The sequence below is a fragment of the Chelatococcus sp. KU-N122 genome (assembly GCF_055391085.1).
The window spans coordinates 4207427-4264140 of record NZ_AP043981.1 but is presented as its reverse complement, the minus strand read 5'-3'; the positions used below and the strand labels follow the sequence as shown (position 1 = coordinate 4264140).

The following is a 56714-nucleotide window of genomic DNA, read 5'->3' as shown; positions in this document are numbered from 1 at the left end:
CGCGTCCCGTAGCCCGGGCCGCCATGCCGACGTCGCTCCACACCCCCCATGCGATGGAGAGGCCATCGGGTCGGCTCGCCGCAATGGAATCGAGGATGGCGTTGGCTCCCGCGTAGTCGATCTGCCCGGGAAGGCCGACCGACGCGCTCGTCGATGAGAACACGGCAAAGACATCGAGTGTGCCCGCAGGCAGGAGCTCATTCAGAATGAGCGCCCCGAGGGCTTTTGCGCTCAGAACGGCGTGCGCGCGGTCAAGCGGCTTCGTCGCGACGAGGCCGTCATCGAGCGTGCCAGCCGCATGGATGATGCCATTGATGCTGCCGAACCGAGCCCGGATGTCGCTCAACGCCCTCGACGTCTCATCGAAGCTGGTCGGATCGGCGCGGATCACCGCGCATTCGGCGCCGGCCGCCTCAAGGGCCAGGAGCCGTCTGACCCGATCGGCAACGGGCCCGCGATCTCCGCTCGCGGCTATGGCTGGCCAATCGGCCCGGTCGGGAAACGCCCCACGCGTCGTCAAGGCCAACCGCGATTTCAGTGTTCGGCCAAGATGCTCCGCAAGCTCGAAACCGATGCCGCCAAGGCCACCCGTAATCAGATAGACGCCGCGCTCTCGAAGGCGCGAGCTCGCGTTCGGCGCCGGCTCTCCCGTGCTCACCTCGCCAAGGACATATCGCCCACCCGCTCCGAGCGTCACCAGGCTGTCAAGTGAGCTGGACGCCGCCTCCTCCAGGAGCCTTGCAGCGGCTACGTCCGGATCAAGAGTTGAAGCGACGTCGATGAGCTTGGCTGCAAGCCCCGGCATCTCCTTCGGCAGGACGCGCGCCGCTCCGACGAGCGCTGCGCGGTCCGGCCGCGAGTGGCCCGGGTCTTCGAGCGAGACGGTTCCGCTCGTGCCGATTGCGAGATGAGTGCCGCTCTCGATGCCGGCCATCTGGATCGAGCGCGCCAGGCAGAAAATGCTGTCGAACCCGAGCGGCTGGGAGACCGTACCGCGCGTGAGGTCCGGACCGGGCGCCTCGAGCGACCAAAGATGAAGTATATTATTGGGCTCGACGTCGATGCCGCTCAAGGCATCGATAAGTTGATCGTAGTCGGTCGGGCAATCGGGCCTCACCGAAAAGCGGCGCTCGGCGATCCTCTCGAAGCGCTCCCCGGCTACGACTTCTGCAGCCAGAGCGCTCTCATGGGTCAATCGCTCGACAACGGCCCGCGAAAGAGCGGACTGGCCCGAGAAGACCAGCCATCTTTGTCTTACGACGATGTTGGCGCAGACCAAGGGCTTAGGTAGCCATTGAGGCGCCGAAAACCATTTGTCGATGTCAGCGGTGCGTGTGATAGCGATTTCGTCGCTTGCGGGCATGTCCGCAGCGGCGGCCCTGCCTGGCTCGATCCAGTGACGTTGCTTGTCGAAGGCATACGTCGGAAGCGAGATCCGCCGTTTGACGTTGCTTCCCCGCAGCGCCTCGAAGTCGAGCTCCACACCGTGGGCCCAAAGGGCGCCTGCGGACGTACGCGCAAACACGGCGTCATCGGTGTCATCGGCAGCGGCAGGCAGAGAGGCAACAACGGCAAGGGGCTCCTCCCGTCCACCTGCGAGGCGACCGAGAGCCGACATGGCCTGACCTGGACCGACCTCCAGGAGAATCGTGTCCGGCCTGTCGAGAGCGGCACTCAGGCCATCGCCGAAGCGGACGGTCTGGCGCAGATGGCGTACCCAATACCCGGAGTTGCTGACATCTCCCGCAGCGGCCCAGGCTCCGCTCAGATTGGAGATGAACGGAATACTGGGATCCTTGAGCTCGATCGTTTTCAAGTGGCCGTCGAATCCGGGCAGAGCAGCATCGAGCATCCGCGAGTGGGCGGCCACATCGATACGCACGGGCGCTGAATCTATTCCAAGCTCTTTGAGACGCCCAGCGAACGCAGCCAGGGCTTCGGTCCCGCCCGAAACGACCGTGAGCTCCGCTGCGTTGACCGCAGCGAGATCGAGATCGTCTCCCATGAGCGCCCGAACCTTGGCCTCTCCGGCCTTGACACTGAGCATCCCTCCCCTTGGAGCAGCCTCGAAGATCTCTCCCCTCAATGTAACGGTCGACAGGGCATCCTTGAGAGTCATGACGCCGGCGACCGTAGCGCCCGCATACTCCCCCGAGCTGTGACCGATGACGGCATCGGGCCGTACACCCCAATGCTGCCAAAGTCTGGCGAGCGCGTACTCGATGATGAAGATCGCCAGGATGGACCGCGTCGGATGTTCGAGTGCAGCCGACGTGTCGGGCCCGGCGCCCTCGAACATGTGAGCCTTGAGGTCCGCCGGCGCGCGCGACGGCATCTGCGCAAAACAGTCGTCGACCGCACGCCTGAATACGGCTTCGGTCGCGTAGAGCCGCTTGGCCGCTCCGGGATACTGTGCACCGCCGCCCGGAAACATGAAAACAACCTTGGGCTTGGCGCGGGCGACGCCAGTTGCCGAGCCGGCTCTGGCGCCCCTGCCGTCGAGCGCGCTCAGGAGCTCAACGGCGTTCGAGCCCACGATCGCCTTGCGATGGGTGAAATGATCACGGCCCTCCTGAGTCGTGAAAGCCGCATCGAACGCTGCAAATTCCCGCGGTGGCGCCGCGAGGTACGTGCGCCATTTATCCGCAAGCCCCAGGAGAGATTCCTTCGTCTTCCCCGACAGGAGCACGAGGTGAGGCATGGCGATGTGTGGAACGGCAGGCCGCTCGGGCGATTCCTCGACAATTACGTGTGCATTTGTTCCGCCGACCCCGAGTGCGTTGACGGCGGCTCGACGCTTCCTGGCGCTCGGCGCCCAGCTGCGGGCCTCGGAAAGCACGTGGAACGGACTCTCCGCGAAAGCGAAGCGCGAATTCGGTGTCTTGAAGTTGAGAGAAGCAGGCAGGGTCCCGTGCCTGAGCGCGAGGGCGACCTTGATCAATGAAGCCACGCCCGCGGCGGTATCGAGATGGCCGATATTGGTCTTGATCGAGCCGACGCCGATCGAGCCCCGCGCCGCGCCACGGTACGCGTCGGCGAGCGCCGCGAGCTCGATGGGATCGCCGACGACGGTACCGGTGCCATGTGCCTCGATGTACTCGATGGTGCTCGGGTCGACCTGCGCTATGGCGAGTGCCTCTGATGCCGCCTGGGTCTGGCCCTCGACGCTCGGCGCGAGATAGCCGATCTTGCGCGACCCGTCGTTGTTGACCGCGCTGCCTCGGATCACAGCGTAAATCTGGTCGCCATCCGCCAGGGCGTCCTCGACGCGGCGCAGCGCCACCACGCCGACCCCGCTGCCGAAAAGCGTTCCGCTGGAGTTGTCGTCGAAGGCGCGGCAATGTCCGTCAACCGCAAGGATCTCGCCTTCGGCAAACCGATAGCCCCGGCCGTGTGGCACCTCGATCGTGACGCCGCCGGCAAGCGCCATGTCGCATTCACCGGCGAGAAGGCTCTGGCAAGCCACATGCACGGCGACCAGCGAGGTCGAGCAAGCCGTCTGAATCCCGATGCTGGGGCCCTTGAGGTTCAGGAGGTAGGAGACGCGCGTTGTGAGGAAGTCCTTGTCATTGCCGGTGTGCCGCAGCAGAAAGAGCCCCACCTTCTCGACAAGTTCGCGATTGCTCAGGAGATTGTAGGCCATGTAGGCCTGCATTCCGCACCCGCCGAAAACGCCGACGGCGCCGGGGAACCTGCCCGGAGTGTGTCCCGCATCCTCCAGCGCTTCCCAGCAGGCCTCGAGGAAATGGCGGTGCTGCGGATCGAGAATTGCCGCTTCGCGTGGCGAGAAGCCGAAGAAGCCGGCGTCGAACCGATCCATGTCCGGCAGCACCATTGCTGCCTTGACATAGTTCGGGTCGGATAGGGCGGCGGCACTCTCTCCGCCGGCGAGAAGCTCTTCGTCGCTGAGCCACCTGGTCGCTTCGCGGCCATCGGCGAGTGTCTGCCACAGCTCGCCGGGGTTGCGCGCATCCGGGAAATGGCCTGCGAGGCCGATGATGGCGATGGAGCCGGAAGCGAGATCGACGTCTGACATCAAACGGCCTCCAGAACCGTTGGCCTGCCGCGACCACGTGCTCTGAGGCGCGCGGACGCACGAGCGCGGCCGGCATCTGCGGCCGCTGCATCGGCGGTCTTGCCCCCCAGATGGCTGGCAAGGCTTCGAATGGTCGGAAAGCGGAAGACATCGGTGATGTTGATCCGATGCTCGACGAGCGTCGAGAGGCGGCGTTGCACCTGAACGGCAAGCAGCGAGTGCCCCCGAGATCGAAGAAATTCTGCGTGACCGACACCTCGCTCAAATCCAACAGCTCACACCAGATCGACGCAATGTTCTCTTCGAGTGCCGAGCCGGGAGGCGCGCTCTCCGGCGAGGCCGCATCTGCCCTTGGGCCGATCGGATCGGGCAGTGCCTTGCGATCGACCTTGCCGTTGGGGGTGAGCGGAAAAGCTGCGAGGTGCACGAACGACGATGGGATCATGATCTCGGGCAACGTGCTCGCCAGGGCTGCGCGCAGTCCGTCCGGATCGCATGCGGCATGGTCGTCGCCACGCAAGTAGGCAACGAGACGCTGTCCGCCGAAGCGCTCATCGCGAGCAACGACCACGGCCTGGCTGATGCCCGCAATCGTCTCGAGCGCGCGTTCGATTTCGCCGAGCTCGATGCGGTGCCCGCGGATCTTGACCTGGTTGTCGATCCGACCGAGGAACTCGATATCGCCGCCCGGCCAGACCCGAACCAGATCGCCGGTCCGATAATAGCGCGTCCCGTCTCTTTCGATGAACCGCTCGGCCGTCAGCTCCGGGCGTCCACGGTATCCCTTGGCAACACCGGCGCCGCCGATCCAGAGTTCGCCTGGGACAAGGACCGGCGCTCCTTCACCGTTCGCCTTGACGATCCGCAGTTCCGTATTGACGATCGGCTGGCCGAGGGGCGCAAAGGGCATCGCGCCGGACATTTCCGCGACGCTCGACCAGATGGTCGTCTCGGTCGGCCCATACATGTTGAATAACCTGGTCTCAGGACCGGATATGGCCTTGAGGTCGCGGGCCAATGAACTGGAGAGCGCCTCTCCGCCGATGAGAAGCGCTTCGAGCCGGGGCAACGCCTCCCGCGCACTCCGATCCTCCACGATCATGGTGGCCATGGACGGTGTGCACTGGAGGTGAGTGGCTCCGAAATAGAGCATATCGTCTGCAACGCTCGAGACGGCAAACGCGTCTGCATCATTGCTCGCGCCGTCAAGGACGTTCTTGAGCCGGGGAAGTTGATCGAGGGCGGACTCGACCGGCACACCAAAGTCGATAAGACATGCGATTTCGTCCACGCCGATCGCTGCAATGCGCGAAACCGTGGCAAGGCATGTCTCTGCCGATCCGAACAGGCCGCTCGTCTCATAGTACCGGCTGAAGGCGTGATCGAGGAGAGCGTCGAGCTCCTCGCCGGTCAGCGGTTCGCTCGCGAATACTTCGGACGGAGTCCGACCTGTCCTGTTGGCCCGATCGACGATGGTCGGGAAACTCCAGGCCGCATCGCGGACCAGGTCAACGGCAGAGCGAAGATAGTCCTTCATAGGTTTGCGGACCTGCTCGCGCACGCTGGCGTCGTCATCGCCCACGAACGTGTGCAGCATGAGCGTGACATGTCCCTGACCGGGATGGCCTGCCTTGCGCCAGGCTGCGCGGTAGCGGGAAATATTCTCCGCCACTTCGGCGAGTGTCATTCCCAGCATGTGTGTCAGCACGTTGTAACCGCGAGCGCCGGCCGTTTCGAAGGTCTCGGGATTCTTGGCCGCTGTAAGCCAGACGGGAACGTCCTGCTGGATGGGACGTGGCAGCGTGCGGGTCGCAACCTTGCCGTTGGGGCCAGCAAACTCGACGGCCTCACCGCGCCAAAGCCTGCGGACATCTTCAACGCGCGAGAGCATGACGTTCTTGCGATCGTCGAATGTATCCGGCGCAAGGACAAAGTCATTTGGCTGCCAGCCGGAAGCAAAAGCGAGGCCGACGCGCCCTTTCGACATAACGTCGACGACAGACCAATCTTCCACGACGCGAATGGGATGGTGCAGAGGAAGAACGCAACTGCCGGCACGGATCTTGATGCGCGAGCTGGTGGCGGCGATAGCGGCCGCCGTGACGGCGGGATTCGGATAGGGGGCGCCGAACGCGTGGAAGTGACGCTCCGGAGTCCAAACGGCCTCGAACCCGTTCGCATCGCCGTACTTCACGCTCTCCAGCAGAAGACGATAGGGATCGTCGGCATCCGGGGCGGCCGCGGCAAAAAAGAATAGCGAGAAGCTTGGCCCAGCTTGCCGCGTGATCGGCGGCTTGGCGCCATGCAAGGCGACGGTAAATCCGTGCGACAACGTCCAGAATAGCTCAAGGATGGAAATATCGAAATTCGGGCTGGTGACGGCGAGCCACGTTCCCGGAACGTCGTGAGGGATGCGCTGGTCCATGCCAGCCATGAAATTCGCCAGCGCACCATACGATACCTCCACGCCCTTGGGCTGGCCGGTCGAGCCTGATGTATAGATCAGGTAGGCAACGGCGTCAGTTTGCGGTGTGGGAGGCGTCCAGTCAGTTGGGTCGGCGGCCTCGGTCCCGATGTCCTTGGTCAGCAGCGTCGAACGATGCGCAAACGCGTGCTTGCGCGCGGCGCGCGGGCTTGTAATCAGGAGGTCAGCCCCCGAGTCCTTCAGCATATATTCAATGCGGCTCGCCGGATAATCGGGGTCGAGCGGAAGGTAGGCAGCTCCCGACCGCAAGACGGCAAGCAGGAACAGAACAAGCTCGGTCGAGCGCTCGATGCACACCCCGACAGTCCTGCCGGGGCCGACCCCTCTGGCTGCCAGCTTTGCCGCGATGCCGTCGACGTTGCGGGCGAGGTCATCGAAGGACAACGCTTCCCAGCGCGTTTTCAGGGCAACGCGATCCGGCGTGAGCCTGGCGTGCCAGAGGATGGTGTCGAGGAGCCCTTGAACCGGGGGTGGGACGACGGGGCCGAGAGGTTCCTCGAGTGCACGATACGCTTCGTGCACGGCGAGGTCGGACACGGATCGTGACGGATTCTCCTCGAACTGGCGCAGCGTCGCTCCCAACTGGGTTGCGATGACGGCTGCGGTTTCGCTGTCCAGGACGCAATCGCGGGTCTCGAGGACAAACGCCTCCTCGTCTGGCGCGAGCCTGACGAGAATATCGGCGCCATGAGCCGCGGCGATGTCGTCGCCTGTCGCGACCGCGACGGCGATCTTGAGGTCCTCGGGCAGGGAGGTCGGGCGAGACTTCCGCTCCCGTCGAAGTGGGATGTCTGTCGCGATCGGGCCTTCAGCGTCAATGGCGCTCCGCATTCGAGCGACAGCGTCGGCGATTGACGTTGCGGAGGCAGTAGCTGCAATCTCCAACGTCAGTGGTCGCCAGATCTTGAACCACGGAGCGGCCGGCCCGAGAGCGGCCATCGCTTGTGCGCTTGCATAGGCGAGCGAGACCGGAGGCCCGTTTGATATCAGGCGGGCCCAGGCGCCCATGGCGCCGATCTTGTGATCAACGTCGAGGCGTGAGGCCAGAATCTGCTTGGTCCAGCGATCCCGCGAAACGGTGGTCCTGCTCGCTGGCAATGGAAGATCCCCGACATCCAGGTTGTCGAGAGCCGTGAGCCAGAACCGTTCGGATCTTGCAGCTCCTGCACACGCATGATCGAGAACGGCGAGAGTTGCCGCATCGACTGGCATGATCCGGTTGCCCGCGTTCAAGGCGGGTACCGCGCTCGGCGAGATCGGTCTGCCGAGGGAGCAGGTCATTTGCTCGAGGCAGACGGGCACGGTTGCCGTTGCAACGACAAGCATGGTCTCGTCCGATGAAAGGACAACTCCCGGAGGCGCCGAGCGATCATCCGCGGCGAGAACGCCCGCGGACGCGACATGGAAGACCATGCCACCCGTGAAGATTCTCGCTGATCCGAGCGGATTGGCGTAGTCGCCGAGATCGAGCGCACGCACGAGCGCAACGATATCGTCGGCCGGCAACGTGAAATCGAGGGTGGCCGCAGCACTCGGGCGCTTGAAACGGCCGAAGTACGTGCGGGCACCGATTTGAGGGCGGTAGGAGAGCGTGCCGGCGCTCAGGTTCCGCAGCAGGCGCTCGAAGGCAGCGTGACCTGCCTCATAGCATTTTGCATTGAGACTCAGCCCCGTCTCGTGCTCATCGAGCGCAAAATCGTCCTGCTCGACGATGGCGCCATCGTCGGGCCTTTCCGTCATGGCATGCCACGTGATGCCGTGACGCGGCTCGCGTCCGATCAACGCCCATGACGTCGCGTTAAGGCCCGCGTATCTCGGGAGCGGCCCGTCGTGAAAATTGAATGCCCCATGCCGTGCTGCACGGATAAGCTCTATAGAGAGCATATCCAGGTTCGCGACACTTATGACAACATCATAGCCTTCTGAGAGCAGGATGGGCTCCCAGTCAGCGTCCTTGTCGAGGAGCCTGATATCAGCCTTTTCTGCCCATTCGGCGATCGTTTTGTTACGGGTTACGACGGCGGAACAGGCAAATCCGCTCTGAACAGCAGAATGCACACAAGAGATGAGAAGCGAAGCGTCACCAATGAAGACCATGCGCATTCTATCGCGTCCTGATACCTATGTTGTGCAAAAATCCGGCAGAGCGATACGGCTTTTGGCCAAAATGGCACTCGACAAGGCTTAGGGCATTCGCCATCATACTGCTGACGCAGCCCGGAAGTTCTTGCGTTTGTAAGACGAGCTGGACGTCACCATGGCGATCAACGGCCCGACCGGTCGCGCCCACCCCATTGCCAGGCAACAGGCGGGTGATCGACCGTTCAAGATCGGACAACTCGTAGCGGCTCATAGCAGGCTCCCCGACGAAGCATGACTCGCCTGCCAGCAGCCGCGGGATTCCCCATTGTGAGTTTTTGACCTAATCTGATAGAGGTATACGTAGCCAGTTGTTCGACTTATGCAGATGAACCGGGCTCAGCTTCGCTCGAAATGATCGACTAGAGCGCCTTGCGATCGGGTGGCCCCACCCAATCGCGAAAAAGCGCTCCAGATTCAAAAGACTATGAGCACTTCTCTGCCAGTGGATGGGTCCATCCAATGGCGAAATGCTCTAGCTCGCGCGGCGGGCGGGAACGAGAGCTGCGACGGCGAGCAGCAGCCAGCCGGCCATCAGCACCACGCCGCCCGTCGGCGCCGCCATCGAGAACAGTGGCGTGTGCGCCAGGGCGCGCATGGCAAGGTCGCCGCAAAACAGGATCCCGCCGAGCGCGATCAGCATGATCGCGAGCCGCGCCACGCCGCGGTGGACGAGGCCCAGGCCCATGGCCGCGGCCCCGGCGATCAGCACGGGAGCGTGAAACAGCAGGAAATTGGCGGCCGTGCCGAGGTTGCCCTCGCCGGTCACGTGGGCGGCGGCGGCCGATGCGGCCACGCCGGCGAGGCCGAACACGGCACCCAGCACGATGAAAAAACGGTCGAGCATCGATGCGCCTCCCCGAGCATGTTCCGATCGGACGGACATGCTCCAACCCTTTGAGCTCGGCTCGCTTGCCGATCGCGCGACTCTACCGGATCGGCAGGAGGCGCTCTTGACCCCGATCAGCTCCGCTCGGCGAGCAGTTGCACGACGGCCGCACGCAGCTCGGGCACGCCCGTGCCCGAACGGCTGGAGGTGACCGCAACGATCGGGAACGCGGCGGCGCGCCGGGTCAGCGCCTGCTCGACCTCCGCCACGCGCTGAGCCAGCTCGTCCTGCTTGACCGCATCGGCCTTGGTGAGCACGACCTGGTAGGAGACGGCGCTCTTGTCGAGCCCGTCGAGCACGTTGATGTCGATGTCCTTGAGGCCGTGGCGCGCGTCGACCAGCACGTAGACCCGCGCGAGATTGGCGCGGCCGCGCAGGTAGTCCTGGATCAGCCGGGTCCAGGCAGCCACCTTCTCCTTGCCCACCGCGGCGAAGCCGTAGCCCGGCATGTCGACCAGCATGAAGCCGCCGTCGGCAGGCCCGATGCGAAAGAAATTGAGCTGCTGGGTGCGGCCGGGCGTGTTGGAGGTGCGGGCGAGGGTCTTGCGTCCGGTGAGCGCGTTGACCAGGCTCGACTTGCCCACGTTGGAGCGGCCGGCAAAGGCGATCTCCAGCCCGTGCATGGGCGGCAGGCCGGCGATCGACGCCGTTGCCCAGGTGAAGTCGGCCGGGCCGGCGAACAGCTTGCGGCCGGCCTCGAGCAGGTCCGGATCCACGCTCGCCGTCGCGGCGACGCTGCCGTCGCCGTCCGCGGACTCGTCGCTCATGGGCTCGTCCACCGCCACGCCACGCCGCGTCCTGTCGTCAGGACGTCGGCTTGGCCTCCGGCTTGCGCTTGAACATGCCGGAGAGGTTGTCCCAGAGCTCCACCTTCACCCCTTGCCGCCGCATGATGAAATACTGCTGCGCCACGCCGAGGAAGTTGTTCCAGCTCCAGTAGATGACCAGGCCTGCCGGGAAGGCGCCCAGGGTGAAGGTGAAGATCACCGGCATCCAGCTGAACATCGCCTTCTGGATGGGATCCGGCGGCTCCGGATTCATCTTCATCTGCAGGAACATCGTGACGCCCATGATGAGCGGCCAGATGCCGAGGTGCAGCATGGTCGGCGGGGTCCAGGGGATGAGGCCGAACAGCGTGAACAGGTTGGTCGGGTCCGGCGCCGCCAGGTCGCGGATCCAGCCGAAGAAGGGGGCGTGCCGCATCTCGATGGTGATGAGCAGCACCTTGTAGAGCGCGAAGAACACCGGGATCTGGATCAGCATCGGCAGACAGCCGGCGATCGGGTTGATCTTCTCGCGCTTGTAGAGCTCCATCGTCGCCTGCTGCTGCTTCACCGAGTCACCGGTGTAGCGCTCGCGGATGGCCATGATCTCCGGCTGCACCGCCTTCATCTTGGCCATGGAGGCGTAGGAGCGGTTGGCCAACGGGAAGAACACCAGCTTGACCAGGACGGTGACCAGCAGGATCGCCACGCCGAAGTTGCCGGTGAACCGGAAGATCAGGTCCAGCAGGCGGAACAGCGGCTTGGTGATGAAATAGAACCAGCCCCAATCGATCAGCAGGTCGAAGTTCTTGATGCCGAGCGACTGCTGGTAGTGGTTGAGGGCGTCGACCTCCTTGGCGCCTGCGAACAGCCGAGTCTGCGCGCTGGCGGTGGCGCCGGGGGCAATGGTGATGGCGTCGGCGCGAATGTCGCTCTGGTAGATCGGGGTTGGCGTGTTGGTGACGGTGAAGCGGCCCTCGAACGGCGTCTCCTGATCCGGGATGACCGCCGCCGCCCAGTATTTGTCGGTGATGCCGATCCAGCCGCCGACGGAATTGGAGAAGGCGCGGCCCTTCAGGTTGCCGTAGAGGATCGGATCCTTGAGCAGCTTGTCGTAGGTCGGCTCCTGCAAGCCCTCAGCCCCCAGGACGCCGACGGGACCTTCGTGCAGCACGAAATAGCCGAGCGTCTGGGGCTTGCCCCAGCGGGCGACGAGCGCAAACGGATACAGCGTCACCGGCTGGGCGCCGGTATTGTTGACCGATTGCTTGACCGTGAACATGGCGTTGTCGTCGACGGAGATGACGCGCGTGAAGACGAGGCCCTGGCCGTTGTCCCAGGTCAGCGTCAACGGCTTGTCGACGGTCAGGCGGTCGGAATCGGGCTTCCACTCGGTGGTCGGCCCCGGCAAGGCGGGGTTGGCGCCGGCACCGGCGATCCAGCCGAAATCAGCGTAGTAGGGATCGGGCGACCCCACCGGGGACAGGAGCACGATGATCGGGCTCTTGGGATCGACGGTCTCGCGAAAGGCCTTGAGCGAGACGTCGTCGATTCGCGCGCCTTGCAGCGCGACGGAACCCGCGATGCGAGGGGTGTCGATCACCACGCGCGGGCCGCGCTTCAGCGCCGCTTCCCGCGTCTCGACCGTCGGCGAGCCCGGCGTCTGCGGCAGGCTGCCGGGCTGCAGCTGCCCGGGCGAGCTCGGCGACGCCGCGCCCTGGGGCTGCTGACCGGTCTGCGCCGTTGTTTGCTGCCCCCCGCTCGGCGGCTGGTGGGGCGCGGCGAAGAAGTACTGCCATCCCAGCAGCACCGCCATCGACAGGGCGATCGCGACGATGAGATTGCGATTGTCAGCGGTCATGGAGCGTGTCCGTGGCGGAGGCATCGGGCAGAGGGGGCATCATCGCCTGCGCGCCTGCACTGGAGGGCGAGGCCACGGTCGCCCCGGCAGCTGCCGGACGGCGCGCGCGACTGCGCCCGCTGCGCGGCGGGCTCGCCGAGCCCTTGCCGGCCGCCAGCAGCGGCACCGCGCGCGCGAGATCCTCGACCAGCAGCGGAAATGGGGCAGACAGCGCGTCGCGGCGAGCAATGACCACGACGTCGAGCATCGCCTGCGGCCACGCCTCGTGCGCCGCGATCACAGCCTCCCGCAGGCGCCGCCGAATCCGGTTGCGCTCCGTAGCGTGCCCAACCTTCTTGGTCACCGTGAGGCCGATGCGCATGCCACCAAACGCACCTGGTGCCTGGGACCGCATGATCGACTGCACCGTCATTCGTGGCGTGTGGAAGCGGCGCCCTGCGGCGACTGCGAGAAACTCGGCTCTCTTGGTCAGGCGCCCCACGCGGCCGATGGCACGGCCGGCAAAACGCTCGCCACCAGGATGAGGCTCACGCAGTGAGGCGCTTGCGGCCACGGGCGCGCCGCGCGGCCACGACCTTGCGGCCGCCCGTCGTTGCCATGCGCGCGCGATAGCCATGACGGCGCTTCCGCACGAGCTTGCTCGGTTGATAAGTCCTCTTCACCGTTCGTCTCCGGTCGTCGGTAGAGCGGCAGGTATCGCCCGCCCCAAGCCTGCGCGGTTCGAGACCGCTGGCACCGATTTGTAAGTGGGGTCGCCAAAAAGCAAGCGGCGCCCTCGCGGGCGCCGGCCAACCCATGGCGGGCTTATGGCGGATGCGCCCGCGAAAGTCAACGTGCCGGAAGGCCGGCGCAGCCGCCGCTCCAGCCAGGCCATTCGGCCCTCGACACGGCAGCAGACTCGTCCGGTCTCAGGGCTCGCCAGACGGCGTAGCGCTTACCCCTCCGGCGGCGGACGCATGGCATGGATCGATTCGAATCGGGAATAATCCGGGCCGGGCGTCGTCCGTAAGGGCGATCCGCGAGCTCGGCGCGCACCGCCATCGGCGGGGAGCTCGCAGCAGGTGCGCTGCCGCGCAGATCATCCGAAGGGAGAAGGGCCAACTGGTTTCATGAAATGAACCGCGGCGTTAGCCTCCGTTGGAGTGAGGCCATCCGCTGGCGGCAAGTGTTGGGTAGCGCGACCGATGGCGACCGTACTGACTGAGCAGCGCACGCAGCGCGCCCCGAGCAGCAGACCATTCGGCCTGTCGGCGCGGCTGCTGGTTTTGACCGTGCTCTTTGTCATGCTCGCCGAAGTGCTCATCTACCTGCCGTCGGTCGCGAGCTTTCGTCGCAACTGGCTGGCCGACCGGCTGGCGGCCGGACGGGTCGCGGCCATGGTGCTGGAGACGACGCCGGAAGGCCAGTTGCCCAAAGGGCTGAAATGGCGCCTGCTCGACGAGGCCGGTTTGCGGGCCATCGCCGTGCGTGGGACCAACGGCACGCAGATGCTGTCGGCCCAGCCGATGCCCCAGGACATGCGGCTGCTCGACATGCGCAATCCGAGCTGGATGAACCTGATGCGCGACGCGGTCTCGGACATGTTCTGGCCCGATCCGCGGCCGCTGCAGGTGATCGGCCATGCCATGAACACGGCCGAGCGCGTCGAGATCGTCGTGCTGCCCGCGCCGCTGCGGCGTGCCATGCTGGAGTTCTCCAGCAATATCCTGCTGTTCTCGCTGCTGATCTCGGTCGTCACCGCGGCATTCGTGTTTTTCGCCCTGAACCAGATGATCGTGCGCCCGATCCGCCGCCTCGCGGACAACGTCACCAGCTTCCAGCACCAGCCGGAGGACACCGAGCGCGTCATCCAGCCGTCGCCACGGCAGGACGAGATCGGCCAGCTCGAACATGTGCTCCAGCGCATGCAGCTGGCGCTCGGCGAGGAGCTGCGGCAGAAGAAGCGGCTCGCCGCCCTGGGCCTCGCCGTTTCGAAGATCAACCACGACCTGCGCAACATGCTGGCGTCGGCGCGGCTGATTTCCGACCGCATCTCGGAATTGTCCGATCCGACGGTGCAACGCTTCGCGCCGAAGCTGATCGCCACGCTGGGCCGCGCGAGCCAGTTCTGCGAAGCGACCCTGGCCTACGGCCGTGCCAGCGAGCCGGCGCCGCGGCGGTCGCTCGTCGCGCTTGCACCCGTGGCGGAGGATGCGGCCGAACTGGCTGGCATCGGCCAGGGCGTAGACGTCGACTTCGCACTGGCGTGCGACCCCGCCCTCAGGATCGATGCCGATCAGGAGCAATTGTCACGGATCCTGCTCAACCTGTTCCGCAACAGCCTGCAGGCGCTTCAGTTCGGCGCCGACGGGCCGCCGTGCCTGCGCGTCGACGCGAAGCGCGCCGCCGATACCGTGGTGATCTATGTGAGCGACAATGGGCCGGGCGTACCTGAGCGGCTGAAGCCCGTGCTGTTCCAGGCGTTCGTCCATTCGAACCGCCCGGGTGGCTCGGGCCTGGGCCTGGCCATCGCCGCCGAGCTGGTGAGCATGCATGGCGGCACCATCACGCTCGTCGAGCGGGGCCCGGGTGCCTGCTTCCGCATCCAGATCCCCGACCGGGCGAAGCCCTGACAGCCGAGGTATTCCCCCGGATCAGACCACCCCGACGATGATGGCGCAGATCAGCAGGAACGCCGCGCCGAACGTCGCCAATTGCGCCTGCTGGGCGAACGTGAGCTTGGCTGTCTCGCTCATGGTGCGCTCCCCTGAACGGGTACCGCCCGCACGTTAACAGACAGAGTCAGCGGCTCCAAGGCGATTACTTACCGCAACGCAACAAGTCGCCGAGGCGTATAGAACAACTCTCCTTCCCGCGGTCGCTTCGAAGGCAATTCATCCCCCTTCCGCGCCACGTGCCATAGCATGGCCGACGGGACAACCTTCCGGATACAACGGATGCGAGGCGCAGCCGTGCAACGACCCGCCGCAGCGCAGCTGAAGCCCGCCCCGGTTCGCGATTTGCATTGCACCATTTCCGAGGAACGATCGGGGATCGACTGGAGCCCCTCTCCTGCGATCGGCTGATACCACCCGATCGCGAAGCGCCTCAGCGCCGATGCGGCCGGCGGCCTGAGGCGGATACGGAAACCTGCCGCTAACCATACCGGACAAGTCGAGGCTCCGACGCGCCGACGGCGGGGCGGGCGTTCAGACGGCGTTAGGAGACGTGGCGGCATCCCTCATGCGTTCGCGTGGAGTGGTGCCGATGCTGCGCCGGCTAGGCTGCATCGTAAGTTTGCTCGTGACCAGCCTGCTCGCCGGCTGTGGGCTGCAGCCCGGGCCGCAGCGGGAGCCGTGGCGTGGCCAGGCAGAAGCCGCCTGCCTCGCCCGCGGCCAGGTGCGGGCTACCGCCTACACCGAGCCCATGAAGCCGATCAGCGGCCCGGGCGTCTGCGGCATGGACAACCCGTTCCGCATCATGGCCTTCGAGAAGGGCAGCGTGATGCTCCGGTCGCGCGGCGTGCTGGCCTGCCCGATGATCTCGATGTTCGATCGCTGGCTGGACGACGTGGTGCAGCCGGCCGCGGCGACCTATTACGGCACGCGCGTCGCCGAGGTGCAGATCGGCACCTACAACTGCCGCCGCATGAACAACGCGCGCAGCGGCCACATTTCCGAGCACGCCTACGGCAACGCCATCGACCTGATGGGGCTGAAGCTCGCCGATGGCCGCTCCGTCAGCGTCGAGCGCGGCTGGCGCGGCGACATCGCCGACCAGGAATTCCTGCGCACCATCTTCGTGGGCGCCTGCGAGTATTTCACCACGGTGCTGGCGCCGGGCTCCAACATCTACCACTATAACCACATCCACATGGACCTGGCGCAGCACGCCAAGGGCCGGCGCTACTGCAAGCCGGTGCTCAAATGGGCGCCGCAGACGCCGGCGCCGATGCAGCCCGGTCCGTCGGCCGATGCCCGCCTGGAGGCTGATCCTCACGCACGCCAGCCGATGCCTGCCGCCGTCAGCGCTCCCGCGCCGGCGCAGCCCGCCGCCGCCGAGGACGGCGCCTCGTCCGAGGGCGAGCCGCCGGGCGATGGCGCCGACGGGCAGGACGGCACCGAGCCCGACGGCTTGCCGCAGACGCGGCCGGTGGCGACGCCCGCCGACCGGATCGCGCGCGAGCGTTGGCAGGCCAGCACCGCGCGCCCGTCGAACCAGCCATCGTCGATCAACGACCTGCTGCGGTGAGCCCGGGCTGCCGGTGCAGCCGAGGCGCCCGAATCAGACGGCTTCGTCCGCGCCTGCACCGGCCTGGCCGAAGCCGCCCGGGGTCGGCGTCTCGATGATCACCGCCTCGCCCGCTTCGATGATCGTCTGATCGCAGCCGCCGAGCGGCTCGATGCGGCCGTCGAGCCGGCGCACCGCGTTGCGCCCGGTCCGGCCCGGCGCGCCGCCGGCGAGGCCGAACGGCGGCACCCGGCGATGGCCGGACAGCAGCGCGCATTCCATCCGCTCGCGGAAGCGCAGCGTGCGGCTGGTGCCGCCGCCGCCGTGCCAGCGGCCGCGACCGCCCGAGCCGAAGCGGATGTGGAAGTCCTCCAGGACGACCGGAAAGCGCGTCTCCAGGATCTCTGGATCGGTGAGGCGCGAGTTGGTCATGTGGGTGTGGACGCCGTCGGCGCCGTCGAAGCCGTCGCCGGCCGGCGCGCCGGAGCAGATCGTCTCGTAATACTGGTAGGTGTCGTTGCCGAAGGTGAGGTTGTTCATGGTGCCCTGGGCGGCGGCGAGCGCGCCCAACGCCCCGAACAGGCAATTGGTCACGGCCTGGCTCACCTCCACATTGCCGGCGACGACCGCCGCGGGGTAGCGGGGCGACAGCATCGAGCCCTCCGGCACGACGATGCGGATCGGCCGCAGGCAGCCGGCGTTCATCGGGATCTCGTCGTCGACCATGACGCGGAAGACGTAGAGCACGGCGGCGCGGGTGACCGGCGCCGGCGCGTTGAAATTGTCGTCCCGTTGCGGCGAGGTGCCGGTGAAATCGACCGTGGCCTCGCGGCTGGGCTTGTCGACGGTGATCTTCACCCGGATGACGCAGCCCTGATCCATCTCCAGCTCGAACGCCGAATCGCGCAGGCGGTCGAGCACGCGCCGCACGCTTTCGGCCGCGTTGTCCTGCACGTGCCCCATGTAGGCGCGCACCGCCGGCAGGCCGAAATGCGCGACCATGCGGCCGAGCTCGCTCACGCCCTTCTCGTTGGCGGCGATCTGCGCCTTCAGGTCGTTGACGTTCTGGGTCAGGTTGCGGACCGGATAGCGGGCGCCGAGCAGGAGCTCCGCCAGCTCCCGCTCACGAAAACGCCCCTGGTCGACCAGCTTGAAGTTGTCGATATAGACCCCTTCCTCCTCGATGGTCGTCGCCAGCGGCGACATGGAGCCGGGGGCCAGCCCGCCGACGTCGGCGTGGTGGCCGCGGGAGGCGACCCAGAACAGCAGCTCCCGCCCGGCATCGTCGAACACCGGCGTGCAGACGGTGATGTCGGGCAGATGCGTGCCGCCGTTGTAGGGGGCGTTGAGGCAGAAGACGTCGCCCGGCCGGATCACCTCGTTCTGGCGGATGACGGTCTCGACCGACTTGTCCATCGAGCCCAGGTGCACGGGCATGTGCGGTGCGTTGGCGACGAGATTGCCCTCGGCGTCGAACACGGCGCAGGAAAAATCGAGCCGCTCCTTGATGTTCACGGAATAGGCAGTGTTCTGCAGCGTGACGCCCATCTGCTCGGCGATGGACATGAACAGGTTGTTGAAGATCTCCAGCATCACCGGGTCGGCCTCGGTGCCGAGCGCCGTGCGCCGGGGCAGCGGCGCGACGCGGGAGAGCAGGAGATCGCCGGACGGCGTAAGCGCCGCCTGCCAGCCGGCCTCGACGACGACCGTCTGGTTGGGCTCGACGATGATGGCCGGCCCGTCGACGGTCTGGCCCGGGCCGATCGCTTCTCGCATCACCACCGCCGCATCGTGCCAGCGCCCCTGGCTGAAGACGCGGGTGGTGCGGGCGATCGCCGGACGGCCGTTCGCAGGCTCGCCGTGGACAGCCTCCGGAAGGCGTGCGCCGCCGCCCACCGCCTCGACTTCGACCGCCTCGACGACAAGCGCCTTCGCGGCGTCAACGAAGCCGAAACGACGGCGATGCGCCTCCTCGAAGGCGCCCTTCAGCCCGGCGACCGAGGCGTCCCCCTCCCCCGTCCGTGCGGGTGCCGGGCCTGCCGTGCGCTGGCCGGCCGCCACCGGCAGCGCGGTATCGGTGCCGGCGTAGCGGATGTGGGCGCGCACGCTGGTCGTCACCGCCTCCTGCGGGATGCCCTGCGCGGCGAGCTCCGCCAGGCAGTCGCCGGCGAGCGCGTCGGCCAGCGCCGCGATGGCGGCGGGCGCGCCTGAGTCGAGCGGCACGTCGAGCGCCTTGGTGCGTGCCGCCGAGACGTCGGCCAGGCCCATGCCGTAGGCCGACAGCAGCCCCGAGAACGGGTGGATCAGCACGCGCGTCATGCCCAGCGCATCCGCCACCAGACAGGCGTGCTGGCCGCCGGCGCCGCCGAAGCAGTTCAGCACGTAGCCGGTGACGTCGTAGCCGCGCTGCACCGAGATGCGCTTGATGGCCTCGGCCATGTTGGCGACGGCGATGGCGATGAAGCCGTCGGCCACCTCCTCGGCGGTGCGCCCGTCGCCGACCTCCGCGGCCAGCTCGGCGAAGCCGTCGCGGACAGCCTCTGCGTCCAACGGCTCGTCGCGGCCGGGGCCGAAGATGCGCGGAAACAGATCGGGATCGAGCTTGCCGACCATGACGTTGGCATCGGTCACCGCGAGCGGGCCGCCACGGCGATAGCAGCGCGGGCCGGGGTCGGCTCCGGCCGAGTCGGGCCCGACCCGGAAGCGCGCGCCATCGAAATGCAGGATCGAGCCGCCGCCGGCCGCGACCGTGTGGATCAGCATCATCGGCGCGCGCATGCGCACGCCGGCGACCTCCGTCTCGAAGGCGCGCTCGTAGTCGCCGTCGAAATGGGCCACATCGGTGGAGGTGCCGCCCATGTCGAAGCCGATGACCTCGCCGAAGCCCGCCGCCTTCGCCGTCTGCGCCATGCCGACCACGCCGCCCGCCGGGCCGGAGAGAATCGCGTCCTTGCCCTGGAACAGGTCCGCGGCGGTGAGGCCGCCGGCGGAGGTCATGAACATCAGCCGGGGGCCGGAACGGTCCTGCGCCGCGCCATCGTGCGCGTCCCCGGGGCGGGGCATGCCGAGCTCGCCGGCGACCTGAGCGACGTAGCGGGCGAGGATGGGAGACAGATAGGCATCCACCACCGTCGTGTCGCCGCGGCCGACGAGCTTGATCAGCGGCGACACCTCGTGGCTCACGGACACCTGGGCGAAGCCCATGGCGCGCGCCAGGCCGGCGACGAGCTGCTCATGCTGCGGGTAACGGAAACCGTGCACGAAGACGATGGCCAGCGCGGCAAAACCTGCATCCCGGAGCGCGTGCAACGCCGCGCGCACCGACGTCTCGTCCGGCGAACGCTCGACCGTGCCGTCCGCCAGCACGCGCTCGTCGATCTCCACCACCCGCTCGTAGAGCTCGGCCGGCTTGACGATGCTGCGGGCGAAGATCCTCGGCCGCGCCTGGTAGCCGATGCGCAGGGCATCGCGGAAGCCACGGGTCACGATCAGCGCGGTGCGCTCGCCTTTGCGCTCCAGCAGGGCATTGGTGGCCACGGTCGTGCCCATGCGCACGTCGCCGATGAGCCCCGGCGGCAGCGGCCGGCGCGGATCAAGGCCGGTGTGCGCGGCGAGATGCTCGCGGATGCCCTGCACGGCCGCGTCGCGATAGGCGCCGGGATTTTCCGACAACAGCTTGCGGGCGTGGAGCCGTCCATCCGGCGCGCGGGCGATGACGTCGGTGAAGGTGCCGCCGCGATCGATCCAGAAGTCCCACCGCGCCGACCGGCGCGACACCGCGGCCTCGTCCATGTGGCCTCACCCTCGCTTCGAACGCCGGCGCACCGGAGCGCCACCGCTCATGGCGCCTCGGCCGGCGCAACCCGCTGCACGGACCAGCCCGGCCCACCGCGGGCCCCTGGATAGCCGAATTGGCGCCATCGACAAATTGTCATGGCGAAATGCGCCCTGCATCTGAAGCGGAGCTTCGATGATCCGCCGCGCCGACCGCATTGCGTCGACACCTGTTGCACGCGTGCGCTTGACCGGGGCGGCGCACGTCGCCATCGTCCTCCGGTTAAAGTTGCCCTAACGGACCCATGGTCATGCGCGCTGGCGTTATCTCCTTCCTTCTTTCGCTCGTCGTTCTGGCCGGATCGGCGGGACTGGCGGCGGCCCGCGACCAGGTGCCGGCCGAGCAACGGGACACGCCATGGACCGGCATCATCCCGGACTGCAATGCGGACATGGTGCTGCTCAACGTCTCCGAGCAGTTCGCCCACACCGAATCGACCTATTGGAACTCGCCCCTGACCATCACCGCCTACGATCAGGTCCGGCCGGTGGCGTTCAGGCCCTGGGGCCTCGATTACATCCCGCGCCGCTTCTGTAGCGCCCGGGCGCTGATGTCCGACGGCTACAAGCGCACCGTCTATTATTCGGTGCGCGAGGCCCTCGGGGCGCCGGGAATCACCCGAACGGAATGGGGCATCGAGTACTGCGTCGTCGGCCTCGACCGCGAGTGGCAGGACGCGCCGCTGTGCAAGATGGCGAAGCCCTGAGCCGCCAGCGTCCAACCGGCTCCGGGCTCATGCATTCGGCATCGTCCACGGCCGGCGCCGCGCCGGCGCGGCCGGCCTTGACCGTGATCGGCGCGGCTCTGCTGACGATCGCCCTGGCGCTCGGCTTCGCCGCCCCGGCGGCCGCGCAACGCTCCGGCCCCAGCGCCAATCGCGGCGCGCCGGCCGGCCAGTTCGACTATTATCTGCTGGCGCTGTCCTGGTCGCCCGGCTTCTGCGCGGCCGGCGGCGCGGAGAAGGGACGCGCCCAATGCGACCTGGGCCAGCAGCTCGGCTTCGTGGTCCATGGCCTGTGGCCGCAATACAGTGGCAACGGCTATCCGAGCGAATGCGCGCCGGCGGCTCGTTTCCCATCGCGGCTGGCGTTGCGGGGAGCCGACGACGTCTTCCCGGATCAGGGCCTCGCCCGGCACGAATGGCGCATCCATGGCACCTGCTCGGGCAAGAGCCCGACCGACTTCTTCGCCGACGTACGGCGCGCCCGCGACGCCGTCACCATCCCGCCGGCCTTCAAGGCGTCGCCGGCGGAGCAGCGGTGGACGGCGCTCGACTTGAAGCGGGCCTTCGTTGCCGCCAATCCGGGCCTGCGCACCGACATGATGGACGTCTCCTGCCGCCGCGGCGCGCTGCAGGAGGTGTTGATCTGCTTTTCCAAGGATCTGCGCTCGTTCACGCCGTGCGGCGACACCGGCCCCCCGCGTTGCCGCTCCTCCTTCCGCGTCGACCCCATGCGTTGACCGCCGGCGGCGCGGCGCCGACGCAGGTGCCCGCAGCCGTGAGCCAGCATCGACCGATCGAGCTCCGATGAACTACCGCCACGCGTTCCACGCCGGCAATTTCGCCGATGTGATGAAGCATGCGCTGCTCACCCGAATCCTGGTGCACCTGCAGCGCAAGGACACGACGTTCTTCGTTCTCGACACCCACGGCGGCATCGGGCTCTACGACCTGGCGGCGGAGGAGGCCGAGCGCACCGGCGAATGGCGGGAGGGCATCGGGCGCCTTGCGGAGCCGGCCGCGCCGGACGTCGAAGCGCTGCTGGCGCCCTACCGCGCCGCATTGGCCGCAACCTGCGCCCGGCATGGTCCCGCCGCCTATCCGGGCTCGCCGCTGATCATCGCACGCTTCCTGCGGCCGCAGGACCGGGCGCTCGCGGTCGAGCTGCATGCCCTCGACTTCGCGCTCCTCAAGGCGGCGCTCGCGCCGGTGCCGGGGATTCGCGCCCTCCCGCTCGACGGCTGGACGGCGCTCCACGCCAACATTCCGCCCAAGGAACGGCGCGGGCTCGTCCTCATCGATCCGCCCTACGAGGCCAGGAACGAGCTGACGCGGGCAGCTGACGAGCTCGTCGCCGCGCTGCGCAAATGGCCGACGGGGATCATGGCCCTCTGGTATCCGATCAAGGACCGGGCGGTCGTCGACGAAGCGGCCGAGCGCCTGGCGCGCAGCGGGCTGCGCAAGCTGCTGCGGCTCGACCTGCTGATCGACCGGGACGGGCCGCCCGAACGGCTCAACGGCTGCGGCCTCATCGTCGCCAATCCGCCGTGGACTCTCGCCGCGGAGGCGGAGGTCCTGCTGCGGGCGTTGGCCGAGCGTCTGGGCCGCGCCGGCGCAGGCGAATCCCGCTGCCAATGGATCGCGGGGGAGTAGAGCGGAGCCAGGGCGTGGCCACCGCCGCGCCGCGCCCGTAGGCTCCACGGGCTCGCCCCATGAACGGGCTCCCACGTTCTGGCCCGATGCTCTAAGAGGTCGTCGCGCCCAAGCCGACGTGAGACAACCGGACCCGCCCCCATGATGATCCTTCGCGCCTCGCCGCCCTCGCCCTACAGCCGTCTGGTACGGATCGCCGCCCAGGTCCTCGGCCTCGACCACCGCATCACCATGGTTCCGGCCGATCTCAGCAACGAGGCCGAGGTGCTGTGGCGGCAGAACCCGCTGGGCAAGATCCCGACGCTGATCACCGAGGACGGCACGTCCCTGTTCGATTCGCGGGTGATCGTGGAGTACCTCGACCATTTGGCGGGCGGCGGGCGGATCATTCCCGCCGGAGCCGACCGCTTCCAGGTGCTGAAGCTCGAGGCGCTGGCGGTCGGCATCCTCGATGCGGCGCTGCTGCAGGTCTACGAAGGGCGCTATCGCCCGGAGGAGCGGCGGCACGACGGCTGGCTCGCCATGCAGGCCAAGAAGGTCGCCGGCGCCCTGGCGGAGCTGGAAGCTGCGCCGCCGGCCCTCACCTCGCCGCCGGACGTCGGCCAGATCGCGCTGGCCTGCGCCCTGGGCTATCTCGATCTGCGCTTCGGCGGCCGTTGGCGCGCCGAGCATCCCCGCCTGGTCGACTGGCTGGATCGCTTCGCCGCGGCAGTTCCGGCATTCCGCGCCACCCACGTAGATCCGTGACGGGGCACTGCGCGCCCCGGCCAGGCGCCTCGGTCGGGCCATAGAAAAAGGGCCCGGTGGCGAACCACCGGGCCCCAATCCGAAAGGGTCGTTTCGTCTTATTAGAACTTGTAGTTCAGGCCGACGCGGACGACGCCGAACTCGTTCTGCTTGCTGCCGCTGCTGTAGTAGGCAGTGGCCAGCGGCAGGCCCGGGAGGTAGATGTCGCTGTTGCCGCGGTCGAGGTTGACATACAGGCCTTCGATCTTGGCCGTGATGTTGTTGGTGAAGGCGTACTCGAGACCACCGCCGACGGTCCAGCCGGTCGCGGTCTTGTCGCCGTTGCCGCCGTAGTAGGCCGCGCCGTAGTTGTAGAAGTTGTTGTTGCTGCCGCCGCCGCCGTAAGCGAAACCGCCGGTGGCGTAGATCAGGGCGCGGTCGAAGGCGTAGCCGACGCGGCCGCGGACGGTGCCGAACCAATCCATGCCCTGGTTGCCGCCGCCGTAGTTGTTCTTGCCGCCGAGGTCAGCGTACTGGATGTCCGCTTCCGCGCCGATCACGAACTGGCCGATCTGGTAGTTGTAGCCGATCTGGCCACCGCCGGTGAAGCCGCCGTCGTTGTTGCTGCCGCCACCGTAGTAGCCGTAGCCCGGATAGCCGTAGCCGTAGCCCGAATAACCGTAGTTCTTGTCGTTGTTGGTGTTCCAGGCGTAGCCGGCGTTGGCACCGACGTAGAAGCCGGTCCAGGTGAACACGGGCACGATGACGACCGGAGCGACCGGCGCGTACTTGCGCGACGGCAGGTCAGCTGCAAATGCAGAACCGGCGGTCAGCAGGCTTGCGGCAGCGACGCCGGCAAGAAGGATCTTCTTCATCACTCACTTACTCCGTTTATTCTTGCGAGACCGGCTGAGCCGTTCACCGCGAGTTGTAGGCTCCTAGCCCACCCGCCGGCCGGTGTCTGTAGCACTATGGCCACATGGGCACCGGCCTTTGAGGCGGAACTGTGAAGTCCGCGGGCAGAACCATGGCGGCTTCACGACGACGCAACACAGGACGCAAACGGCGATGGCCGAACCCCACCGGCGCCCTCCCATCCCCGCCCTGGGGGAAGATGGGAGGCCGTCGCACAGCGAAACCGCTGCCGTTCGAATCCGTTCCGTTCACGAGGAGACAAATACCCGATTTTGGCCGACAAGGGAGCGAAAGCTCGGATCGTGGCTAAGGAGACTTTAACGGCAGCGCTGAAGCCTCTCGGCCTGGGCGCACGGCCAGACCCGGCGCCTGCGGAGCCCCCCGAACCGCCCGGGGCGTGCCGAAGCCGGACGCCGCCGTCGGCATCTGGAAAAATGCCGCAGCCGGCAGCCGCCGCGCCGCAGGCCGCCCCGCTCCCGGGTATCCGTCGCCGGGCCGATCGCCTCGCCGCTGCGGCCGCCATGGCTTGCCGCGGTGCCCAAAGACATGCCAAAGCCAAGGCTGCACAACCGGTTGCCAGAAGTGTCGCACGTTTCCCAGCTCTCCGTCTTCATCATCGCCGTGAACGAGGTCGACCGCATCGGCCGCACGATCGAGGCCGTGCGGCCGCTCACCGACGACCTGGTGGTGATCGATTCAGGCTCGACGGACGGTACCCAGGAGCTCGCGGCGAGCCTCGGGGCGCGCGTGATTCACAATGCCTGGCCCGGCTACGGCGAGCAGAAGCGCTTCGGCGAGGAGCAGTGCCGACATCCCTGGCTGCTGAACGTCGATGCCGACGAGGTCGTGCCGCCCGATCTGGCCGGCGAGATCGCCAGCCTCTTCGTCCGCGGCGAGCCCGAGGCCGACGCCTATCGCATCCGCATCGCGGAGATTTTTCCAGGCGAGGGCACCCCTCATCCCCTCGGCTTCTCGCTGGCGCCGGTGCGGCTCTATCGCCACGACAAGGGGCGCTACTCCCGCTCCCCGGTGCACGATCGGGTGGACCTCGTCCCCGGCGCGCGCGTGCGGCGCCTCAAGGGTATCATCCACCACTTCTCGGTGCGCTCGATCGGCGACCAGCTGGCCAAGCTCAACAGCTATACGGACGCCTTGGTGGAGGACCTCGACGCCCGCGGCGAGCGCGTCTCGACGCTGCGGCTGGTGCTCGAGTTCCCCGCCAACTTCATCAAGGCCTACGTGGGACGGCGGCACGCGGTGCGCGGTATCTATGGCTTCATGACCGCCATGAACTTCGCCTTCTACCGCTATCTGCGGGTCGCCAAGCACGTGGAGCGCAGGCTCGCCGACCGGGCCCGCAAGGAGGGGCGGCTGTGACCGCCGCCCCCGCCCCGGCCGAGGTCGCGCTCGTCACCGGCGGCGCCAAGCGCATCGGCGCGGCGATCACCGAAGCATTGGTCCGTGCCGGCTACGACGTGGCGATCCACTGCCATCGCTCGCGCGATGCGGCGGAGGCCCTCGCCGCCAGGCTCGCCGCCGAGGGCGGGCGCTGTGCGGTGGTGGAGGCCGATCTGGAGGACGTCACGGCGGTCGCCGGCCTCGTCACCGCCGCGCAGGGCCAGCTCGGGCCGATCACCCTGCTCGTCAACAGCGCCGCGCTCTTCGAGCAGGACGAGATCACCGACCTTGACGTGGCACTGTGGGACCGACACTTCGCCGTCAACCTGCGTGCTCCGGCGATGCTGTCGCAGGCCTTCGCCCGGGCTCTGCCCGAGGGACGCCCGGGTGCCATCGTCAACATCCTCGACCAGCGGGTGTGGAAGCCGACGCCGCGCTGCTTCTCATATACGCTGACCAAATCCGCCCTGTTCACCGCAACCCGCACGATGGCGCAGGCGCTCGCGCCGCGCATCCGCGTCAACGCCGTCGGACCCGGGCCGATCTTCAGGAGCGAGCGGCAGACGGCCGAGGACTTCCGCAAGCAGGCGGCCGCCCTGCCGCTGGCGCGTGCCGCCGGCGCGGACGAAATCGCCGACGCAGTGCTCTATCTCGCCCGCGCCGCCAGCGTGACCGGACAGATGATCGCCGTCGACGGCGGCCAGCACCTGGCCTGGCAGACGCCCGACGCGACCGTCGCCGAGTAAGAGGGGTTCGAGCCGGCGCCCCCAGGTCCCGGACCGGCACCACGGGGGGCAACGGTTCCGTTCGCGCCGCGGGCCGATGCGCCGCGAGCAGCCTTTGACGTCACGCCTTGATGCAGATGGCGGAGATCAGGCGGCCATAGTCGGGCTCGCCGCGATGGGTGGTGCGGCGATAGCTGTAGAAGCGCGCTTCGTCGCCGTAGGTGCAGAGGCCCAGGCTCTCCGCGTGGCCGACACCGGCCCTGCCGAGCCGCAGCACGATATAGCCCGGCAGATCGAACATGGCGTGCCCGGCGCGCTCCGACGGGGCGAAGAACGCCTCGTTGGCCCTATCGGCCTCGATGAAGCGGGCGACGAACTCGGGGCCGACTTCGTAGGCCGTCGGGCCGATGGTCGGTCCGAGCACGGCGACGATCCGCTCACGGCGGGCACCGAGGCCCTCCATGGCCGCGACCGTGGCCTCGAGCACGCCGGTGAAGGCGCCGCGCCAGCCGGCATGGGCGGCACCGACGACGCCGCCGTCGCCATCGGCGAACAGCACTGGTCCGCAGTCGGCGCTGGCCACGCCGAGCGCCAGATCCGGGACCCGGGTCACGGCCGCATCGACCTTCGGCCGCTCGCTCCAGGGTGCTTCGGCCACGACGACGTCGGGCGAGTGCACCTGGTGCACGCCGAGCAGCCGCTCGGGCGGCAGGCCGAAGCGGGCCGCCATGCGCCGCCGGTTCTCCGCGACGGCGACCGGCTGGTCGTCGGAGCCGACCCCGCCGTTGAGCGAGGCGAAGATGCCTTCCGACACGCCACCTTGCCGGGTGAAGAAGGCGTGCGCGATGCCTGGCAGTTGCTTAAGCCGCTCGGCTTCGATGACCATGGATGCCGCCTCGTGCGCTCGATGGGGATCAGGATGCGTCCGCGATATCGGGTGGCGATCGCAGCGGCGCTAGCCCCGGCAACGGTGGAAGAGCCGGAGCGGCGATCGCCATCACCTTGAACAGCTCGCCCATCTGGGCCGGACCGCCGCCGGTCAGCCGGTCGAGGGCCGCGCCGATCTCGGCCCGTGCGCGTTCGTCGCGCCCGGCGGCCAGCCGCTCGGCGCGCTGGGCCGCCCCGAGCGCCTGCAGGAACGCGCCCTGCCCCACCGGGCCGTGCACCGCGGCGCCCGCGCCCAGTGCCGCCCGCGCCAGCGCACCGAAGTCCACATGCGCGGTGAGATCGGCCAGGCCGGGCTCGGCCAGCGGATCGGCATAGGCGTGCTGCCGGACGGCCTGGAGCGTGTCCCCCGTCGCAGTCTGGGCGTGACCGTAGTCGATGAGCAGCGCCGCGCCTCCCTGCTGCACCACGCGACGGGCGAGCTCGCCGGCGACGGCTGCGCCGCCCCGGTTGACCTCCAGCACCGCGCCGGGCGCCCCGACGGTCATGGACAGACCGGTCTCCGCCTCTTCGGCGAGGCCGAAGACGAGACCGCCCTCCCCCGACAGGCCCACCAGCCGCTCGTGCCAACCGCGCGCGCCACGCACAAACTGGCGGATCGGCAGAGCGTCGACGAATTCGTTGGCGACCGCCAGCAGCGGCCCGTCCGGCACATCCTCGAGGCGGTCGTGCCAGGCGACCACCGTGGCATCGGTGAGCCCGGCGTCGGCCAAGGTGGCTTGCTGCCGCTGCCGCAGCACCGGGCTCACCTCGACCAGCTCGACGCGAAGGGCGTCGCGGAACCCCGGCAGGACGCGCGCGGCGCGCCAGGCATCGGCCATGAGCGTGCCCCGGCCCGGCCCAAGCTCGACGAGGCGGACCACGGCCGGCTCGCCCATCATCTGCCAGACCGCCGCAGTCCACAGCCCGATCAGCTCGCCGAAGATCTGCGACACTTCGGGCGCGGTGGTGAAGTCGCCCGCCGCTCCGAAGGGCTCACGGCCGGTATAGTAGCCGTGCCGGGGATGGATGAGGCAAAGGCCCATGTAGCGCTCGACGGAGATCGGCCCCTCGGTCGCGATGAGCCGGCACAGCTCTTTGCCCAACGGCGTCGCCGGCCTCCCGGTCATGCCGCCGCGCGGTCCAGCGGCACCCGCGGCCGCGTGCGGCCGCCGGCCGCCACGATCAGCAGGATGACGCCGGCGATGAACAGCGGCAGGCTGAGCAGCATGCCCATGGTGAGGCCGCCGCCGAACGCGGAAATCTTCGTCCCGAGGAGAAAGCCGAGCTGCGGATCGGGCTCGCGGAAGAACTCGCAGGTGGTGCGCGCGACGGCATAGCCGATGGCGAAGACCGCGCTCACCAGGCCCGGACGGCGGAAGCCGAAGAGACGCACCGCGATGGTCACCGCGATGAACAGCAGGAGGCCTTCGGCGAAGGCTTCGTAGAGCTGGCTCGGGTGGCGCGGCAGCGGACCGCCGTTCGGGAACACCATGGCGTAGGGGAAGTCCGGCGCCACGCGGCCCCACAGCTCTCCGTTCACGAAATTGGCCAGGCGGCCGAGGAACAGCCCGATGGGAGCCACGGCGGCGGCGACGTCGAACATGGCCAGCACCGACAGCCGACGTGAACGGGCGAGCAGCACGATGCCCAGCACGGCGCCGAGGAAGCCGCCGTGGAAGGACATGCCCCCGCGCCAGACCGCCAGGATGTCGAGCGGGTGCGCCAGATACTGCTTGAGATCGTAGAACAGCACGTAGCCCAGCCGGCCGCCGAGGACGACGCCGAGCGCCACGTAAACCAGGAGATCGTCGAGATCGGCGGGAGTCGGGCGCTTGAGCGGGCCCCACAGTCGCTCCGCCGCCGCCAGCCTGCGGGCATAGAGCCAGCCGCCGACCAGGCCGACGATGTAGGCGAGCGCGTACCAGCGAATGGAGAACGGCCCGATCGATACCAGGACCGGGTCCATGACGGGAAAGGGAATCACGAAGACCGGCATGCTCTCTGGCCTAGATCGCGGGGGGGCACTCTGCGCACCGGCCGCCCCAGGTCAAGCGGTTCGCTGCGATGGATCGAACCGCCGTGCGCATCGCCCGGGAGCAGGATCCCGGTACCACATCCGGTGCCGCACCGGGCAGCCGGCCAACTGCGCCGTTGATCTCGCCGCCCGCAGACGCCATGTCACATGGCGATGGCCAAGGATGCGCCATGTTGCGCGGAGGAGATCATGTCGCAGACCTCGAATCGTTTCTTCGACGATCTCGCCCGCTTGGCGACCGACGCCGTTGGCGCCGCGCAGGGGGTCCGCCGGGAGGCGGAGACCGTGATGCGCGGCCAGGTCGAGCGGCTCATGCAGTCCATGGACATGGTGTCGCGCGAGGAGTTCGAGGCCGTGCGCGAGATGGCGATCGCGGCGCGCGACGAGAACGAACGCTTGGCCAAGCGCATCGCCGCACTCGAAGAGCGACTAAGCGCCGCACCCAAGGCGGCCGCGCCGGGCGAGCCGCCGGCGTCTGGACCTTACGGCGACTAACGGCGCGTCGAGCGCCGCCCCCTCCATCTGCCCCCTGCCCCGACTGTGGACAGCGGCGCGCGCGCCGTTGTCGGCGACGCGCGAATCTTCGAGGGTCGCGAATGTATTCGCGGCGGGAGTCCTGCGGGGTATAGTCGAACCGACAGGTGATTCGTCCAAAGCGAAGGCTGGAAAGCTTTCTGCTTGATGAATAGCTCGGGCTTCGGGGGCCTAGAGCGCTTCGCGATCGGGTGGAACCACCCGTTCACAAGGGAGGCGCTTCAGACTCAAGAGGTTTGGAGCATTTCGATCCGATCAGATGACCTCGTCTGATCGGGGAATGCTCTGGTCCTCCGTTCGCTCGAGTTGGTCGTTGCGTCGCTGCGAGCTTTGCATGCCGGCTGCATGCGGAGTTCACAACCTGGCCTCCAGCCGAGGGTTCGGCATGACCCACATCGATTTCGAGATTATGCGCAGCGAGCATCCGCTCGATGTGTTGGAACGACTTGCGTCCACCAATGACTGGAGCTTCGACAGGGCAGACGATGACGAGCTCTCCGTAACCATCAGCGGCAGCTGGACGGAGTACCACATCGCCTTCACCTGGATCGAAGAGGTGGAGGCCATGCATATCGCCTGTGCCTTCGACCTGAAGGTGCCGGAGCGACGCCGCAACGAGATGCTGACGCTCGTTTCCCTGATCAACGAGCAGCTCTGGCTGGGCCATTTCGATCTTTGGGTCAAGGAAAGCGTCGTCATGTATCGCCACGGCCTGCTGCTGGCCGGCGGTGCCGAGCCGACGCCGGGCCAGTGCGAAGTGCTGATGACGACGGCGATCGAGGCCTGCGAGCGCTACTACCAGGCGTTCCAGTTCGTGCTATGGGCCGGCAGGTCGGCGCGGGAAGCGCTCGATGGGGTGCTGTTCGAGACCGCGGGAGAGGCTTGAATCGCGCCACCTGGCTTGACCTGCGGCCCGGCGTCACCCGATAGCCGGAGCCCAGATGTCACAGCCGGGTGCCGATCATGCAGCCACTTCCCTCTCCCCTCGTTCTTGTCGGCGCCGGCCGCATGGGCGGCGCCCTGCTCAGCGGCTGGCTCGAAGGCGGTCTCGCCGCCGACTCGGCCTACGTCCTGGAGCCGTACGCCTCGGACGACCTGCGCGCGCTCTGCGCCGCGCGCGGCATCAGCCTCAATCCGCCGCTAGCGACGATCCCGGCGCCCGCGGCGATGGTGCTGGCGGTCAAGCCGCAGATGCTCGCCGAAGCCGCGCCCGGCCTCGGCGCGCTGGCTAGGCCCGACACGCTCGTCGTCTCGATCCTCGCCGGCAAGCGCCTCGTCGACATCGCCGCCGCGTTGCCGGGCGCACGGGCCATCGTGCGGGCCATGCCGAACCTGCCGGCTTCGATCCGCCGCGGCATCACGGTGGCGACCGCCAACGAGGCCGTCACGCCGGGGCAACGGGTGGCCGCCGACGGGCTGCTGGCTGCGGCCGGCGCCGTGGAGTGGGTGCAGGACGAGGGCCTGATCGACGCGGTCACGGCAGTGTCCGGTTCGGGCCCGGCCTACGTGTTCCACCTCGCCGAGGCGCTGGCGCAAGCCGGCCTCGCCGCGGGCCTGCCGCAGGCACTGGCCGACCGGCTGGCCCGCGAGACGGTCGTCGGCGCGGCCGAGCTGCTGGCGCGTTCGCCGCAGAGCCCCGCGGCGCTGCGCGAGGCGGTCACCTCCCCCGGCGGCACGACCGCCGCCGCGCTGGCGGTGCTGATGCGCGCCGACGGGCTGGCTCCCTTGCTGACCGAGGCGGTGGCGGCGGCGGCCCGTCGGTCGCAGGAGTTGTCCGGCTGAGCGCGCTGCATCACGCACCCGCCGCGGGACCATCGCGTCAGGCGTCGGGTGCTTGATCCGCCGCACTGGAACCCGCCGCATTCACTGCTACTTTCAGGCATAGAAGCCCGGCTGAAGCATCAGCGCGAGGCTGCGTTCGCCACGGGCCTCGGCCTGCGGCGAGCCCACGTGCAGGGGCGCGATCATGGTGAGGAAGCCGAGCAGCGGCAGCAGCGACGACATGGCGGCGGGGCATCCGCCGGACCCGGCGGCCGAGGCCGCGCCGAAGCCCGGGCGGCTGGGCGGTGATTCGCCCCGTGAGCGGATCGTCGAGGCGCTGATGACGCTCGCCGAGGAACGCCCGTGGGACGAGATCGGCATCCCCGACATCGCGCGGCAGGCGAACGTCAATCTGGCGGACTTCCGCGACGCCTTTCCGTCCAAGGGCGCGATCCTCGGCGGCTTCGCCCGCATGATCGACCGCAAGGTGCTGGAGACCCCCGCCGACGACCTGGCGGGCGAGCCGGCGCGCGAGCGGCTGTTCGACGTCATGATGCGCCGGATCGATGCGATGGCGCCCTACAAGGAGGCGCTGCGGCGCATTGCCATGGCGCTGCGCAGCGATCCGCTGGCGCTCGCGGCGCTGCACCAGGTCGCCGCCAACTCGATGCGTTTCATGCTTGCCGCGGCGGATGTCGACACGGAAGGAGCGCCCGGCCTGCTGCGCCTGGAGGGCGCCGTCGCCGTCTTCGCCCGCACCATGGAGACATGGTTCGAGGATGACGATCCGGGTCTGGCCCGTACGATGGCCCGGCTCGATCGGGAGCTCGGCCGCGGCGAGCGCCTGCTGAACTTTGCCGACGATCTCTACCGCGTCACCGAGCCCCTGCGGTCGCTGGGCCGTGTTCTCGCCGGAGGGCCGCGCGAGTTCGGGCGCCGCGTGCGCGAACGGAGCCGTGCGGCGCCAAGGGGCGAGACCTACGACCCAACCGATCCGCCCACGACCCATTAGTACGAGCTGAGAGACTGGGTGCTGACAGGGCCGCCGCGCACCCTCGCCGCGCTTGCGGGAGAGGGAGGGCTGAAGCGGGCTGACCGCACGACAGGACCGGCCTGGAGCCCTCTCCGACGGGGCTCCTCACCCGGCTCGCGCTTGCGCGCGATCCGACTTCGCCCCGCAGGCGGGGCGAGGTAGGCAGCTGCATCGCCGCAGCTTGTTGTTGCAACCAGGCAGCGGTGCAGGGATCAGGCGGGCACGCGCACGGTGGCGCGCAGGCCGCCCAGCGGGCTGTCCTGCAGGATCACGTCGCCGCCGTGGGCCCGCGCGATGTCGCGGGCGATGGCAAGACCGAGGCCGGAGCCGCCCTCGTCCTGGTTGCGCGCCTCGTCGAGGCGGACGAAGGGCTTGAACACCTCCTCCCGCAGCTCCGCCGGAATGCCCGGGCCATCGTCGTCGATGCTGATGGTGAGCCAGCGGGCGTCGTGGTTGGCGGTGAGCGCGACCGTCTCGCCGTGGCGGGCGGCGTTCGACACCAGGTTGAGGATCAGCCGGCGGAAGGCGTCGGGCCGGACCGTCGCCATAGGGTCGCCGTTCATGCTGACCGTCGTCGGATGTCCCTGCCGCTCCAGATCGAGCTGCATGTCGTCGAGAACGTCGCGAATGTCGGTCTCGGCCGCCACCTCGCCCGTATCGCCGCGGGCGAAGGCCAGGTAGGCCTCCAGCATGCGCGACATTTCGTCGACGTCCTTGCGCAGCGCGTCGACCTCCGGCTCGTCGTCCGGCAGCAAGGCCAGCGAGAGCCTGAAGCGGGTCAGGATCGTGCGCAGATCGTGGCTGACGCCATTGAGCATGGTGGTGCGCTGCTCGATGGCCCGCTCGATGCGGCGCTTCATCTCCAGGAAGGCGAGCCCGGCACGGCGCACCTCGCGCGCGCCGCGCGGGTGGAAATCGGGGGTCCGGCCCTTGCCGAAGTCCTCGGCCGCGTCGGCCAGGCGGAGAATGGGACGGATCTGGTTGCGCAGGAACAGGATGGCGATGCCCATGAGGACCAGGGAGGTGCCGACCATCCACACCAGGAAAATGTGCGAGTTGGAGGCGTAGGCAAGGCTGCGGCGGGCAATGACGCGCATCACCGCCCGGTCGAGCTGGATGCGGATCTCCACCAGGTTCGAGCGGCCGACCGTGTCGATCCAGAACGGGCGCGCCACCTGCTTGCGGATCTCGTCCGACAGCACGCTGTCGAGAATGGAGAAAAACGGCTTGGGCTGCGGCGACGGCAGCGGGTCCAGCGGCAGGATATCGACGTCGAGACCCAGCCGCTCGGCGGCGATCCGGGTCAGCGTCGCGGCGTCGGCGTCCTGCGGGTAGCTCTGGTAGACGTCGACCAGCGCGGCGATGTCGGCCGACACCGCCGACGACAGCCGCCGCGTCACGTTCTGGTATTGTCGCTCCAGGAAGACGTAGGCGATCACCGATTGCAGCAGGACGATCGGCGCGATGATGATGATCAGCGCGCGGGCATAGAGGCCTTTGGGCATCGCCGATCCGAGCCAGCGGGCGAAGCGGCCGTAGAGCGCGACCGGGGTGTGGGCCACGCCGCCGGCACCGTCGAGCGGCGGCGGCGCCCGCGACGGGCGCGGCCTGGCGGCCGGCGGCGTTCCCCGCGCGCCACCGCGTCGCATGGCCAGCCATCCCTGGCGTCCGCGCCGCCAGCGCGCCATCTCAACCATCGATGTCAACCATCGATCAGCAGGCGGTAGCCGATGCCGCGAACCGTCTGCAGAAAGGCGGGATTGGCGGGATCGACCTCGATCTTGCGCCGCAGCCGGTTGATCTGCACGTCGACGGTCCGTTCGTTCGCCGCCGCTCCCTGCCCCGCCAGCACATCGCGCGGCACGTTGTCCCCGCGCCGCGCCGAAAGAATGACCAGGATCTCGCGCTCGCGATCGGTCAGGCGCACGATATCGCCGTCCTTGCGCAACTCGCCGCGGTCGAGCCGGAACACGAAGGGACCGAAGCGGACCTGCTCGATATCGGCGCGGACCGTGGTCCGCTCGGCGCTGCGGCGCAGGATGTTGCCCAGCCGCAGCAGCAGCTCGCGCGGCTCGAACGGCTTGGACAGGTAGTCTTCGACGCCGGTCTCCAGCCCCTGGATGCGGTCGGCCGGCTCGGCGCGGGCGGTCAGCATCAGGATCGGCACGTCCTTGTCCTGGCGCAGGCGCACCGCGAAATCGAAGCCGTTCTCCCCGGGCATCATGACGTCGAGCACGAGCACGTCGAACATGACGTTGCTCAACTTGGTGTCCGCCTCGGCGGCATCCGCGGCGACCGTCACACGATAGCCGTTGTCGCCCAGGAAGCGCGCCAGCAGATCGCGCAGCCGCCGGTCGTCGTCGACGACCAGGACGTGCGGTGCATCGTCGGGAAGCGGGACGCGCACGCGATCGGCGTTCATCGTTCCAGCCCCCGGCGCGCCGGTCGCAGGCCGCCGGGCCCGGGCGGGTCGATCATGGCCGCCAGGAAGCCGGCCGCAGCCGCGCGGGCGCCCGGTTCGCAACGGGCGAGCGCCCGGTTGATGCGCGCGCTCTGCAATTCGGACAGCTCGAGCGCCAGGGCGCGCCCGCGCGGCGACACGAAGAGCAGCCGCTGGCGCCGGTCCGTCAGGCCGGCCCGCTGCTCCACGAAGCCTTCGTCGACCAGCTCCTTCAGCACCCGGTTGAGGCTCTGCTTGGTGATCCGCAGCAGGTCGAGCAGTTCGGCGATGGTGAGGCCCGGACGCCGGCTGACGAAATGCATCACCCGATGGTGGGCCCGGCCGAAGCCATAGTCGGCCAGCAGCCGGTCGGCGTCGCCGACGAAATCGCGATAGGCGAAGAACAGCAGCTCGATCAGATCATATTCAGGCAGCGGCCGCAGTTCCCCACCGGCCGCATCAGCCTGGACGAGTACGTCGGGCAATCGCGTCTCCATTATGTCAGCCCTGTTGACATATCTCAGGCCCGCTGTTACCCGTCAATCATCGACGGATGGTCCCGCGTCGGCTCCCGGCCGCCTTGTGCTCCGGGGCGAAAAGCCCGACCATCGCTCCCCGACATGAGGACGCGCGTCGCTCGGCTTGGCAAGTCGGGCTTTCGTCGGTCCCCAGGCCCCGTGATGAGAGCTGAAGCGCCCTGAAAAAGGCTGCTGAATAGCATAGCGTAGGAGGAACTGACATGTCCGCGATTCCCTTCGATCGCCGCGATGGCGTGATCTGGTTCGACGGGCAGCTGGTTCCTTGGGCCGACGCCAAGATTCACGTGCTGAGCCACGGGCTGCATTATGCGTCCTGCGTGTTCGAAGGCGAGCGGGCCTACGGCGGCAGCATCTTCAAATCGACGTTGCACTCCGAGCGGCTGAAGCGCTCCGCCGAGCTGCTGGACTTCACCATTCCCTTCTCGATCGCGGAGATCGACGCTGCCAAGCAGCTGGTCGTCGAGAAGAACGGCTGCCCGGATGCCTACGTGCGGCCCGTCGCCTGGCGCGGCTCGGAGATGATGGGCGTGTCGGCTCAGCACAACGTGATCCACCTGGCGATCGCCAGCTGGGAGTGGCCGAGCTATTTCGATCCGGCCGAGCGGCTGAAGGGCATCCGTCTCGACCAGGCCGAGTTCCGGCGCCCTGATCCGGCCACCATCCCGGCCAAGGCGAAGGCCTCCGGCCTCTACATGATCTGCACCATCTCCAAGCACAAAGCCGAGCGACGCGGCTATGCCGACGCCCTGATGCTGGACTGGCGCGGCCACGTGGCCGAGTGCACGGGCGCCAACATCTTCTTCGTCAAGGACGGCGCGCTGCATACGCCGACCGCCGACGCCTTCCTCGACGGCATCACCCGCCAGACGGTGATCGAGCTGGCGCGCCGCCGCGGCATCGAGGTCCACGAACGCACCATCCTGCCGGATGAGCTCACGGGCTTCAGCGAATGCTTCATCACCGGCACGGCCGCCGAGGTGACGCCGGTGTCCGAGATCGCCCATTGGCGCTTCACGCCCGGCCAGATCAGCAAGACGCTGATGGACGATTACACCGCCGAGGTGCGGCCGCACGCCAAGGCCGCCTGACGGCCTTCGCGCCAGGCCGGCCCCCGTCCCGCTCGGACGCATCGGGAGCGCGTCACCAGCGCTCCGCCGCCGCATCGTCGGTCGCCGTTGCGGCGACCCAACCGGCGGCGCTGCGATCCTTCAGGTGCTCCTTTTTCCAGAAGGGGGCGCGGGTCTTCAGGTAATCCATCAGGAATTCGGCCGCTTCGAAGGCGGCGCGCCGGTGCGACGCGGCGGCCGTCACCAGCACGATCGGCTCTCCCGGCCGGATCAAGCCGTAGCGATGGATGATCGTCAGGCCGAGGAGCGGCCAACGCTCCTGCGCCTCGTGCGCGACGCGCCCGATCTCCTCCTCGGCCATGCCGGGATAGTGCTCGAGCTCCAGCGCCTCGAGCCGGCCGCCCTCGTCGCGGCAGAGCCCGGTGAAGGTGACGACGGCACCGACGTCGCAACGGCCGCTCGCAAGCGCTTGCGCCTCGGCGCCGGCGTCGAACGGCTCACCCTGCACCCGCACCGTGACTGTAGCGGCTTGTTGGCTGGCGGACGGCATCACGCTCACGGTGGCAGCTCCCTCGTGCCGGTGTCGTCCCGTGCCGTGACGGCACTCGAGCGCTTCCCGGTCATCCAGTCGCGAAGCGCTCTAGTGTGGTGGATCTGAAGTTCCTGCTCCCCGCATGGCATCCACGTTCAGGAACTTCAGATCCATTAAACCACACTAGAATCATAGAGTTGCTAGTGTGGCTTGAGAATCCGAAATTCGCTCCCAGCGCTGCTCCGAGGTGGTGCGAATTTCGGATTCGCCACACTAGCCTCCCGTCATCGGCGGGAAGAAGGCGATCTCGCGCGCCCCGGCGATCGGCGCATCCGGCTTGACGTGGCGCCGGTCGATCGCCGCGCGCACCACGCCGGGATCGGCGAAGGCGCTGGCGTATTCCTCGCCGCGGCCGGCGAGCCAGCCGGCCAGGTCGGCGACCGTCGCCACGGTCTCGGGAGGTTGGATCTCCTCGTCGTTGCGGCCGATCCGCTCCCTGACCCAGGCAAAATAGACGAGCTTCACACCCACCACCGTTTGCGGCATCACCGGCTTACGGGCCCGGCCGATCCTCGTCGATCATATGCCGCAGCCCCGCCCGCAGGTAGTCCCAGCCTGTATAAAGGGTGAGCAGCGCTGCGATCCACAGCAGAATCACGCCGACCGTGGACGTGCCGGAAAAGACCCGGTCGCCGGCGGGGCCGGCAATGAGAAAGCCGATGGCGACGAGCTGCAACGTCGTCTTCCACTTGGCGACGGTGGACACGGGCACGCTGACGCGCAGCTCGGCCAGGAATTCACGCAAGCCCGAAACCAGGATCTCGCGGCAGAGAATGATGATCGCCGCCCACAGGGCCCAGCCGCGGATGTCGCCGTCCGCCACCAGCATGAGCAGCGACGCGGCCACCAGCACCTTGTCGGCAATTGGATCCAGCATGCGGCCGATGGCCGATTGCTGGGCCCAGGCGCGGGCGAGATAGCCGTCGAGGAAATCGGTGACGCCCGCCGCGATGAAGATGGCGAGCGCCAGCCAGCGCATCATCTGTTCGCTCGGCCAGAACAGGCACGCGACGACGGCCGGCACCGCCAGCAGCCGCCCATACGTGAGTATGTTGGGGATGCTCCAGGCGTGGGACCGGCGCATGGCAGGGGCGATGCTCATGTCGGGGCAGGAAACACAGCCCGCCCCCTAGCGTCAACCAAGCTGACCAAACGATCTCCGCACCGATGCAGCGGCACAACCGCGCTTAGCCGGCTTTGTCGTGGAAGAAGGCGTAGACGGCCTTGGCCGTGGCCGCGTTGACGCCGGGCGTGCGCATCAAATCGTCGAGGGAGGCGCGGGTCACGGCCTTGGCCGTGCCGAAGTGCAGGAGCAGCGCCCGCTTGCGCGACGGCCCGACCCCGGGCACCTCGTCGAGCGGGTTCTTGACCATCTCGCGCTTGCGCCGCGCCCGGTGGGTACCGATGGCGAAGCGATGCGCCTCGTCGCGCAGCCGCTGGACGAAGTAGAGCGCCGGGTCACGCGGCGGCAGCTTGAACGGGGTGCGTCCGTCGATGAAGAACGTCTCGCGGCCGGCGTCGCGGTCCGGCCCCTTGGCGATGGCAACCAGGGGCACGTCGGCGATGCCGAGCTCCGCCAGCGTGGTGCGGGCCGCCTCGAGCTGGCCGCGACCGCCGTCGATGAGCACCAGATCGGGCCAGGCCGGGAAGATCTCCGAATCGCCATCGAGCTCCTCGTCGATCTCGTCGTCGCAGGCGCCGTCGGGGATATCGCTCGACGCCGACGGCGCAGCCGGCTCGGCGACGACCTCGGCCGGCGCCTCCCGCGGTGCTTCCTTGGCCAGCCGGGCGAAGCGCCGCTGCAGCATTTCACGCATCATGCCGTAGTCGTCGCCGGGCGTGAGATCCTCCGAGCGCATGTTGAAGGTGCGATAGTGCGTCTTCATGAACCCGGCGGTCCCGGCGACGATGAGCCCTCCGACCGCGTTGGTGCCCATGATGTGGGAGTTGTCGTAGACCTCGATACGCCGCGGCGCGCGCGGCAACCCGAAGGCTTGGCCCAGCGCGGCCATCAGCTTCTCCTGCGAGGCCGTCTCCGCCAGCCGCCGCGCCAGCGCCTCGCGCGCGTTCTGCGCCGCATGGGCCACGAGATCGCGCTTCTCGCCGCGCTGCGGCACCGCGAGCTCGATGCGGCGCCCGGCCTTGGTCGACAGGGCGGCTTCCAGCAGGGCGCAATCCTCGGGCTCGTGCGACATGAGGATCAGGCGCGCGCAGGGCTTGTCGTCGTAGAACTGGGCCATGAACGAGGCGAGCACCTCGGCCGCCGCGAGCGAACGGTCGGCCTTGGGGAAGTAGGCGCGATTGCCCCAGTTCTGGCAGTTGCGGAAGAAGAAGACCTGGACGCAGAACTGCCCCGCCTGCTCCTCGATGGCGAAGACGTCCGCCTCCTCCACCGAGCGGGGGTTGATGTCCTGGCTTGCCTGGATCGCCGACAGCGCCGCCAGGCGGTCGCGATAGCGGGCGGCCCGCTCGAACTCCAGCTCTTCGGAGGCGGCCTGCATGTCCCCGGCGAGCCGCTGCCTCACGGCATTGCTCTTGCCGGACAGGAAGGCCCGCGCCTGGTCGACCAGGGCGGCGTAGTCACCGTGGTCGATCTCGCCGGTGCAGGGCCCGGCGCACCGCTTGATCTGGAAGAGCAGGCACGGCCGGGTGCGGTTCTCGTAGTAGCTGTCGGAGCACGAGCGCAGCAGAAAGGCCCGCTCCAGCGCATTGATGGTGCGGTTGACGGCGCCCGCGTTGGCGAAGGGGCCGAAGTAGTCGCCCGGCCGGGTGCGGGCGCCCCGGTGCTTGAGGATCTGCGGCGAGACGTGGTCGCCGGTGAGCAGGATATAGGGAAACGACTTGTCGTCGCGCAGCAGGACGTTGTAGCGGGGGCGCAGCTGCTTGATGAGGTTGGCCTCGAGCAGCAGCGCCTCGGTTTCCGTCTGCGTCGTGACGAACTCCATCGCCGCGGTCTCGGCGATCATCCGCGCCGTGCGGTTGCCGCCGTGGCCGACGCCGCGGGTATAGTTCGCCACCCGGTTCTTGAGGTTGCGCGCCTTGCCGACGTAGAGCACCTCGCCTGCCGCATCGATCATGCGGTAGACGCCGGGCGCATGGGGCAGCGTCTTCCAGAAGCGCCGGATGACGTCGGCGCCGGCGCGCAGCAACGCGGGCACTTCGGCGCCGAAATCCAGCTCCATGCCGGAGCCGGCAGCGTCGTCCTCGGCCGCCGGACCGGACCCAGCGGTCTCGACGGGGTCCCACGGGGGCGTATCTCTCGGTTGGCCGTTCATTGACGTTGATCTAATCAGCGTGAGGCCGTTGCGCAAAATGCTCGTAATTTTTTGAACCTGGAGCGCTTCTTTTGCGATTGGGTGATTCCATCCAACCGCAAAAGAAGCGCTCCAGCAGACTGTCCACAGCCCCGGTCGCATCTCCCATGCCCTGAGGGCGGCTTCCACTCGGGAGAAACTTGATCTATGAGCCGCAGCAGCTCAGGTGACGGCGGCGTCCGTCCGGCGGACGGGCATCAGCGCGACATTTGTGTTACAGACGCGCGACCGCATCGGCCGTAGTTGAGCGGCGATCGAGGCGGCGCGGAGCAGCGCTCTCCAGGAGGACGGCTGGCAGGATGAAATCCTCCATCAAGCTCGTGGCAGGCAATTCCAACCGGCAGCTGGCCGAGGCGATCTCGGCCTATCTGGAGGTGCCGCTCGCCGGCTGCCAAGTGAAGCGCTTCGCCGACATGGAAGTGTTCGTCGAGATTCTGGAGAACGTGCGAGGCGAGGACGTGTTCGTCGTCCAGTCCACGTCGTACCCGGCGAACGACCATCTGATGGAGCTGCTGATCATCATCGACGCGCTGCGCCGCTCCTCGGCCCGGCGGGTGACCGCGGTGATCCCCTATTTCGGCTACGCCCGGCAGGACCGCAAACCGGGCCCGCGCACGCCGATCTCGGCTAAGCTCGTCGCCAATCTGATCACCCGTGCCGGCGCCGACCGGGTGATGACGCTCGATCTGCACGCCGGCCAGATCCAGGGCTTCTTCGATATCCCGACCGACAACCTCTACGCGGCGCCGGTGATGGTGCGCGACATCAAGGAGCGCTTCGACGGCGACGACATGACGGTCGTCTCGCCCGACGTGGGCGGCGTGGTGCGCGCCCGCGCGCTGGCCAAGCGCATCGACGCGCCGCTGGCCATCGTCGACAAGCGCCGCGAGCGGCCGGGCGAGAGCGAGGTGATGAACATCATCGGCGACGTGAAGGGCCGCTCCTGCATCCTCATCGACGACATCGTCGATTCCGGCGGCACGCTCTGCAACGCCGCCGATGCCCTGCTCGCGGAAGGCGCCAAGGAGGTCTACGCCTATTGCAGCCACGGCGTGCTGTCGGGCGGAGCCGTGGCGCGCATCGCCTCCTCGCGGCTCAAGGAGATGGTGATCACCGATTCCATCCAGCCGACCGAGGCCATCCGCGTCGCCAAGAACCTGCGCGTACTCTCCATCGCCCCGCTGATCGGCGAAGCGATCGGCCGCACCGCATCCGAATCGAGCGTCTCGAGCCTGTTCGACTGAGGCGCGGTCCGCCAAAGTGGGCTGCGATAGCCCCTTGAGCATGTCCCGATCGGATGGAGCCATCCGATCGGAGGGACATGCTCCAGCTCCTTGAGTCCGGAACGCTTCTTTCCGATCGGCGAGCAGCGCCCCAGGCTGGATCGATACGGCCATGACCACCCTCTCCGACAGCCGTGCCCTCGTCCTGCTTTCTGGCGGGCAGGATTCGACCACTTGCCTGGCCTGGGCGCTGGCCCGCTTCGCCGAGGTGGAGACGGTCGGCTTCGCCTATGGCCAGCGCCATGCGGTCGAGCTCACGTGCCGGACGGTGGTGCGTCAGGCGTTGGCGCAGCCGACGGCGCAGTTGCCCGGCCGGCTCGGCGCGGACCACATGATCGGGCTCGACGCGCTCGGCACGCTCTCCGACACCGCCATGACACGCGAGGTGGAGATCACCATGGGCGACAACGGCCTGCCCAACACCTTCGTGCCGGGTCGCAACCTCGCCTTCATGGTGTTCGCCGGCGCCCTCGCCTACCGCCGCGGCTGCAAGCACATCGTGCTCGGTGTCTGCGAGACGGACTACTCCGGCTATCCCGACTGCCGTGACGACACTATCAAGGCCATGCAGCTCGCCCTCAATCTCGGCATGGAGGCGCGCTTCGTCCTGCAGACGCCGCTGATGTGGCGCGACAAGGCGGCGACCTTTGCGATGGCGCAGGAGCTGGGCGGCGCAGCCTTGCTCGACCTGATCGTGGCGGAAACGCATACCTGCTACGTCGGCGATCGCAGCCACCGCCACGCCTGGGGGTACGGCTGCGGCCAGTGCCCGGCCTGCCGGCTGCGCGCCGACGGCTGGCATCGCTTCCAGGCGACGCGGCCGCGGGACTGATCGGGCCTTGCAGGCGCGCTCGAGCCGCTGGAGCTTTTACAGCCGAAGCGTTTCCCTTGTGATCGGGCGATGCCGGCCGATCACAGACGAAGCACTCGGGGCAAACACGTCCAATCAACGACAAGAGCAAGGGTGGAGACTTTATGACGAGCGAGAACCAGGCCGACGTCCTGCTGATCGATAGGCCGCGCCCGGGTATCCGGCGGCTCACCATGAACCGGCCGCACAAGCGCAACGCGCTCAACAATGCCTTGCGCACCGCCATCATGGCGGCGCTGGAGGAGGCCGACCGCGACCCCGAGGTCCACGTCTCGATCCTGCGCGGCGCCGGCCCCTGCTTCTCGTCCGGCTACGACCTGTCGAGCGACAACACGGTGGGTCAGCCCTTCCACACGGCGGGCGGCCCCGGCCAGTGGCCGCGCCACGTGGTCGATGGATGGACGCGCATCTGGGACCTGCAGAAGCCGGTCATCGCCCAGGTGCACGGCTATTGCCTGGCCGGCGGCAGCGAGCTCGCCACCTGCTGCGACCTCGTCTACGTGGCCGAGGACGCCCAGATCGGCTACCCGCCGACGCGGCTGATGAGCCCGCCGGACAACCAGTTCCACCCGTGGCTGATGGGCCTGCGCCGGGCCATGGAGATGTATCTCACCGGCGATTCGATCAGCGGCATCGAGGCGGCGCAGGACGGCTTCGCCAACCGCGCCTACCCGGTAGCGGAGCTGGAGGAGCGGGTGCTGGCGCTGGCCGAGCGCATCGCCATGGTGCCGGTCGAGCTGCAGCAGATCAACAAGCGCAGCGTCCACCGCGCCATGGAGATCATGGGCCTGCGTACCGCCATCCGCGCCGGCACCGAGCTGCAGGCGCTCGCCTTCTCCACCGAGGCGAGCCGCGCCTATCTCAGCCGCTTCAAGCGCGACGGCGGCAGCGTCGCCAAGCTGCTGAGCGAGCGCGACGCCCCGTTCAAGGACTATCGCGAGGACCCGGCCGAGTAGGCAGCGTTGCTGGTCCGGCTTGGTTGAGCGCCACCGCCGCCTCGGCTATGGTCCGCGGGGGCGCCGCGGCGGAGATGATTTGATGCGGACGAAAGCTGCCTGGATCACAGCGGTGGTTCTGTTCGGCAGCGCCGTGCAGGCGAGCGCCGCCGACACGTCGGCCCCCCTACCGAGCCTCGCGCTGAATCCGCAGGAGAGCCCCTCCCTCTGGACCGGGCTGCGCATCGGCGCGGATGTGTTCGCGGTATCGGGCTCGAAGGGCATGAAGGGTGGCATGGGGGGCGCCGTCAGGCTCGGCTACGATTATGAGTTCGAGAACAACATGGTGCTCGGCGTGCAGGCCTCGACCGGCTTCACGCCGGCGAGCTACGTCGGCAGCCGTCTCCGCGGCTTCGATTTCGCCACCGTCGACGTGAAGGTGGGCTACGACATGGGTCGCGTCATGCCCTACATGATCGGCAGCGTGGCCCTGCTGAAGCCGAATTTCGACACCGGGCTCGCCGGCTTCGCCACGGGCGCCTCGTTCAACAACCTGCTCAGCGGCGGGCGAGACCTCGATGTGGCAGGCCGCGTGGGCGCGGGCGTAGAATATGCCATCACCGACCGGCTCCACGTCGGGCTTGAGGTCTCGGTGTCCCGCGGCCAGGGCTGGCTCTACCCGTATTGATTGATCCGCCAGAGCGCTGGCCCCGCCTTGCCGGCCGCCGCCGGCGACGCTATAAGGCGCGCTTGCCCGCCAGACACCCTTGGAGGCACGGGCATCCCAAGCGGCCGCCGTGAGGCGGCCATTTGCATTTATCTGAAGGACTAATCATGACCGCCGTCAAGCAACTCAAGGCCGAGGTGCGCGACCGGGTCGGCAAGGGGGCCGCCCGCGCAATCCGACGCCAGGGCAAGGTGCCCGCCGTGATCTACGGCGCCGGCAAGCCTGCCCAGTCGATCGCCCTGGACTTCAACCAGACGCACCAGCTGATCTATGCCGGCCACTTCCTGACCACGATCTTCGAGGTCGAGGTGGGCGCGGAGAAGACCCGCGTCATCCCGCGCGACTTCCAGCTCGACCCGGTACGCGATACGCCCGTGCACGTGGACTTCCTGCGGGTCGGCCGCGACGCCACCATCGATGTCGAGGTGCCGGTGCACTTCATCAACCAGGATGCCTCGCCGGGCCTGAAGCAGGGCGGCTCGATCAACGTCGTGAGCCACCACATCGGCCTGACCGTGCGCGCCGACGCCATCCCCGACGCGATCACCGTCGACCTGACGGGCCTGGAGTTCAACGACACCGTCCACATCTCGGACGTCAAGCTGCCCGCCGGCGCCGTCCCGACGGTCACCGACCGCGACTTCACCATCGCGACCATCGCGCCGCCGACGGTGGAGGAAGCACCCGCTGCGGCCGACGCCCCGGCCGCCGACGCCAAGAAGGCCTGAGGCCTCCAAGGTCTGAGCCCCCGGCTCATGGCGGTTTCCCGGCCGCCGTGAGCCGGCCCTAGTGTGGCGAATCTGAAATTCGCACCACCTCGGGGCAGCGCTGGGAGCGAATTTCGGATTCTCAAGCCACACTAGCAACTCTATGATTCGAGTGTGGTTTAATGGATCTGGAGTTCCTGAATATTGATGCCATGTGGGGGCAGGAACTTCAGATCCACCACACTAGAGCGCTTCGCGATCGGGTGGCCTCACCCCCGGAGAGACGCTCTGCGGATCCAATGGCCTGATCGGCTCGTCGCATTCGATCGGGCATCGTCCAGCCCCCGGCGCAGACTGGAGGTTGCCTGTGCTGCTCTTCGTCGGCCTCGGCAATCCGGGCGCCCGTTATGCCCACAACCGCCACAATATCGGCTTCATGGCGGTCGACGCCGTCGCGGCAACGCATCGGGCCGGCCCCTGGCGCACGCGCTTTCAGTCCGCCTGCGCCGAAGCGACGATCGGCGGCGAGCGGGCCATCCTGTTGAAGCCGCAAACCTTCATGAACGATTCGGGGCGCGCGGTGGCGGAGGCTGCCCGCTTCTACAAGATCGCCCTGAGCGACATCGTCGTGTTCCACGACGAGCTCGACCTGCCCCCCGGCAAGGTGCGGGTGAAGACCGGTGGCGGCAACGCCGGCCACAACGGCCTGCGCTCGATCACCGCCCACGTGGGCAACGACTATCGCCGCGTGCGCTTCGGTATCGGTCATCCCGGCCACAAGGACCGCGTCCACGGCTACGTGCTGAGCGATTTCGCCAAGATCGAGGAGCCGTGGGTGACGCAGCTCTGCGGCGTCGTCGCCGACGAGGCGACCTTCCTGGCCAAGGGGGAGGACGCGACCTTCGCTAACCGCGTCCACCTGGCTTGTGCGGATTCCGCCTGAGCGACGCCCGGATCGGGGCAGCGTCGGCGTATGGTCAGCTGCGCCCCTCGCCGCTGATGATCGGCCCGAACAGGTCCCACTTGTCCCCGTTGAACCGCTGCAGCTGCATCTGCTCGATCGGGAAATAGTCGGTCGGGCCGGTGTTGATGGTGATCCCCGGCAGCAGCATGCCGAGCTCGAGGTTCTTCAGGCTGGCCGCCTGCCTCATCACGTTCTCGCGCGTGAGGTTGTCGCCCGCCTGCTTGAGCACCTGGACCATCGTCTGCGCGGCGATGAAGCCGTAGACGGTGAAGGTGCTCGTCCTGTCGCCTTCGGGGTAGTACGTGGCCATGAAGGCCAGCCACTCCTTGTAGGCCGGATCGTCCTTCCACTGCGGATCGGTCGGATCCTTGCCGTAGGTGGCGGTGATCACGCCCTTTGCATTCTCGGGGCCGGCCGGCCGCATCACCGCGCCCACGGAGTTCGAGACGCTGTTGAGCAGATGCACCGGCCGCCAGCCGATCTCCGCCATCTTCTTGATGGCTTGGGCGGAGAACTTGGCCGTCGTCACGTCGAAGAACAGGTCGGCGCCGGCGGCCTGCAGCCTCAGGATCTGGCTGTCGACGGTCGGGTCGGTGCCCTCGTAGGTCGCCTCCGCGATGATCAGGCGCCTGCCCGTGTCGCCGAGCCCGTCCTTGAAGCCGTTCAGATAGTCCCGCCCGTAGTCGTCATTCTGGTAAAGAATGCCGATCCTGGCGTTGGGGTAGTTCTCCAGAACGTATCGGGCGTAGATGCGGCCTTCCCCCTCGTAGGTCGGCCCGAAGCCCATGGTCCAGGGGAACTCCTTGGGATTGCCCCACTTGCTCGCACCGGTCGCGACGAACAGCTGCGGCACGCCCTTGGTGTTCAGATACTTCTGCACCGCCGTCTGGGACGGCGTGCCCAGGCCGTTGAAGATCAGCAGGACCTCGTCGCCTTCGACCAGCTTGCGGGTCTGCTCCACCGTCTTCGGCGGGCTGTAGGCGTCGTCATAGGAGATGAAGTTGATCTTCCGTCCGTTGATGCCGCCCTTCTCGTTGATCATGCGGAAATAAGCGGCCTCGGTCTTGCCGATGACGCCGTAGGGCGAGACCGGCCCGCTGTAGGCCATGGTGTTGCCGATCTTGATCTCCGTGTCGGAGACGCCCGGGCCGTACTGCTTCTGGGCCTGGGCCGGCTGGGCCGCGAAGGCCACGCCAACGCCGGCGAGCGCGGCCACGATCGCGGGCAGCAAAGGCGATTTGGTCATGGGATGTCCACCTGCTCGGCAGGCGACCGGGTGGCGTCATACCGTCGGCCGTGACGCGGCCGGCCGCTGCAATCCTCGGGGAAATGGCTGACGGACCCGCGCGGGGCGGGCAGCCATCCGCGGCGGCTCGCCGCGGATGGCCATGTGCGCCGGGTGGCGCGACGATCAGCTGGGCACTTCGCCGCTGATGATCGGGCCGAACAGCTCCCAGCGCTCGCCGTTGAACCGCTGGAGCTGCTCCTGCTCGATCGGATAGAAGTCGGTGGGGCTGGTGTTGATGGCGATGCCCGGCAGCAGCATCCCGAGCCTCAGGTCCTTGAGGCTCGCGGCCTGCTTCATGATGTTCTCACGCGTGAGGTCGTCGCCGGCCCGCTTGATGACCTCCGCCATGGTCTGCGCGACGAGATAGCCGTAGACCGTGAAGGTGCTCGTCTTGTCGCCCTCGGGGTAGTACTTGTCCATGAAGGCGAGCCACTCCTTGTAGGCCGGGTCGTCCTGCCATTGCGGATCCGTCGGGTCCTTCAGGTAGTTGACCGAGATGATGCCCTTGGCATTGTCGAAACCCGCGGGCTTCAGCACGGCGCCGACCGAGTTCGAGACGCTGTTCAGGAACTGCAGCGGCCGCCAGTTCACCTCAGCCATTTTCCTGATCGCTTGAGCTGCAAACTTCGGCGTCGTGACGTTGTAGACGATATCGACGCCGGCGGCCTGCAGCTTCAGGATCTGGCTGTCGACCGTGGTGTCGGTCACCTCGTAGGGCGCCTCGGCGACGATCATCGAGACCTGATCGCCCAGCCCATCCTTCAGGCCCTTGACGTAGTCCTTACCATAGTCGTCGTTCTGGTAGAGGATGCCGATCTTGCCCTTCGGGTAGTTCTTCAGGATGTAGCTGGCATAGATGCGGCCTTCCCCCTGGTAGGTCGGCTGCCAGCCCATGGTCCACGGGAACTGCTTGGGGTCGCCCCATTTGGTGGCGCCGGTGGCGACGAAGAGCTGCGGCACCTGCTTCTGGTTCAGGTATTTCTGGATCGCCGTGTTCGACGGAGTGCCGAGCGGCTGGAACATGACCAGGACGTTGTCGCTCTCGACCAGCTTGCGTGTCTGCTCCACGGCCTTGGGCGGGCTGTAGCTGTCATCGTAGCTGATGAAATTGATCTTGCGGCCGTTGATCCCACCCTGGTCGTTGATCATGCGGAAGTAGGCCGCCTCTGTCTTGCCGATGGTGCCATAGGCCGAGGCCGGGCCGCTGTAAGGATTGATGTTGCCGATCTTGATCTCGGTATCGCTGGCACCAGGCCCATATTGCTTCTGCGCGACGGCCGGCGTTGCCAGGCCAAGACACACGAACGCGGCCGCGGCCGAGCCGCGGAGCACTGACGTCATCATGTTCCCTCCTCTGGGCATGTTCGCCCTTGTTGTCCGTTTGCGGACTGATGCGATCTCGTTCGACTGGTCGCACCTGTAACTACGTTGTCGCGTTTCGTCCGGCTCCGCAAGAGGGTGGCGCCAAGTACCCAACATTTGATCCGCCGCATTGCAGCCACCCCGGCAAGACTTAGGCGCCGATCAATACGTTTGACTATGCTGTCGTCGAGACTTGGCACGAAATCCGCCGGGGCTGCCCCTTGGCGACATCTATGCGGCGTGCCGCGCGCGCAAAGAAGCCCGCCGAGCGAGGGCTCGGCGGGCTGGCGGCAAAAGTCTTCAATCCGCGTTCAATGATCGACGCCGCGGACTCGATGGCCCGCGGGGCCGACGCTGGACCTCAGCTTCTGATTTCCCCGCTGATGATCGGGCCGAAGAACTCCCAGCGGTCCCCCTGGAAGCGCATCATCTGTTCCTGCTCGATCGGATAGAAGTCCGACGCGCCGGTGTTGATGGTGATGCCGGGCAGGAACATGCCGGTGTCGAAATTCTTGATGCTGGCCGCCTGCTTCATGATGTTCTCGCGGGTCAGGTTGTCGCCCGCCTGCTTGAGCACCTGGACCAGCGTCTTGGCGACGCCATAGCCATAGACGTAGTTGCTGTTCGTCTTGTCGACCCCAGGCAGATACTTGTCGATGAAGGCCTCCCACTCCTTCACGCCCGGATCGTCCTTCCACTTGGGATCCGTCGGATCCTTGATGTAGTTGACGCTCATCACGCCCTGAGCGGCCTCGAAGCCGGCCGGCTTGATGACGGAGCCGATGGACGTGGACACGTTGACCAGCAGATGGACCGGCTTCCAGCCGATCTCGTTCAGTTTGCGGATGGCCTGGGCGGCGAACTTGGGCGTGGTGACGTCGTAGAAGGCATCGGCGCCACTCGACTTGAGCTTGAGGATCTCCGCGTCGACGGTCGGCGACGAGATCTCGTAGGGGACTTCGGCGACGATCATGCTCTTGGCCTTGTCGCCGAGGCCATCCTTGAACCCCTGGACGTAATCCTTACCGAAGTCGTCGTTCTGGTAGAGGATGCCCACCTTGGCGTTGGGCATGTTCTGGAGCAGGTACTTGGCGTAGACGCGGCCCTCGCCCTGGTAGGTCGGCTGCCACCCCATCGTCCAGGGAAAGTTCTTGGGATCGCCCCACTTCGTCGCGCCGGTGGCCACGAACAGCTGCGGCACCTGCTTGCTGTTCAGATACTTCTGGATGGCCGTATTCGATGGCGTGCCGAGCGGATTGAACACGAACAGCACGCCGTCGTTCTCGACCAGCTTGCGCGTCTGCTCGACCGCCTTGGGCGGGCTGTAGCTGTCGTCGTAGCTGATGAAATTGATCTTGCGGCCGTTGATGCCGCCCTGATCGTTGATCATCCTGAAGTAGGCCTCCTCGGTCTTGCCGATGGAGCCGTAGGCGGAGGCCGGCCCGCTGTAGGGCATGATGTTACCGACCTTGATCTCGGTGTCGCTTGCACCGGTATCGTATGCCTTCTGAGCAAAAGCCGGGCCGATAAGGAGTCCGATGCCCGTGAGCGCGGCAACGGTCGGGCCGAACAGCGATGGCTTGAACATATCTCCTCCTCTAGTCGTCGCGCTCTCGGCCGCCTATGGCGGTCCGTCGCGATCTCTTGGTGATCGTCGCACCTGCAACTCAGGGTGTCGCGTCCCGCCCCCAGGCGCAAGCCCTCCTCTCGGCTAACGCAGCGTCTGCTCGATATTTGGGCTGCGCGCTGCAACCAATGGTCTGGAGACGTCAGGCCCGGTCACAAGAAAGGCCTGCCGCGGGCTTCGCGGCAGGCCTCGACCAGTCGATGGATTCCGACCTTCCGCCCCGGACGGACGGAGGCGGACGGAGCGGAATGCCGCCGCGTCAGTTGTTCTGCACGGAGCCGATCAGCACCGGTCCGAACGGCACCCACTTCTCGCCGTCGAAGCGCAGCGGCTGCAACTCCTCGATCGGGTAGAAATCCGTCGAGCTGGTCTTGATCTTGATGCCCGGCAGCAACGTATCGAGGGTGAGATCGTTGATGTTGGCCGCCTGCTTCATGATGTTGGCGCGGGTGAGATCGTCCCCGGCCTGCTTGAGCACATGGGCCAGTGTCTGCGCCGCGGCATAGCCGTAGACGTTGAGAACGTTGGTGCGGTCGGCCTCCGGCAAATACTTGTCGAGGAAGGCGTTCCAAGCCTTGATGCCGGCATCGTCCTTCCACATCGGGTCGGCCGGATCCTTCAGATAATAGCTGCTGATGATGTCCTTGCCGTTCTCGAGGCCTGCGGGCTTCAGCACGCCGCCAACCGATTGGGAGACGCTGGCCAGGTAATGCGCCGGCTTCCAGTTCATCTCCGCCACCTTGCGGATCGCCTGGGCGGCGAACTTCGGCGTGGTGATGTCGACGAGCACGTCGGCGCCCGCCGCCTTGAGCTTCAGCAGGGGCGAGTCGATGGTGGAGTCGGCCAGCTCGTAGGGGGCCTCGGCCACGATCATCGACTTGGCCTTGTCGCCCAGCCCCAGCTTGAGGCCGGTCACGTAGTCCTTACCGAAGTCGTCGTTCTGGTAGAGAATGCCGATCTTGCCGTTCGGCTGGTCCTTGAGGATCATCTTGGCGTAGATGATGCCCTCGCTCTGGTAGGTCGGCTGCCAGCCCATGGTCCACGGGAACTTCTCCGGCTCGCCCCATTTGGTCGCGCCCGTGGCGACGAACAGCTGCGGCACCTTCTTGGCGTTCAGGTACTTCTGGATGGCCGTGTTCGACGGCGTGCCGAGCGGATTGAAGATCAGCAGGACCTCGTCGCTCTCGACCAGCTTGCGCGTCTGCTCGACCGCCTTGGGCGGGCTGTAGGCATCGTCATAGCTGATGAAATCGATCTTGCGGCCGTTGATGCCGCCTTGGTCGTTGATCATCCGGAAGAAGGCCTGCTCGACCTTGCCGATGGTGCCGTAGCCCGAAGCCGGCCCGCTGTACGGAAACATGTTGCCGATCTTGATCTCGGTGTCGCTGGCACCCGCGTCGTACTTCTTCTGCGCCAGCGCCGGCGTGGCGCCGGTCAACGCCAGCAACGCCCCCGCGACGACGGCCGCGCGGCAATCCTTGGTCAATCGCATGAAAGTTCCCCAATCGAACGCTTGTTTGAGCGGGGAGCCTAGAGCATATTCCGCAAGCTTGGCTACCGCTTTCACGGCGACCACGCGCAGCGGAGCGCGCCCATTTGCCGCGCGTTCCGCCCGAGGCACGGGGCCGTGTCGGCCGCCGATCCACCGTTCAGTTCGGGGTCGTCTCGCTGTTGATGAGGGGCCCGAACGGCTCCCACCGGTCCGTGCTGAACCGCATCATGCGCAGTTGCTCGATGATGAGGTAGTCGGTCGGGCTGGTGTTGATGCTCATGCCCGGCAGGAGCAGGTCGAGCTGGAGGTTCTTCAAGCTGGCCGCCTGCCGCATGATGTTCTCGCGGGTCAGATCGTCGCCGGCCTGCTTGAGCACCTGCTCGAGCGTCTGTGCCGTCGTGTAGGCATAGAAATAGACTGCGTTGTTCTTGTCCGCGTCCGGCATGTACTTATCCATGAAGGCGATCCACTTCTTGACGCCGGGATCGTCCTTCCACGTCGGATCGGTATAGTCCTTGAGGTAGCTGACGCTGAGGATGCCTTGCCCATTCTCGAAGCCGGCCGGCTGCATCACCTGGCCGACGGAAACCGAGTTGACGCTGAGGATGTGGACGGGCTTCCAGCTCAGCTCGCCGGCCTTGCGGATGGCCTGGGCCGCGAACTTCGGGGTGGTGATGTTGAGGAACAGGTCCGCGCCTGACGACTTGAGCTTGACCATCTGCGAGTCGACGGTCGGATCGGTGGCCTCGTAGGACGCCTCCGAGATGATCATCGCCGCCGCCTTGTCGCCGAGCCCTTCGCGGAGCCCGGTGATCACCTCCCGGCCGAAGTCGTCGTTCTGATAGAGGATAGCGATCTTGGCGCTGGGATGGTTCTGAAGAATGTAGCGGCCGTAGACGCGCCCCTCCGTCAGGTAGGTGGGGTTCCAGCCCATCGTCCACGGAAAGTTCTTCGGGTCCGAGAAGCGCGTGGCGCCGGTCGATACGAACAGCTGCGGCACCTTCTTCTGGTTCATGTACTTCTGGATCGCCGCATTCGGCGCGGTGCCCAGCGTCTGGAAGGTGAACAGCACCTCGTCGCTTTCCACGAGCTTGCGGATCTGCTCCACCGTCTTGGGTGGGCTGTAGCCGTCGTCGTAGCTGATCAGCTTCAGCTTGCGGCCGTTGATGCCGCCCTGATCGTTGAGCATCTGGAAGTAGGCAGCCTGGGTCTTGCCGATGACGCCGTAGGATGAGGCCGGGCCACTGTAGGGCATGGTCTGGCCGAACTTGATCTCGGTGTCGCTGGCGCCCGGACCGTACGTCTTCTGTGCCTGTGCGGGTGCGGTGGCGAGGGCCAGCAGCCCGGCCAGAGCGACGATCACGCCTGCGCGGCGCCGTGATACGTTTTTCACGCGTTCCTCCCGATGCAAAGTCGAGCGAATGGCGGCGCGGTCGGCGCCCGCCCCTGAAACGATCCCCCCGGATGTGATATCGGGCCGGCCCGTCGGCGCCGGACCTTGCAGCCCGGCGCACATGCGAAGGACGGCTCGCACGAACCGTCCTCCCCTGCCGCAATCGGGATGTGCCCGCTCGGGCCGTCATCTTGCGATTGGGTGAACCCACCCAATCGCAAAGCGCTCTCGTCTAGCCTTCGTGGCGCAGCACCCTGCGGCGGAGCATGGCGATGAAGCCGGCGACCCCCGAGGGCATCAGGAACATCAGCCCGAGCAGGATGATGCCGTAGAACGCACCGGACAGCCCCTTGGAGAACTGCTCGGCGATGTTGGGCACGAACAGCACGAACAGGCCGCCGAAGAATGCGCCGGGGATCCAGCCCACGCCGCCGACGACGAGGCCGACGAGCAGGGCGATCGACAAGATCACCGTGAAGCTGTCGGGGGCGACGAACTGGACGACGATGGCGCCCAGTGCCCCGGCGATGCCGGTGTAGGACGCGCTGAGGCCGAAGGTCAGCGCCTTGTAGAGGGAGTTGTTGATGCCCATCGAGCGCGACGCGATGGGGTTGTCGCGGATCGCCATCATGGCGCGCCCGGTGCGGCTCTTCAGCAGGTTGTGCGCCAGCCAGAACAGCAGCACCCCCGTGATCAGGGTGAAGAAGTAGAGCCACTGGTCCTGGTTAAGCGGCAGGCCGAAGGGGGCATCGGGCTTCATGATGACGATGCCCTGCACGCCGCCGGTCCAATGCTCGAGCGGCGACAGCTTCAGGATCTGCGGCGTGGCGACCGACAAGGCGAAGGTGGCGAGCGCCAGGTAGATGCCCTCCAGCCTGAGCGCGGGCAAGCCGAACACGAAGCCGAAGGCGAAGCAGATGACGCCGGCCGCCGGCAACGTCCAGACGTAGGAGATCTCGGCCTTGTCCATGAGGATCGCCGCCGTGTAGGCGCCGATCGCGTAGAACGCCGCATGGCCCAGCGAGAACTGCCCGTTGAAGCCGGTGAGCAGATTCAGCCCCAGGATGGCGATGGCGTAGATCAGCACCATCGTCACCTGGAAGACGAAGAAGCTCTTGGTCACGAACGGCAGTGCAACGGCCGCAGCGAACAGGATGATGCTCAGGATGATGCCGATGGCGCGGTCACGACCGAACGGCTTGGTGACCATATCGGCTGAGAGAGCTGGATGCTCGGCGGCGGTTTCGAGGTTCTCGGTTTGCACGGACATGGTTACACCCGCTGGACGGTTGCGCGGCCGAACAGACCGCCCGGCTTCAGGACGAGCACCAGGACGATGATGCAGAGAGCGATGGTGAGCTTGAGCTCACCGCCGATGACCGGGATGAAGGTGCCCGCCAGGTTCTCGATGACGCCCACGAGGAAGCCGCCGAGGACGGCCCCGCCGGGGCTGGTCAGGCCGCCGAGCACGGCGCCGGCAAAGCCATAGACCAGGATGCCGAGCATCATGTTGGGCTCGAGGAACACGACAGGCGCGACCAGCATCCCGGCGACGGCGCCGATCGCCGCCGCCATGCCCCAGCCGAGCGCGATCATCCAGGAGACGCGCACCCCGACCAGCCGCGCCGAGACGGGGTTATCCGCCGCCGCCCGCATGGCCAAGCCGACCCGCGTGTAGCGGAAGAAGAAGAACAGCGCGAGCAGCAGAATGAGCGTGATGCCCATCATGCCCGCCTGGTGGGCGCTGATCAGGCTGGAGCCGAAGAGCGGCGCCGAGCCGAAGGGCGACGGGAAGGTCTTGATCGAGAAGTCCCAGATGAAGCCCGCGGCGCTGGTCAGGATGCTGAGCAGCGCGATGAACAGCACCACGTGGCTCAGGATCGGCGCATTGGCCAGTGGATGGAAGATCAGCCGCTCGATCAACACACCGCCGACGAAGGAGATCGCCACGGTGAGAGCGAAGGCGACCCAGTAGGGGACGCCCCACGTGATCAGCTGCCAGGCGATGAAGGTCGAGAACATCGCCATTTCGCCCTGGGCGAAGTTGAGATGGCCAATGGCCGTGAAGATCATGACGACGGCGAGCGCCACGCAGGCATAAATTGCCCCGGTCGCAATCCCGGCCACGACTTGCTGGATCAGGAGTTCCATGGAGTGTTCGCCTCAATAGCCGAGATAGGCGCGGCGGATGCTCTCGTCTTCGCGGATGGCAGCCGCGCGGCCGGAGAACACGACACGCCCCGTTTCCAGAAGGTAGGCATGGTCGGCGAGATCGAGCGCCAGAGAGGCGTTCTGCTCCACCAGCAGCATGCTGACCTTCTCGTTGCGGTTGAGCGAGCGGAAGATCTCGAAGATCTCCCGCGTGATCATCGGGGCGAGCCCGAACGACGGCTCGTCCAGCAGCATCAGCTTCGGCCGCAGCATCAACGCGCGGCCGACGGCGAGCATCTGCTGCTCGCCGCCGGACAGCAGCCCGGCGATCTGCGTGCGCCGCTTCTTGAGGATCGGGAAGTAGCTGTAGACGAGCTCCATGTCGGAGGCGATGCCGGCCTTGTCGCGGCGCGCCATGGCGCCGAGCTGCAGGTTCTCCTCCACCGTCTGGCGCAGGAACGTGCCGCGGCCATCGGGGACGTGCGCAACGCCGAGGCGAACGATATCCTCCGTCTGGTTGCGGTTGATCTGCTGGCCGTTGAGCAGGATGTCGCCGGTGCGCTTGACCATGCCGCAGATGGCCCTGAGCGTCGTCGTCTTGCCGGCGCCGTTGGCGCCCAGCAGCGTGGTGACGCTGCCCGGCTCGATCTCGAAATCGAGCCCGTGCAGCACCCGGGTCTGGCCATAGGCCGCGTGCAGCCCCTTGATCTCAAGCAGTTTGTTCATTGTTTCTCGGTCCCGAGATAGGCGGCGATCACGTCCGGGTTGCGCTGCACCTCGGCCGGTGTGCCCTCGGCGATCTTGCGGCCGAAGTTGAGCGCGACGACCCGGTCGGACACCGACATGACGAGGCTCATGTGATGCTCGACGAGCAGGATGGTCAGGTTGCGGTCGTCGCGAATGTGACGGATGCGCTCGCCGAGCTCCTCGACCTCCTCGTGATTGAGGCCGCAGGCCGGCTCGTCCAGCAGGAGCAGCTTGGGATCGGTGGCCAGCGCCCGGGCGAGCTCCACGCGCTTCTGCGTGCCGAACGGCAGGTCGCCGACCCGGCGTTGGGCCACGCCCTTGAGGCCGAGATACTCCACGATGTTACGGGCGCTGTCGTCGATCAGCTTCTCGTTGCGCCGGCTCCATGGGAAATTGAACGCATCGCTCACGTAATCGCTGCGCGTGCGGCAGTGGCCGCCGATGCGCACGTTGTCGAGCACCGACAGGTTCTGGAACAGCGCCAGATTCTGGAAGGTCCGGCCGATGCCGATCTCGGCGATGCGGTGGGCCGGGCGCGACAGGATCGACTTGCCGTCGAACAGGATGTC

General features: G+C 67.4%; 49 protein-coding genes and 1 pseudogene (2 of these 50 running past the window's edge). 19 read left to right on the top strand and 31 right to left on the bottom strand.

Features of this window, described 5'->3' with window-relative positions; translation table 11 throughout:
* The 9 genes and pseudogenes from ACZ5PO_RS19170 to rpmH all read right to left on the bottom strand — a co-directional run.
* Window positions 1-4036 carry the 5' portion of a type I polyketide synthase gene (locus tag ACZ5PO_RS19170; RefSeq protein ID WP_464196333.1) on the bottom strand. The gene continues 2159 nt to the left of window position 1, outside the view, so the window shows 4036 of its 6195 coding nt (coding positions 1-4036); its start codon is at window positions 4034-4036; the stop codon falls past the left edge of the window.
* The gene (locus tag ACZ5PO_RS19165; protein WP_464196920.1) at window positions 4036-4236 is read right to left on the bottom strand and encodes an acyl carrier protein; all 201 of its coding nucleotides are present in this window, start codon (window positions 4234-4236) and stop codon (window positions 4036-4038) included. The genes ACZ5PO_RS19170 and ACZ5PO_RS19165 overlap by 1 nt, the downstream gene beginning before the upstream one ends.
* Window positions 4237-4436: 200 nt before the next feature.
* Window positions 4437-8618, bottom strand: a pseudogene (locus tag ACZ5PO_RS19160) (MupA/Atu3671 family FMN-dependent luciferase-like monooxygenase); the annotation flags it as partial.
* Between the two features lie 7 nt (window positions 8619-8625).
* Window positions 8626-8874, bottom strand: coding sequence for a hypothetical protein (locus ACZ5PO_RS19155; protein WP_464196331.1), 249 nt, complete (start codon window positions 8872-8874; stop codon window positions 8626-8628).
* Between the two features lie 261 nt (window positions 8875-9135).
* Window positions 9136-9507: a DUF423 domain-containing protein gene (locus ACZ5PO_RS19150; RefSeq protein ID WP_464196329.1), complete on the bottom strand. Its 372-nt coding sequence runs from the start codon at window positions 9505-9507 to the stop codon at window positions 9136-9138.
* 116 nt (window positions 9508-9623) lie between these two features.
* Window positions 9624-10316: a ribosome biogenesis GTP-binding protein YihA/YsxC gene (gene yihA / locus ACZ5PO_RS19145; protein WP_464196327.1), complete on the bottom strand. Its 693-nt coding sequence runs from the start codon at window positions 10314-10316 to the stop codon at window positions 9624-9626.
* A gap of 37 nt (window positions 10317-10353) precedes the next feature.
* Window positions 10354-12174 carry a membrane protein insertase YidC gene (yidC, locus tag ACZ5PO_RS19140; protein ID WP_464196325.1) on the bottom strand — a complete coding sequence of 607 codons (1821 nt, stop codon included), beginning with the start codon at window positions 12172-12174 and terminating at the stop codon, window positions 10354-10356.
* On the bottom strand, window positions 12164-12655 hold the full coding sequence (gene rnpA / locus ACZ5PO_RS19135; RefSeq protein ID WP_464196918.1) for a ribonuclease P protein component: 492 nt from the start codon (window positions 12653-12655) through the stop codon (window positions 12164-12166). Before rnpA ends, yidC begins: the two co-directional genes overlap by 11 nt.
* 46 nt (window positions 12656-12701) lie before the next feature.
* Window positions 12702-12836 (bottom strand): 50S ribosomal protein L34, encoded by a 135-nt coding sequence (rpmH, locus tag ACZ5PO_RS19130; protein WP_244642120.1) that lies wholly within the window; start codon window positions 12834-12836, stop codon window positions 12702-12704.
* 522 nt (window positions 12837-13358) lie between these two features.
* Here rpmH and ACZ5PO_RS19125 point away from each other — a divergent pair.
* Both ACZ5PO_RS19125 and ACZ5PO_RS19120 read left to right on the top strand, forming a co-directional pair.
* On the top strand, window positions 13359-14786 hold the full coding sequence (locus ACZ5PO_RS19125) for a sensor histidine kinase (RefSeq protein ID WP_464196321.1): 1428 nt from the start codon (window positions 13359-13361) through the stop codon (window positions 14784-14786).
* A gap of 610 nt (window positions 14787-15396) precedes the next feature.
* Entirely contained in the window at window positions 15397-16404 is a 1008-nt protein-coding gene (locus ACZ5PO_RS19120; RefSeq protein WP_464196319.1) for an extensin-like domain-containing protein, read from the top strand.
* A 33-nt stretch (window positions 16405-16437) separates the two neighbouring features.
* Here ACZ5PO_RS19120 and ACZ5PO_RS19115 read toward each other — a convergent pair whose 3' ends face one another.
* On the bottom strand, window positions 16438-20175 hold the full coding sequence (locus tag ACZ5PO_RS19115) for a hydantoinase B/oxoprolinase family protein (RefSeq protein ID WP_464196317.1): 3738 nt from the start codon (window positions 20173-20175) through the stop codon (window positions 16438-16440).
* A gap of 293 nt (window positions 20176-20468) precedes the next feature.
* Between ACZ5PO_RS19115 and ACZ5PO_RS19110 the strand changes: the two genes are divergently transcribed.
* From ACZ5PO_RS19110 to ACZ5PO_RS19095, 4 genes are all read left to right on the top strand, one after another.
* A complete protein-coding gene (locus ACZ5PO_RS19110; protein ID WP_464196315.1) occupies window positions 20469-20924 on the top strand; it encodes a hypothetical protein in 456 nt (151 codons plus the stop codon).
* A 29-nt stretch (window positions 20925-20953) separates the two neighbouring features.
* Window positions 20954-21679: a ribonuclease T2 family protein gene (locus ACZ5PO_RS19105; RefSeq protein ID WP_464196313.1), complete on the top strand. Its 726-nt coding sequence runs from the start codon at window positions 20954-20956 to the stop codon at window positions 21677-21679.
* Between the two features lie 67 nt (window positions 21680-21746).
* Window positions 21747-22592, top strand: a complete 846-nt coding sequence (locus ACZ5PO_RS19100; RefSeq protein WP_464196311.1) for a 23S rRNA (adenine(2030)-N(6))-methyltransferase RlmJ — start codon at window positions 21747-21749, stop codon at window positions 22590-22592.
* Between the two features lie 141 nt (window positions 22593-22733).
* Window positions 22734-23339 carry a glutathione S-transferase family protein gene (locus ACZ5PO_RS19095; RefSeq protein ID WP_464196309.1) on the top strand — a complete coding sequence of 202 codons (606 nt, stop codon included), beginning with the start codon at window positions 22734-22736 and terminating at the stop codon, window positions 23337-23339.
* 101 nt (window positions 23340-23440) lie between these two features.
* On the opposite strand, the gene ACZ5PO_RS19090 is transcribed toward ACZ5PO_RS19095, so the two are convergent.
* On the bottom strand, window positions 23441-24193 hold the full coding sequence (locus ACZ5PO_RS19090; RefSeq protein WP_464196307.1) for an outer membrane protein: 753 nt from the start codon (window positions 24191-24193) through the stop codon (window positions 23441-23443).
* Between the two features lie 586 nt (window positions 24194-24779).
* Between ACZ5PO_RS19090 and ACZ5PO_RS19085 the strand changes: the two genes are divergently transcribed.
* Together ACZ5PO_RS19085 and ACZ5PO_RS19080 are read left to right on the top strand one after the other, a co-directional pair.
* Window positions 24780-25610, top strand: coding sequence for a glycosyltransferase family 2 protein (locus tag ACZ5PO_RS19085; protein WP_464196305.1), 831 nt, complete (start codon window positions 24780-24782; stop codon window positions 25608-25610).
* Window positions 25607-26377, top strand: coding sequence for an SDR family oxidoreductase (locus tag ACZ5PO_RS19080; protein ID WP_464196303.1), 771 nt, complete (start codon window positions 25607-25609; stop codon window positions 26375-26377). Before ACZ5PO_RS19085 ends, ACZ5PO_RS19080 begins: the two co-directional genes overlap by 4 nt.
* A 100-nt stretch (window positions 26378-26477) precedes the next feature.
* Here ACZ5PO_RS19080 and pgeF read toward each other — a convergent pair whose 3' ends face one another.
* Genes pgeF through lgt form a run of 3 tightly spaced genes read right to left on the bottom strand, consistent with a single transcriptional unit; the run spans window position 26478 to window position 29279 of the window.
* Window positions 26478-27242 carry a peptidoglycan editing factor PgeF gene (pgeF, locus tag ACZ5PO_RS19075; RefSeq protein ID WP_464196301.1) on the bottom strand — a complete coding sequence of 255 codons (765 nt, stop codon included), beginning with the start codon at window positions 27240-27242 and terminating at the stop codon, window positions 26478-26480.
* Between the two features lie 28 nt (window positions 27243-27270).
* Window positions 27271-28410 (bottom strand): class I SAM-dependent methyltransferase, encoded by a 1140-nt coding sequence (locus ACZ5PO_RS19070; RefSeq protein ID WP_464196299.1) that lies wholly within the window; start codon window positions 28408-28410, stop codon window positions 27271-27273.
* Window positions 28407-29279 carry a prolipoprotein diacylglyceryl transferase gene (gene lgt, locus ACZ5PO_RS19065; RefSeq protein WP_464196297.1) on the bottom strand — a complete coding sequence of 291 codons (873 nt, stop codon included), beginning with the start codon at window positions 29277-29279 and terminating at the stop codon, window positions 28407-28409. The genes ACZ5PO_RS19070 and lgt overlap by 4 nt, the downstream gene beginning before the upstream one ends.
* Before the next feature lie 228 nt (window positions 29280-29507).
* Between lgt and ACZ5PO_RS19060 the strand changes: the two genes are divergently transcribed.
* The 3 genes from ACZ5PO_RS19060 (at window position 29508) to proC (ending at window position 31634) form a co-directional block, all read left to right on the top strand.
* Entirely contained in the window at window positions 29508-29813 is a 306-nt protein-coding gene (locus ACZ5PO_RS19060; protein ID WP_464196916.1) for an accessory factor UbiK family protein, read from the top strand.
* Between the two features lie 424 nt (window positions 29814-30237).
* A complete protein-coding gene (locus ACZ5PO_RS19055) occupies window positions 30238-30738 on the top strand; it encodes a type III secretion system chaperone family protein (RefSeq protein ID WP_464196295.1) in 501 nt (166 codons plus the stop codon).
* 77 nt (window positions 30739-30815) lie between these two features.
* Window positions 30816-31634: a pyrroline-5-carboxylate reductase gene (proC, locus tag ACZ5PO_RS19050; protein WP_464196293.1), complete on the top strand. Its 819-nt coding sequence runs from the start codon at window positions 30816-30818 to the stop codon at window positions 31632-31634.
* Window positions 31635-31727: 93 nt separating this feature from the next.
* Here proC and ACZ5PO_RS19045 read toward each other — a convergent pair whose 3' ends face one another.
* Window positions 31728-31856, bottom strand: coding sequence for a hypothetical protein (locus ACZ5PO_RS19045; RefSeq protein WP_464196291.1), 129 nt, complete (start codon window positions 31854-31856; stop codon window positions 31728-31730).
* On the opposite strand from ACZ5PO_RS19045, the gene ACZ5PO_RS19040 reads away from it, so the two are divergent.
* Window positions 31855-32625, top strand: coding sequence for a TetR/AcrR family transcriptional regulator (locus ACZ5PO_RS19040; protein ID WP_464196289.1), 771 nt, complete (start codon window positions 31855-31857; stop codon window positions 32623-32625). The genes ACZ5PO_RS19045 and ACZ5PO_RS19040 overlap by 2 nt on opposite strands.
* 233 nt (window positions 32626-32858) lie before the next feature.
* Here ACZ5PO_RS19040 and ACZ5PO_RS19035 read toward each other — a convergent pair whose 3' ends face one another.
* Genes ACZ5PO_RS19035 through ACZ5PO_RS19025 form a run of 3 tightly spaced genes read right to left on the bottom strand, consistent with a single transcriptional unit; the run spans window position 32859 to window position 35583 of the window.
* Window positions 32859-34295: an ATP-binding protein gene (locus tag ACZ5PO_RS19035; protein ID WP_464196287.1), complete on the bottom strand. Its 1437-nt coding sequence runs from the start codon at window positions 34293-34295 to the stop codon at window positions 32859-32861.
* A 53-nt stretch (window positions 34296-34348) separates the two neighbouring features.
* Window positions 34349-35068, bottom strand: coding sequence for a response regulator (locus tag ACZ5PO_RS19030; RefSeq protein ID WP_464196285.1), 720 nt, complete (start codon window positions 35066-35068; stop codon window positions 34349-34351).
* Window positions 35065-35583: a MarR family winged helix-turn-helix transcriptional regulator gene (locus tag ACZ5PO_RS19025; RefSeq protein WP_464196283.1), complete on the bottom strand. Its 519-nt coding sequence runs from the start codon at window positions 35581-35583 to the stop codon at window positions 35065-35067. Before ACZ5PO_RS19025 ends, ACZ5PO_RS19030 begins: the two co-directional genes overlap by 4 nt.
* 242 nt (window positions 35584-35825) lie before the next feature.
* Here ACZ5PO_RS19025 and ACZ5PO_RS19020 point away from each other — a divergent pair, with 242 nt between their 5' ends.
* Complete coding sequence (locus ACZ5PO_RS19020; protein WP_464196281.1) at window positions 35826-36713, top strand: branched-chain amino acid aminotransferase; 888 nt, start codon at window positions 35826-35828, stop codon at window positions 36711-36713.
* Window positions 36714-36765: 52 nt separating this feature from the next.
* On the opposite strand, the gene ACZ5PO_RS19015 is transcribed toward ACZ5PO_RS19020, so the two are convergent.
* The 4 genes from ACZ5PO_RS19015 to uvrC form a co-directional block, all read right to left on the bottom strand.
* A complete protein-coding gene (locus tag ACZ5PO_RS19015) occupies window positions 36766-37242 on the bottom strand; it encodes a molybdenum cofactor biosynthesis protein MoaE (RefSeq protein WP_464196914.1) in 477 nt (158 codons plus the stop codon).
* A 255-nt stretch (window positions 37243-37497) separates the two neighbouring features.
* Complete coding sequence (moaD, locus tag ACZ5PO_RS19010; protein ID WP_464196912.1) at window positions 37498-37749, bottom strand: molybdopterin converting factor subunit 1; 252 nt, start codon at window positions 37747-37749, stop codon at window positions 37498-37500.
* A 28-nt stretch (window positions 37750-37777) separates the two neighbouring features.
* On the bottom strand, window positions 37778-38386 hold the full coding sequence (gene pgsA / locus ACZ5PO_RS19005) for a CDP-diacylglycerol--glycerol-3-phosphate 3-phosphatidyltransferase (protein WP_464196279.1): 609 nt from the start codon (window positions 38384-38386) through the stop codon (window positions 37778-37780).
* An 85-nt stretch (window positions 38387-38471) separates the two neighbouring features.
* The gene (uvrC, locus tag ACZ5PO_RS19000; protein ID WP_464196277.1) at window positions 38472-40559 is read right to left on the bottom strand and encodes an excinuclease ABC subunit UvrC; all 2088 of its coding nucleotides are present in this window, start codon (window positions 40557-40559) and stop codon (window positions 38472-38474) included.
* A 338-nt stretch (window positions 40560-40897) separates the two neighbouring features.
* Between uvrC and ACZ5PO_RS18995 the strand changes: the two genes are divergently transcribed.
* The 6 genes from ACZ5PO_RS18995 to pth all read left to right on the top strand — a co-directional run bounded on the left by ACZ5PO_RS18995 (window position 40898) and on the right by pth (window position 46064).
* Window positions 40898-41842, top strand: a complete 945-nt coding sequence (locus ACZ5PO_RS18995) for a ribose-phosphate pyrophosphokinase (RefSeq protein ID WP_464196275.1) — start codon at window positions 40898-40900, stop codon at window positions 41840-41842.
* 151 nt (window positions 41843-41993) lie between these two features.
* On the top strand, window positions 41994-42713 hold the full coding sequence (gene queC / locus ACZ5PO_RS18990) for a 7-cyano-7-deazaguanine synthase QueC (RefSeq protein WP_464196273.1): 720 nt from the start codon (window positions 41994-41996) through the stop codon (window positions 42711-42713).
* Window positions 42714-42856: 143 nt separating this feature from the next.
* Window positions 42857-43708 (top strand): enoyl-CoA hydratase-related protein, encoded by an 852-nt coding sequence (locus tag ACZ5PO_RS18985; RefSeq protein WP_464196271.1) that lies wholly within the window; start codon window positions 42857-42859, stop codon window positions 43706-43708.
* 82 nt (window positions 43709-43790) lie between these two features.
* Window positions 43791-44375 carry an outer membrane protein gene (locus tag ACZ5PO_RS18980; protein WP_464196269.1) on the top strand — a complete coding sequence of 195 codons (585 nt, stop codon included), beginning with the start codon at window positions 43791-43793 and terminating at the stop codon, window positions 44373-44375.
* 146 nt (window positions 44376-44521) lie between these two features.
* A complete protein-coding gene (locus tag ACZ5PO_RS18975) occupies window positions 44522-45142 on the top strand; it encodes a 50S ribosomal protein L25/general stress protein Ctc (RefSeq protein ID WP_464196267.1) in 621 nt (206 codons plus the stop codon).
* 346 nt (window positions 45143-45488) lie between these two features.
* Window positions 45489-46064 (top strand): aminoacyl-tRNA hydrolase, encoded by a 576-nt coding sequence (pth, locus tag ACZ5PO_RS18970; RefSeq protein ID WP_464196265.1) that lies wholly within the window; start codon window positions 45489-45491, stop codon window positions 46062-46064.
* Window positions 46065-46098: 34 nt separating this feature from the next.
* On the opposite strand, the gene ACZ5PO_RS18965 is transcribed toward pth, so the two are convergent.
* From ACZ5PO_RS18965 to ACZ5PO_RS18925, 9 genes are all read right to left on the bottom strand, one after another.
* A complete protein-coding gene (locus ACZ5PO_RS18965) occupies window positions 46099-47331 on the bottom strand; it encodes an ABC transporter substrate-binding protein (protein ID WP_464196263.1) in 1233 nt (410 codons plus the stop codon).
* A 165-nt stretch (window positions 47332-47496) separates the two neighbouring features.
* A complete protein-coding gene (locus ACZ5PO_RS18960; protein ID WP_464196261.1) occupies window positions 47497-48717 on the bottom strand; it encodes an ABC transporter substrate-binding protein in 1221 nt (406 codons plus the stop codon).
* A 379-nt stretch (window positions 48718-49096) separates the two neighbouring features.
* Entirely contained in the window at window positions 49097-50323 is a 1227-nt protein-coding gene (locus ACZ5PO_RS18955; protein WP_464196259.1) for an ABC transporter substrate-binding protein, read from the bottom strand.
* 298 nt (window positions 50324-50621) lie between these two features.
* A complete protein-coding gene (locus ACZ5PO_RS18950) occupies window positions 50622-51854 on the bottom strand; it encodes an ABC transporter substrate-binding protein (RefSeq protein ID WP_464196257.1) in 1233 nt (410 codons plus the stop codon).
* A gap of 157 nt (window positions 51855-52011) precedes the next feature.
* The gene (locus tag ACZ5PO_RS18945) at window positions 52012-53247 is read right to left on the bottom strand and encodes an ABC transporter substrate-binding protein (RefSeq protein ID WP_464196255.1); all 1236 of its coding nucleotides are present in this window, start codon (window positions 53245-53247) and stop codon (window positions 52012-52014) included.
* Window positions 53248-53479: 232 nt separating this feature from the next.
* Entirely contained in the window at window positions 53480-54457 is a 978-nt protein-coding gene (locus ACZ5PO_RS18940; protein WP_464196910.1) for a branched-chain amino acid ABC transporter permease, read from the bottom strand.
* Between the two features lie 62 nt (window positions 54458-54519).
* Window positions 54520-55398 (bottom strand): branched-chain amino acid ABC transporter permease, encoded by an 879-nt coding sequence (locus tag ACZ5PO_RS18935; protein WP_464196253.1) that lies wholly within the window; start codon window positions 55396-55398, stop codon window positions 54520-54522.
* A gap of 12 nt (window positions 55399-55410) precedes the next feature.
* Window positions 55411-56124 carry an ABC transporter ATP-binding protein gene (locus ACZ5PO_RS18930; protein ID WP_464196251.1) on the bottom strand — a complete coding sequence of 238 codons (714 nt, stop codon included), beginning with the start codon at window positions 56122-56124 and terminating at the stop codon, window positions 55411-55413.
* On the bottom strand, window positions 56121-56714 hold the 3' portion of the coding sequence (locus ACZ5PO_RS18925; RefSeq protein WP_464196249.1) for an ABC transporter ATP-binding protein. 180 nt of this gene lie beyond the right edge of the window; only the last 594 of its 774 coding nucleotides appear in the window; its start codon lies off the right edge, out of view — the gene reads right to left on this strand; it ends in the stop codon at window positions 56121-56123. The genes ACZ5PO_RS18930 and ACZ5PO_RS18925 overlap by 4 nt, the downstream gene beginning before the upstream one ends.

What these genes read in the sequence shown, in the direction of transcription:
- ACZ5PO_RS19155 (WP_464196331.1), bottom strand. Translation starts at nt 8,874, where the DNA reads ATGAGCCGCTACGAGTTGTCCGATCTTGAACGGTCGATCACCCGCCTG.
- ACZ5PO_RS19150 (WP_464196329.1), bottom strand. Translation starts at nt 9,507, where the DNA reads ATGCTCGACCGTTTTTTCATCGTGCTGGGTGCCGTGTTCGGCCTCGCC.
- yihA (WP_464196327.1), bottom strand. Translation starts at nt 10,316, where the DNA reads ATGAGCGACGAGTCCGCGGACGGCGACGGCAGCGTCGCCGCGACGGCG.
- yidC (WP_464196325.1), bottom strand. Translation starts at nt 12,174, where the DNA reads ATGACCGCTGACAATCGCAATCTCATCGTCGCGATCGCCCTGTCGATG.
- ACZ5PO_RS19125 (WP_464196321.1), top strand. Translation starts at nt 13,359, where the DNA reads ATGGCGACCGTACTGACTGAGCAGCGCACGCAGCGCGCCCCGAGCAGC.
- ACZ5PO_RS19120 (WP_464196319.1), top strand. Translation starts at nt 15,397, where the DNA reads ATGCGTTCGCGTGGAGTGGTGCCGATGCTGCGCCGGCTAGGCTGCATC.
- ACZ5PO_RS19115 (WP_464196317.1), bottom strand. Translation starts at nt 20,175, where the DNA reads ATGGACGAGGCCGCGGTGTCGCGCCGGTCGGCGCGGTGGGACTTCTGG.
- ACZ5PO_RS19110 (WP_464196315.1), top strand. Translation starts at nt 20,469, where the DNA reads ATGCGCGCTGGCGTTATCTCCTTCCTTCTTTCGCTCGTCGTTCTGGCC.
- ACZ5PO_RS19105 (WP_464196313.1), top strand. Translation starts at nt 20,954, where the DNA reads ATGCATTCGGCATCGTCCACGGCCGGCGCCGCGCCGGCGCGGCCGGCC.
- ACZ5PO_RS19100 (WP_464196311.1), top strand. Translation starts at nt 21,747, where the DNA reads ATGAACTACCGCCACGCGTTCCACGCCGGCAATTTCGCCGATGTGATG.
- ACZ5PO_RS19095 (WP_464196309.1), top strand. Translation starts at nt 22,734, where the DNA reads ATGATGATCCTTCGCGCCTCGCCGCCCTCGCCCTACAGCCGTCTGGTA.
- ACZ5PO_RS19090 (WP_464196307.1), bottom strand. Translation starts at nt 24,193, where the DNA reads ATGAAGAAGATCCTTCTTGCCGGCGTCGCTGCCGCAAGCCTGCTGACC.
- ACZ5PO_RS19085 (WP_464196305.1), top strand. Translation starts at nt 24,780, where the DNA reads ATGCCAAAGCCAAGGCTGCACAACCGGTTGCCAGAAGTGTCGCACGTT.
- pgeF (WP_464196301.1), bottom strand. Translation starts at nt 27,242, where the DNA reads ATGGTCATCGAAGCCGAGCGGCTTAAGCAACTGCCAGGCATCGCGCAC.
- ACZ5PO_RS19070 (WP_464196299.1), bottom strand. Translation starts at nt 28,410, where the DNA reads ATGACCGGGAGGCCGGCGACGCCGTTGGGCAAAGAGCTGTGCCGGCTC.
- lgt (WP_464196297.1), bottom strand. Translation starts at nt 29,279, where the DNA reads ATGCCGGTCTTCGTGATTCCCTTTCCCGTCATGGACCCGGTCCTGGTA.
- ACZ5PO_RS19060 (WP_464196916.1), top strand. Translation starts at nt 29,508, where the DNA reads ATGTCGCAGACCTCGAATCGTTTCTTCGACGATCTCGCCCGCTTGGCG.
- ACZ5PO_RS19055 (WP_464196295.1), top strand. Translation starts at nt 30,238, where the DNA reads ATGACCCACATCGATTTCGAGATTATGCGCAGCGAGCATCCGCTCGAT.
- proC (WP_464196293.1), top strand. Translation starts at nt 30,816, where the DNA reads ATGCAGCCACTTCCCTCTCCCCTCGTTCTTGTCGGCGCCGGCCGCATG.
- ACZ5PO_RS19040 (WP_464196289.1), top strand. Translation starts at nt 31,855, where the DNA reads ATGGCGGCGGGGCATCCGCCGGACCCGGCGGCCGAGGCCGCGCCGAAG.
- ACZ5PO_RS19045 (WP_464196291.1), bottom strand. Translation starts at nt 31,856, where the DNA reads ATGTCGTCGCTGCTGCCGCTGCTCGGCTTCCTCACCATGATCGCGCCC.
- ACZ5PO_RS19035 (WP_464196287.1), bottom strand. Translation starts at nt 34,295, where the DNA reads ATGCGACGCGGTGGCGCGCGGGGAACGCCGCCGGCCGCCAGGCCGCGC.
- ACZ5PO_RS19030 (WP_464196285.1), bottom strand. Translation starts at nt 35,068, where the DNA reads ATGAACGCCGATCGCGTGCGCGTCCCGCTTCCCGACGATGCACCGCAC.
- ACZ5PO_RS19025 (WP_464196283.1), bottom strand. Translation starts at nt 35,583, where the DNA reads ATGGAGACGCGATTGCCCGACGTACTCGTCCAGGCTGATGCGGCCGGT.
- ACZ5PO_RS19020 (WP_464196281.1), top strand. Translation starts at nt 35,826, where the DNA reads ATGTCCGCGATTCCCTTCGATCGCCGCGATGGCGTGATCTGGTTCGAC.
- ACZ5PO_RS19015 (WP_464196914.1), bottom strand. Translation starts at nt 37,242, where the DNA reads ATGCCGTCCGCCAGCCAACAAGCCGCTACAGTCACGGTGCGGGTGCAG.
- pgsA (WP_464196279.1), bottom strand. Translation starts at nt 38,386, where the DNA reads ATGAGCATCGCCCCTGCCATGCGCCGGTCCCACGCCTGGAGCATCCCC.
- uvrC (WP_464196277.1), bottom strand. Translation starts at nt 40,559, where the DNA reads ATGAACGGCCAACCGAGAGATACGCCCCCGTGGGACCCCGTCGAGACC.
- ACZ5PO_RS18995 (WP_464196275.1), top strand. Translation starts at nt 40,898, where the DNA reads ATGAAATCCTCCATCAAGCTCGTGGCAGGCAATTCCAACCGGCAGCTG.
- queC (WP_464196273.1), top strand. Translation starts at nt 41,994, where the DNA reads ATGACCACCCTCTCCGACAGCCGTGCCCTCGTCCTGCTTTCTGGCGGG.
- ACZ5PO_RS18985 (WP_464196271.1), top strand. Translation starts at nt 42,857, where the DNA reads ATGACGAGCGAGAACCAGGCCGACGTCCTGCTGATCGATAGGCCGCGC.
- ACZ5PO_RS18980 (WP_464196269.1), top strand. Translation starts at nt 43,791, where the DNA reads ATGCGGACGAAAGCTGCCTGGATCACAGCGGTGGTTCTGTTCGGCAGC.
- ACZ5PO_RS18975 (WP_464196267.1), top strand. Translation starts at nt 44,522, where the DNA reads ATGACCGCCGTCAAGCAACTCAAGGCCGAGGTGCGCGACCGGGTCGGC.
- ACZ5PO_RS18965 (WP_464196263.1), bottom strand. Translation starts at nt 47,331, where the DNA reads ATGACCAAATCGCCTTTGCTGCCCGCGATCGTGGCCGCGCTCGCCGGC.
- ACZ5PO_RS18960 (WP_464196261.1), bottom strand. Translation starts at nt 48,717, where the DNA reads ATGATGACGTCAGTGCTCCGCGGCTCGGCCGCGGCCGCGTTCGTGTGT.
- ACZ5PO_RS18955 (WP_464196259.1), bottom strand. Translation starts at nt 50,323, where the DNA reads ATGTTCAAGCCATCGCTGTTCGGCCCGACCGTTGCCGCGCTCACGGGC.
- ACZ5PO_RS18950 (WP_464196257.1), bottom strand. Translation starts at nt 51,854, where the DNA reads ATGCGATTGACCAAGGATTGCCGCGCGGCCGTCGTCGCGGGGGCGTTG.
- ACZ5PO_RS18940 (WP_464196910.1), bottom strand. Translation starts at nt 54,457, where the DNA reads ATGGTCACCAAGCCGTTCGGTCGTGACCGCGCCATCGGCATCATCCTG.
- ACZ5PO_RS18935 (WP_464196253.1), bottom strand. Translation starts at nt 55,398, where the DNA reads ATGGAACTCCTGATCCAGCAAGTCGTGGCCGGGATTGCGACCGGGGCA.
- ACZ5PO_RS18930 (WP_464196251.1), bottom strand. Translation starts at nt 56,124, where the DNA reads ATGAACAAACTGCTTGAGATCAAGGGGCTGCACGCGGCCTATGGCCAG.